The sequence below is a fragment of the Frankia sp. QA3 genome, assembly GCF_000262465.1.
GTDB lineage: Bacteria > Actinomycetota > Actinomycetes > Frankiales > Frankiaceae > Frankia.
The window spans coordinates 3,113,675-3,169,828 of the sequence record NZ_CM001489.1 but is presented as its reverse complement, the minus strand read 5'-3'; the positions used below and the strand labels follow the sequence as shown (position 1 = coordinate 3,169,828).

The following is a 56,154-nucleotide window of genomic DNA, read 5'->3' as shown; positions in this document are numbered from 1 at the left end:
AACCGCGCCTACGCCGACGCGGTGGTCGACGAGGTGCGCGCCCGCGGGGGCAAGGCCCTCGTCCTGCTGCAGGACTACCACTTCTATCTGGTCGCCGACTGGGTGCGCGAGCAGTGCCCGGACGTCGTGCTCACCCACTTCGTGCACATCCCCTGGCCGGGCCCGGACGAGTGGCGCATCCTGCCCGGCGACATCCGGGAGCGGCTGCTGCGCGGGCTGCTCGGCAGCGACGTCGTCGGCTTCCACACCCGCCGCTACGCCCGCAACTTCGTCCTGTGCGCCCAGGAGCTGCTCGGCCTGCCCGCCGATCTGGAGCAGCTCACCGTCACGGTCGGGGACCGGGTGGTCCGCGCCCGCTACTACCCGATCTCGGTCGATGCGGCCGCGCTCGACGCCACCCAGGCGTCCGAGGAGGTCGCGGCCCACATCGCGATGCTGCGCTACATCTTCCTCGACGACGATCGCCAGCTCATCCTGCGCGTCGACCGCACCGACCCGAGCAAGAACGTCGTGCGGGGCTTCCTCGCCTTCGGGACGTTGCTCGACCAGCATCCCGAGCTGGTCGGCAAGGTCAGCTTCCTCGCCCTGCTGCAGCCCAGCCGCACCGACGTCCCGGAGTACGCCGACTACATCGCGCTCATCGGTGCCCTCGTCGCCGAGATCAACGCCCGGCACACCAAGGAGGGCCGCCAGCCGATCGACCTGCGGATGGTGGAGGACTTCCCGCTGGCCGTGGCGGCCTACTCGATCTGCGACGTGCTGATCGTCAACGCGATCGCCGACGGGATGAACCTCGTCGCGAAGGAGGTGGCGGTGGTCAACCGCCGCGGCGGCGTGCTGGCCCTGTCCGAGATGGCCGGCGCCCACGAGGAGCTCGGCGAGTTCGCGGTGACCCTCCAGCCGTTCGACGTCCAGCAGATGGCGGACGCCCTGTACACGGCGCTGACGATGCCGATGGAGGAACGCCACCGCCGGCTCGCCGCCGCCGCCGAACAGGTCCGCACCCACGACGTCCGGCGCTGGCTCGACGATCAGCTCGTCGATCTGCGCCGGATCGCCGGGTTCATCTGAGCCTGGACGGACCCCGGACGGACCCCGGACGGTGGGCCGAACGACCCGGTGGGGTCCGGGTATCACCCTGCCGACCCGCCCATGCGGACGGGTCGGAAGAAGGGGCGAATGCACATCGGCCCCGGGCATCCGACATCGGTGTTCGCAGGTAGTCTCGCAGCGGGAACGAGGTGCATCGCACCGCCGGCAGGCGGATGGGATGACAGGGACAGGAGTGGACGTGGCGAGTGAGACCGGTCACCACAAGGCCAACACGGGTTCGTGGCTCGCGGTGCTGCTGCTGATCGCGGGCTTCGTGATCGGGTGCTTCGCGCTCATCTTCGCCTCGGTGCCGCTGTGGATCGTCACCGCTGTGCTGCTGGTCGGCGGCAGCGTCATCGCCCTGGCCTCCCGGATCATGGAGCAGGCGTACTGAGCGTGCCGAGTAGGCGGCCAGCCGAGCCCTCGCGGCTCGCGGGCCCCGGCCCACGCCGGGTAGGCGCTTAAGCCCGCCCGGCCTGGGGTCGGCCCCGCGCTCAGCTCGACGCGGCCGGGGGTTCGGCTCCCTCGCGCAGCATGCGGGGAGTGACGAACGAGACGAGCCGGGTCGAGTCCTGACCGAGCTCGGCCCACCGCGACACGGCCAGGTCCTCGACGGCGAGCGCGGCGGTCGGGAAGGTGGGGATCCGGAAGCGTTCGCCGGGGGAGAGCAGGGCCACGGCGAGCGTGTGCATGCCGGGATTGTGCCCCACGAGCAGGACGCTCGGCACCCCGTCGTCGACCTCGTGCAGCCGTTCCAGCAGGGCCTGCGCCTCCGCCAGGTAGAGCCGATCCTCGACCAGCACCGGCACGCGCGCCGGCAGCGCCTGGGCGATGCCCTCGACGGTCTGCCTGGTCCGCAGGGCCGCCGAGCACAGGATGAGGTCCGGGGCAAGCCCGTCGTCGGCGAGGTGGCGGGCGATGAGCCGGCAGCCGCGGCGCCCGGCGTCGGACAGTGGCCGGTCGATGTCCGGGATGGATCCGTCGGCCCAGTCGGACTTGGCGTGGCGCAGCAGCAGCAGGCGACGGGGCGGCCTCACCGGATACCGCCAAGTGACCGGATACCGCCACGTGAACGGCCGGCCGGCGGCACATGGCGGCCCAGGCCGGTGGGTGCGATCACGGTCGGCGGCACGTCCCGCATCCGGATCGTGGAAAACATGGGCTCACCCGCATTCCAGCGCATGACCGCGTCGAGCGGTTCCGAAATGCAGAAATGTACCAGCCGTAGCCTGCCCAGAGCGGGCCGTGTCCGTCAATGGGGATGTCGTCCATCCCCCATGGGACGTCTGTCAGTGGGGAGCCGGCCATCCCGAGGGACGGCCGTGGCGGAGCTGGTGCCCCGGGCCCCGGGACGGCGAACGGCCCGGCCCCGGGCGAGGGACGGGCCGTTCGCCGTGCTGTCTAGGTGATCAGCTCGCGACCGAGACCGACAGCAGCAGGCGGTCGGCGAACACCAGCGCGTCGTCGGCGCTCAGGCGGCCGCGGGGGACGACGGAGGCGCGCTCGTCCGAGGTCAACCCACCCCACACTCCGTGCTCCTCCTGTCGGAAGATCGCGGTGGCCAGGCAGGGACGCTGCACCGGGCAGTCGGAGCAGATCTTGCGGGCGCGCGTCTCGGCGGCAGCCCGGGCCTTGGTGTTGCGGCCGTCCGGCGGGAAGAACGCGTCCGGATCACCGTCACGGCAGGCCGCATCCTGGCGCCAGTACGCGGGCCAGCCGGCCCCGAACGGCTGCGGCGGCAGGTCACGACCGGGAAGAACGGGTACGCCGGCGCTCATCGGGCTTCACCGCAGACGCAGGGGCACGCGGAGGACAGGAAGCTGAGTGCGGCGGAGATTCTGGCAGATAGCACGCTGGGCTGACTGGGCATACCGTCTCCTGCTGACGTTGCAAAGGCGGACACATGCTTTGCAGACCGCCAAATCCGGCGTAGCGCGACACCCCAGACAGGCAGGTCAACCTTTGTTGCGGCGAGAAGCCCCCTGGAGTTCCGGGAGGAATCCGCCGGCGGCGCCATTTGCCTGGCATACCGGGGCGGGCTCCGCTCGGAAACGATCCCGTCTCGTCTCGTTAACCGAGGAACGTAGACGTCTCTCGACCGGATAGCAAGGGTTCCGGAACGCGGACGTCCGGAGTGCTCCGGCGGGCCGTCCGGGCGCGCGCGGGGGCGCCGTGCGGACGACCCGCGGCGGCGTGGGCCAACATTGATGATCTTTGCGGGAGTGATGGCCGCGTGCTGGTCGCGGTGGCACGCCGGGGCTGGAATCGCTGGTGGACAGCGGAAACGGGCGCCGGGGAGATCGCTGTCCGGTGGCCGACACGGGCCACGGGGGCCCCCGCCGAGCGGTCTACGATCTCCGATCCGGCGCCGCGTGCAGCCGGGTTGCGGGCAGATGACGAACGGGGGAACCCCGTCCGGGGGGCGCCATCAGGCCTGATTCGGCCGTGAAATGTGCGCAGAACCACATCTGGCGCCTTTGCTGGTGCAAGCGCCACGAGCGGGGTGCGGGGTAGGCGAGATGACGCGGTGGCGTACCCCCGGGTGGGGCGGTCGGCGTCGGACCGATCACCCGCCGCCGCGGGTCGGCAGGCCCGCGGCGGCCCAGGCGTGGTATCCGCCGATCACGTCGGTGGCCCGCCGCAGGCCGAGCTGGCGCAGCGCGTCGGCCGCCAGGCTCGAGGTGTAGCCCTCGGAGCAGAACACGATGACCTGAAGGTCGTCGCCGGTGGCGATCGGCAGCCGGGCGTCGCTGGTCGGGTCGAAGCGCCATTCGAGCACGTTGCGTTCGACGATCACAGCGTCGGGGATCTCCCCCTCCGCGGCCCGTTGGGCGGCGGGCCGGATGTCGACGAGGACGCTGTTGGCGTCCTCGTCCAGAACACGTGCCGCCTCGGCGGGTTCGAGACGCCGCAGCCGGGAGCGGGCCGCGGCGAGCATCGCGTCGATCCTGCTCGTGCCAGGGGTCATCGCGCGGCGCCGGCGGACGCGACGTCCCGTCCGGCGGGGGCCCCGACCGCCGGCGGCGGGACCGTCGCGGCGCGCAGGTCGGCGGCGTCCTGCGTCGGCGCGAAGCGCATCGGCAGCTCCGGCGGGGAGTAGGCGTGGATCGTCGTGGCGACCTCCTGCCCGCGGTTGGCGACCCGGTGCACGTGCGCGGCGCCGAAACCGACGGACGAGCCGGTCACATGCTCGCGGACCCGCGTGATCGTCCAGTTCCGGTCGTACCGGTCCTCGGTGACGCGGCCCTCGGCGACCGTCAACGCCCCCAGCGCGCCCCCGTGGTCGTGCACCTCGGTCTGCTGCCCCGGATACCACCCGATCAACCACACCTCGACCGTCGCCGAGAGCAGCAGCCGGGTGTACCAGCGGCGGTCGGAACGGTGGTGGATCACCGGGCGCCAGATTTCCGGTACCCCGGCGAAGGCGGCGGTCAGGTCCCGCAGCGTCGCCAGATCGACGGTGCCCGGCTCGTCGCTGAGGCACTCGGCCGGCAGGAAGGGCTCGGTGTGGCGGGCCGGGTCGGCGACGAGCACCGGGTGGAGAAGAGGCACGGGGACTCCCAGGGCGGTGGAGGCGAACGGTGCCACCATGTCGGCCGGGAAGAGGGCGGCCGGCGGGGGCGGGGACCCGCGCGAGCGGCCGTCCGCCCCGGGGGACGCCGCGACCCTGGCGGCGGGGCGCACTCGAGGGAGCGCGCGAAGGGCGTTCGGCCGGGCCGGCGCGGTGCGGGACCGGAAGGCGGACGGGGCTGGGCACGCGCCAACCCGCCGGCGACGACACGGCCGGGCGGTGGCGGGACTCGTCAGTCAACCCGCCGGGCGGGAACCCGGCGCGCGAGCGGCCGATCGGCCGCGGGCTGCGCCGCGGTGAGCTGGACACACGCGCGGCGGCGACGATGAGGGCGCCTCAGACCCGCCCGGTACACGCCGCGGTGACGGCCCGACCCAGGTCCGTCACGCGGTCGCGGTGCAGGAAGGGGCGCAGCACTGCCATGAAGCACACTGTACTTCTGCTCCCGGTCCACACTCCACGTTCGCCCGCGTCGGACCCGCGTCGGCCCACGTCGGGGTGGCGACCCGGGCGCCGGCGGCGGAAGGGACCCGGGCCGCCGCCGAGGGTGTTCCCCGAAATCGCTGCGGTGGATATCCTGCACGCCAGAGTGATCCCACCTTCGGGTGGCCGCTCTGCGCCGAGGGGCCCGACAGGGAGCCGGGCGGCGCGAGGAGGAATCACCCGCGATGACTGTTGTGCCCTCCGGCGGACGCCCCCGGGCGGTGCCCTCCTGCCTTTCCACCGGCTTGCGTGCCCGTTTCGTCTCGCCGGAAAGGCAGGGATGGTGCGGCGGGGTTCCAGTGCGCGGGCTGTGGCCGGGTCCGGGCGCATGAGCGAGTCCCCGGCCGCGGTCGACCATTCGCCTCTCGACGAGCTGCGCACCCGACTGTCCGCGCAGGTCGACGAGGTCGCCTCGATGCAGTCGCGGATGCAGGGCCTGCTCGACGCGGTGGTCGACGTCGCCCGCGAACTCAGCCTGCCGGTCACGCTGCGCCGGATCGCGCAGGCCGCCAGCCAGCTCGTCGACGCCGAGTACGGCGCCCTCGGGGTCATCGGCGAGGCCGGCGAGATCACCGAGCTGATCCACGTCGGTTTCGCCGAGGGCGTGCCCGGGAGGATCGGCCGGCTGCCGCTGGGCCGCGGTCTGATCGGGGAGAGCCTGCGCCATCCCCGCCCGCTGCGGGTCGCCGACGTCGCGCGCCATCCGGCCGCCGTCGGGTTCCCCCCGGGCCATCCTCGCTTCGACACCTTTCTCAACGTCCCGATCATGGTGCGGGGGGACGCGTTCGGCACCCTGTTCCTCGGGGCGAAGCGGGGTGGCGGCGAGTTCACCCGGGAGGACGAGAGCCTGGCCTGTGCGCTCGCCGCCGCGGTCGGCTTCGCGATCGAGAACGCCCGCCTGTACGAGGCGACGCGGCGCCGCCAGGCCTGGCTGTCCGCCAGCGCGGAGATCACCACGGCTCTGCTGTCGGTGGCCGAGCCCGAGGAGGCGTTGGAGCTGGTGGCGCGCCGGGCACGGCAGGCGACCGCCGCGCGCCTCGCGGCGATCCTCGTCCCCGACACCGCAGGCCTGGTCGTCGGGGTGGTGGACGGCCCGGGGCAGGAGAACCTGCGCGGTCGGGTCTTCACCGACAACGAGCGCATGACCGACGCGATGCGCACCGGGCGGGCCGTGCTGGTCGGCGCCGCCTCGCCGGGCGGCCCGCTGCTCGGTGCCGACACCCCCGACGCGGCGGCCACGGTCGGGATGGTGGTGCCGCTGATGGCGGGTGGGCGGGCGCTCGGCATCCTCGTTCTCGGCACACCCGGCCCGTTCGAGACCTTCAGCGGTCTCGACCTGGAGATGGCCGCCGCCTTCGCCGGTCAGGCCGCCCTGTCGCTCGAACTCGCCCGCATCCACCGCGACCGCGAGCGCCTCGCGGTGTTCGAGGAGCGCGACCGGATCGCCCGCGACCTGCACGACGTCGTGATCCAGCGGTTGTTCGCGACGGGCCTGCAGCTGCAGAGCCTCGCCCGCGTCCTCGACAGCCAGGCGGCGGGGCGGCTGCACGCCGCCGCCGACGAGCTCGACCAGACCATCGCCGACATTCGCCAGACCATCTTCTCGCTGACGGTGGCCGACCTCGACGGCGCCGACCTGGGCGCCGAGATCAGGTCGATCGTCGCCCAGACCGAGCGCGCGCTCGGGATCACCCCCGTGATCCGGTTGGACGGGCCGATCGACCGCCGGGTGCCCGCGGCGATCCGCCCGCACATGCTCGCCGCGCTGCGTGAGGCGCTGTCCAACATCGCCCGGCACGCCCGGGCCACCCGCATCGACGTGCTGCTACGGGTGACCAGCGTGGACGTCCTCGTCGAGGTTCGCGACGACGGCTGCGGCCCCGGCGGGGCCGCACGCAGCAGCGGCCTTGCGAACCTGCGCCGCCGGGCGCTGGACCTGGGTGGCCGGACGGGGTTCGGCCCGGGCGAGAACGGTATTGGCACGACCGTGACCTGGCTGGTCCCGCTCATCACCCCGCCGGGAGCGCTGCGCGTGTGCACGCCGGCGGACAACCCGCCCGCGCGCTAGCAGGGCACCCCTTGCGTCCCTCGCCTTTCCGGTCGGCCTCCCTCCTGCCTTTCCACAGGACTGCGCACCCGAAATCTTCCTGTGGATTGGCAGGAGGGAGTGCGGCCTGGCGGTCAGGTGTTGAGGCGGGTGGCGAAGACGGCGGCCTGGGTGCGACTTTCCAGGCCGAGCTTGGCCAGCATGCTGGAGACGTAGTTCTTCACCGTCTTCTCGGCGAGGAACATCCGGCTGGCGATCTGACGGTTCGTGAGCCCCTCCGCGATCAGTCGCAGGATGCGCCGTTCCTGATCGGTGAGGCCCGCGAGCCGCTCGTCCTCGGCCGGCCCCTCCCGCAGGCGCACCAGCACCCGCGGCGTGACCGCCGGGTCGAGCAGGGACTTGCCCGCGGCGACCTGGCGGACAGCGTCCACCAGGGCGGTGCCTCGGATCTGTTTGAGGACGTAGCCGGCCGCGCCGGCCATGATCGCAGTGAAGAGTGCCTCCTCGTCGTCGAAGGAGGTGAGGATGAGGCAGGCGATGCCGGGGTCGGCCGAGCGCACCTGCCGACAGACCTCGATGCCGCTGCCATCCTCCAGACGCGCGTCGAGGACCGCGACCTGCGGCCGCAGAGCGATGATCTGGCCGAGTGCCTCGTCGGCCCGGCCGGCCTCGCCGACCACCTCCACGTCGGGTTCCTCGGTGAGGAGATCCCGCAGCCCGCGACGCACTACCTCGTGGTCGTCGAGAAGGAACACCCTGATGATTCCGGTGGTCGACGGTGGGAGCGGGACGTCACCGACGCCGGACCCCACCGCCACTTCATCTGACACCGTTGACTCCGCCCGACCTCGCTGTCGTAGAAGACCGTCGCTGTATGTCACGTGCGGCAAGCAGAATATAACGCTCGTGGTCCAACGCCCAGGCTGGCTTGGCGGAACGGACGGGGCGGCGAGCCGCGCCGTGGGCGCCTCGGCGGGGGGCCGGAAGCGCCGTCTGCGGAGCCATCCCGAACGGGGTGGCCCATGAGGTCGCCACCGACGTGGAACAGCTAGGTAATCATATAACTGCTATGTGTAGTTTCCATGCGTGATCATGGCAGGATTGTCGCGGCGGAAATCCGCGCCACGCCTCCGGCGATTTCTGGGGCGGGGCGGCGGGCCCCGCGCACGCGATGATCCGTGCCGACGTATCCGCCGCACCGATCGTTCGCTCCTTGGCGTGCGTCAATCATGTCCGACCTCCTGCCAGTTTGCGGCGTTATGTCGACACTGTGTCGGAACACACCCCGATGCGGAGTGCATCCGGTCGGTCCGTCAGAATGCGGTTTCGCCCACGCCGACGGGCTGTTGGCCGGGCCGTCCTCGGGGCCGGGGGACGCCGGCGCTGCCGAACGGGTGTGCGGACGATGCCGACTGCGTGAGGAAAGGACGTGCGTGCGTGCGATGGGGTAGGAGCGACGACACGGTGCCCATGACGGTCGAGGCGAAGATCGCCACGCTGCTGGCCGCTCAGACCGAGGGTGCGTCACCCGAGCCGCCCGGCGGTCAGGCCGCGAGCCGGTCGTGGACGTTGACCGGGACGGTGAACCCCGCCGCCTCGACCACCTATCGGGTGTCGGCGACGGTCGCGACGTTCCCGGCCGCCGACCCGGCCGCCGCGAAGGTCACCGGCGGCCCAGGTGGTGTGGAGAGCGGGGAGAAGGCCGTCGCCGTGGCGGATCCGACGCTGTCCTACGAGCAGCTCGTCCGCTACCGCGACGTGCTGAGCGCCGACGGCTACACCGTCACCGAGATCTTCGAGGGATGGCGGACGGTCGCCCTCGATGTCACGGCGGCCGATGCGTCGACCGAGCCGGCGAAGGTCCAGCCGGCGAAGGTCCAGCCGGCGACGAGTGAGGGCGCCGCCGCGGCCGACGACACCGTCGTCGAAGCCGCTGGCACCGACGGACCCACCGTGCCCGATGGATCGACCCCGTCGACGGCGACGGGAACCGGTGCCACCGAGGTGCCGTCTTCGGTACCCACCGCGGAGACGGCGGCCGAGACCGGTGCCCCCGAGACCGCCGGGTCCGGCGCCACCGCGGATGTGGCCGAGGCCGCCGATGTGGCTGCGCCTGCCGATGTGGCCGTGCCTGCCGATGTGGCCGTGCCTGCCGATGTGGCTGAGTCCGCGGACGTCGCCGTGCCTGCGGATGTGGCCGTGCCTGCGGATGTGGCCGTGCCTGCGGAGAAGGTCGAGCCCGGTGAGCAGGCCGAGGCCGCCGATCTCACGGCGAAGGCCACGGAGGGCACGGGAGACGACGCGACCGTGGTCGCGGCGGCTGGGCGCAAGGGCCGCAAGCGGCGGGGTGACGCCGAGGCAGCCCGCCCTGGCGCCCGGCGCGGACTGCTCCGTCGCCGGCCCGCCGAGGTTGCCGCCGCCACCGCTGCTGCGCCGGCCACCGCTGGGGCGCCGGTCCCGACCGCCGAGGCGGGCGGCGCCGCCGACGCTCCGGCCGGGGAGGGGTCCGCGGGCCAGGCGGGCGACAACACCGCTTCCTGAGCCGCCGCCCGGCGAACCGTCTCCTGGCGGCGTGGGCCGTGGGCCGGTCGGGTCAGTCGGCGGGGACGGTCGTGCTGGTGGGTTCGGATTCGGTCGCCGGGCGCGGGGCGAGGCCCCGGGCGTCGACGTCTGGCAGGTAGCGGCGGCAGAGCAGGGCGGTCAGGCCGGCGAGCAGGCCCGCGCCCGCCGGCACGATGTAGCCCAGCCGCGCGCCGCCGACGTCGATCAGGCGGCCGGCCAGCGGGGAGCCCACGGCAAGGCCGCCGACCACCGCCATCGTGAGCCAGGCGAAGCCCTCGGTGCGGGCTCGCGGCGGAACGATCCGCTCCATCATCGCGTTGGAGTTGATCATGGTGGGGGCCACCGTGGCGCCGGCGAGGACGGCCAGCGGGATCATCGTGGCCACGCCGATCCCGGCGAGGGGGAGCGCGAAGCCGACCGTCAGCAGCGCGACGGAGCGCAGCAGCCGGGCCCGCAGCGGGCGGTCATGCGTGCGGGCACCGGTGATCAGGCCGGAGATCCCGGAGCCGGCCGCGAACATGCCCAGCAGCAGCCCGCCGACGGCCGCCAACCCCTCCTCTCGGGCGAAGGCGACCATGGCCACGTCGATTCCGCCGAAGCCGATCCCGATCGCGAACACGATCGCGACCAGGGTGCGGGCATCCGGCCGCCGCATGATCCGCTCCGGTGGCGCGGCCGACGCCGGGCGGGGGCCCGGGTCGGTGCCATGCTGCAGCGCGAGGGCCAGGGCGCCGACCCCGAGCAGGACCGCCGAGGCCATCAGGCCGGCGGCTGGATCGGCGAGGGTGACCAGCGCTGTCACCAGGGTGGGCCCCAGGATGAACACCAGCTCGTCGATCGCCGCCTCCAGTGCGAGCGCGGCGGGCAGCAGGGCGCTACCGGCCAGCAGTGCGCTCCACCGGGCCCGTACGCAGGTCCCGACGGGCGGCAGGCAGCCGCCGGCGACCACCGCGGCGAGGAACCACAGCGGGCGGGGGGCGCCGGCCCACACCGTCGCCAGCAGCGCCGCCGCCCCGAGCAGGTGACCGGCGAGCCCGGCGAGCAGCACCCTGGCCTGGCCGAAGCGGTCCAGGGCACGGCCCACCCGCGGCACGCACACCGCCTCGCTGAGCGCCCCGGCGGCGGCGACCGCCCCGCCCACGGCGTACGAGCCGGACCGGTCCTGCACGAACAGCACCGTGCCGAGCGCGTGCATCGCGATCGGCAGCCGTCCCACGAATGCCGGCCCGATGAACCGGGCCGCGCCGGGGGTCGCGAGGGTCCGCCGGTAGACGTGGCCGCCCGCGCCGGGCGCGGCGGACTCGCAACCGGGGACGAGGGCGTGGGACATGGGGGGCGGGTCGGTCATAGCCGGTCAAGCGTGCCTCACCGCACCCCCGGATGCCAGCGCAGTTCTCCCTGGTCAGGAGTGCCGTTGGCGGCCAGGAAGCGGTCCGCTCGGCCTCGCCGGGTCAGTAGCCCCGGCGATGCCGGGCGGCGGCGGAGGCTCCGGTCCCGCGGATCCACCGGTGCTGTGGCACCCGGGGCGGCGTGCCCGGTCCGGCCGCGCGTAGCTGGCGGATGAACGGCGCGACGAGCAGCGCCCCGACGATGAAGCCGACGACGTGCGCCCCGTAGGCGACGGCACCTCCGTCGGCGACGCCGAATCCGGTGAAGTACACGTACTGCAATGCGAACCAGAAACCGAGGACGATCCAGGCCGGCAACCAGAAAGGCAGGAAGAACAACACGGATACCAGGCCGATGACGCGGGCTCTGGGAAACAGGACGAGATAGGCACCGAGTACCCCGGCGACGGCGCCCGAGGCGCCGATCAGGGTGTTCGACGACTCGTTCTCGAAAAACGCGAAGCCGTAGGTCGCCGCATACCCGCAGACCAGGTAGAACAGCAGGTAGAACAGCCTGCCCATGCGATCTTCGAGGTTGTTGCCGAAGACCCCGAGAAACAGCATGTTGCCGATCAGGTGAAGCCAGCTACCGTGCAGGAACATGGCGGTCAGTGCCGAGAGCACCGGAATCTTGTCGAAGCTCGGCGGCGTCTGCACGATGCACCCGGGATTGCCGGCCGCGTCGACGCCGATGTGGCCCGAGTACGCGGCCGGGAGCTGGGTGTTGTGCACCAGCTCCCGGGGTATCGCGCCCCACTCCTGGAAGAACCGTTGCTGCTCGCAGACGTTCTGCGGGGTCGAGGTCCCGATCCCGGCGACCGAGCTCACCACGGGCTCGAAGAAGATGAAGATCACCACGTTTGCGGCGATCAGCAGCCAGGTGATGATCGGCCGCCGGTTCAGCGGGTTGATGTCGTGAATCGGGATGACCACGCCGCCCATCCTGCCCGGTGCCCCGGTCGGTGTCGCCGTCGGGCACGGCGGGCGGACATCGCGGCTGGTGGGCGCCCGGTGGGTTCGGCGGGCGGGCCCGAGCACGGCGTGACGCGCGTCGCGCACGGATCGTCCCGGACGGCCACCCGCGTCGCCGATGAGCCAGAGTGGGAGGGGTGAACCCACCCTCCGCCGTCGCCGCCGCGCCAGCCTCGCCGTCCCCGGACCTCCCGTCGCCGGCCGGAGGCGGGGTGGGCGGGACGGGCGGGGCCGATCTCGTGACCCGGGACCGACAGGTCGTCTGGCACCCCTACGCCTCGGCGTCGGCCACCGGGCCGCTGTTCGCCGTGTCGTCCGCGGCCGGGGTGCGCCTGACGCTGACCGACGGCCGCGAGCTGATCGACGGGATGTCGTCGTGGTGGGCGGCGATCCACGGTTACCGCCACCCGGTGCTCGACGAGGCCGTGCGCACGCAGCTCGCGTCGATGTCGCACGTGATGTTCGGCGGCCTGACCCACGAACCGGCGGTGCGCCTGGCCGAGACACTGGTGGCGATCACCCCCGAGCCGCTGCGCCGGGTGTTCCTCTGCGACTCGGGGTCCGTCGCCGTCGAGGTCGCGATCAAGATGGCGTTGCAGTACTGGACCGGCCGGGGCCGGCCCGAGCGGACCCGGCTGTTGACCATCCGGCGCGGCTACCACGGCGACACCTCCGGCGCGATGTCCGTCTGCGACCCGGACGCCGGGATGCACCACCTGTTCAGCCAGCTGCTGCCCCGCCACCTGTTCGCCCCGGCGCCGAGGCGCGCCTACGACGAGCCGTGCGAGGACGCCGACGTCGCCGAGTTCGAGCGGCTGCTCGCCCGGCACGCCGACGAGGTCGCCGCGGTCATCCTCGAACCGGTCGTGCAGGGCACCGGGGCCATGCGCTTCTACGCGCCCGGGTGGCTCGCCCGGGTCCGCGAGCTGTGCGACCACCACGGGGTTCTGCTCATCGCCGACGAGATCGCCGTCGGCTTCGGCCGGTCGGGGGAGCTGTTCGGCTGCGACCACGCCGGGATCAGCCCCGACATCATGTGCGTGGGCAAGGCGCTGACCGGCGGTTACCTGTCGATGGCCGCGACGCTGTGCACCGACGAGGTGGCCGCCGGCGTGTCCGACTCGCCCGCCGGGGCGTTCATGCACGGCCCGACGTTCATGGGTAACCCGCTGGCGAGCGCCGTCGCGAACGCCAGCGTCGAGCTGCTGCTGTCCTCGCCGTGGCGGGCGCGGGTCGCCGAGATCTCCGCGGGGCTCGCCGCGGGCCTCGCCCCGGCGGCGGAGCTGGCGGGCGTGGCCGACGTGCGGGTGCTCGGCGCCATCGGCGTGATCGAGACGCGGGAGCCGGTCGACATGGCGGTGATCCAGCCGCTGCTGGTGGAGCTCGGCGTCTGGGTGCGGCCCTTCGGCCGGCTCGTCTACACGATGCCGCCGTTCGTCATGCCGCCGGCGGACGTGGCCACCCTGACCGGTGCGATGGTCGAGGCGGTCGCCCGCACCACCTGAGCCGCGTCGACGCTGCTGGTCTCCGGCTGGTCCGCACCTCGGCCTGCGCTGGTCCCAGACGGGGAGCCATGCCGTTTCCCGGGCGTGTCGTGTGTGGTCTCTCTGCGGGCGTCGTGGAGCTGGCCGCGGCCGGTGGGCCGCGGCGTGGCCCCTTTCGCCGCCGCATTCGTCGTCGCAGGTCAGATGCCATTTCTGGAACGCGTTCCCGGCGCGTCGCGGCGGGAATAAGGCGGCCGGTCCCCGCTCCGGAGCAGTTAGCCGCGCCATTGCGATGGTTGCGAATGACGCGAACGTCTTCGTACTCTTCGTTCTCAACGATTCACTGTGAGTAGCAACGACGAGGTTGGATTCACCGGGCGGTTCCGGCCGACTACGGCCGCGGACGAGAACGAGGAAGGCCATCCGCCAATGCCGTTACGCCTACGACTGCCACGCCGCCCGGGTTGCGTACTGCTGGGCGGCGCCCGCCGGACGTGGCGACGGCTGCGGGTGCGTGCCCCGCGGGCCCACCCGCGCCCGCCCGCAGCCTGTCCGCCGGCGCTGCGCATGGCCGGTCTCCACCTTCCCGACCTGGCGGCGGCGTCCGCTCCCGGGTCCGGCACCGGGTGCGGTCGCGGGCGGCATCCCCGCGCCCGGCACGGTGGCGGCCCCGTAGTCGGTGGCCCCGTAGTCGGTGGCCCCGCAGCCGGTGGTCCACGGACCGACGGGCCCCGCCGGGTTCGGGCGGGCCGGGACGGATCGCCCCGACCGCGAGGGGCGCTGGCGCGGCTGGTCGGGCGGGGCTGGATGCTGTGGCGCGCGCCGCGGGCGGTCGTGCGCCGGGTCGTGGGGGTCACGCTGTGCTGGGCCGCGCTGGTCGGCGTCGCCCTCGCCGGGCTGCGGCCGCGCTGGGTCGACGTGCTCGCGTTCGCGGCGTTCGTCGCCCTGGGGGGCTTCGCGGTGGTCGTGTCCGGGCGGCTGGGGGCCGACCTCACCGTCTCCCCGGCCGCCCGCCACGACCTGCTCGCCACCTGGGCCGTGGCCGTGGCGGTGCTGCTGCCGCCGTTCTACCCGACGGTGATCGGCCTGCCGCTGTGCTGGCTCGCGGGCCGCGCCGACCCGGTCCGTCCGCCGCACCTGCGGATGTTCCAGGCCGCGGCGCTCGGCATCGCCGGCTTCTGCGCGTCCAGCGTGCACCTGCTGCTCAGCCCGAGCAGGGGACCGTTCACCGTCGAGGGCCTGGTCGGCTCGGGTTCCGCGGCGCTGGCGTTCCTGTCCGCCGTGGCCGTGTACCCGCTGGTCGCCGGCCTGCCCGGGGTGGGGATGGCCCGTGCAGGCCGGGGCGACGGCCTCAACGCCTGGCTCTGCGGGCCGCCCGGCGCCGACGTCCACCGCCCGGCCGGGCCTCCCGCGCGGGTGCCGCGGCCCGGCCGCCGCGAGCTGGTGCCGGCGCGGGCCGCCGAGATCTGCTCGTCGATCGTGGTAGCGGTGCTGTGGGCGGCGAGCCCGTTCCTCATGCTGGCCGTGACCCCGCCGGTACTGCTGCTGCAACGCAGCCTGCTGCACGCCGACCTGCTGCAGGCCGCCCGCTCGGACGCGAAGACGAGGCTCGCCAACGCCGCCTACTGGCGCCAGGTCGCCGAGCGCGAGATCGGCCGGGCGGCCCGCGCCGGCCGGCCGCTGTCGGTGCTGCTCGTCGACATCGACCACTTCAAGCGGGTCAACGACCGCTTCGGCCATCTCATCGGGGATGTCATCCTGCTCGCCGTCGCGGACGCGCTGCGGGCCGCGGCCCGGCCGCGGGACCTCGTCGGCCGCTTTGGTGGCGAGGAGTTCGTCATCCTGCTCACCGAGGTGGGACGGGAGCACGCGCTCGACATCGCCGAGCGGATCCGCCGCCAGGTCGCCGGCACCCACTGCCGCCTCGACGGGCGACCCCCGCTGTCGGTCACCGTGTCGGTGGGCGTCGCGACCCACCACGGGCCGCCCGGCGACCTGTCCACGCTCATCGCCCGCGCCGACACCGCCCTGTACCGGGCGAAGGCCGACGGCCGCAACCGGGTCCGCCTCGCGGACCCGCTGTGCACCCCAGCGTGAGAGACCCCGCGGCACCCCGCGGCACCCCGCGGTCCGGCACCCCGCGGCACCCCGCGGTCCGGCACCCCGTGGCACGCCGGGGTGCCGGCCGGCGACCCGGCGGCTTCCGTCAGTCGGCGCGTGCGGCCCGGATCGTGTTGCGCAGCAGCAGCATGGTCGTCACCGGCCCGACGCCGCCCGGCACCGGGGTGAGGGCGCCGGCGACCGGGGCGATCGCCGCGGCGTCGACGTCGCCGACCTGGCCGGCGTCGGTGACCGCCGTGCCGACGTCGATGACCGTCGCCCCCGGGCGGACGAACCCGGCGCCGATGAGGCGCGCAACCCCCGTCGCGGACACGATGATGTCGGCCTCGTGGGCGATCGTCACCAGGTCCTTCGTGTGGGAATGGCAGACGGTGACGGTCGCGTCCTCGGCGAGCAGCAGCAGCGAGACCGGCTTGCCGACCACCGGCCCGCGGCCGATGACGCACACCCGGGCCCCCGACATCGGGATCCGGGCGCGGGTGAGGATCTCCACCACCGCGGCGGCGGTCGCCGGAGCGAAGCCCGGCAGCCCCAGGGCGAGCCGGCCCAGGCTCTCCGGGTTCATCCCGTCCACGTCCTTGGCGACGGGGATGCGCTCGCCGACCTCGCGGGAGCTCAGCCCGGCGGGCAGCGGCGTCTGGACGATGATCCCGTCGACCAGCGGGTCGGCGGCCAGCGCGTCGACCGTGTCGAGCACCGCCGACGGGCCGCCGGTCGGGGTGTGCGGCTCGCAGCGGACCCCGACCTTGCCGGCGGTTCGTTCGATGATGTGGGTGTAGGAGCGGGCGGCCGGATCCGCGTTCGGCAGGACCACGGCCAGCGTCGGTGTCTTGCCGGCGAGCATCAGCCGCTCGGCCTCGTCGATCACGTACCGGCCGATCTCGGCGGCCATGGACCGCCCGTCGAGCAACCTCATCCGGTGCTCCGATCTCGTCGTCTTCGTTCGTCGGCGTGGTCAGGCCGGCCCGCGGCACCGGTCAACCGACCCGCCGCCGGCGCCGGTGCGCGCCCGCCGACGGGCCGCCGACGTCCAGCCGTCCGCGGTTACCCGCGGGTGGCGCCGCGGCGGCCCATCGTGAGGATCTGGGGCCTTTCGCGCGGGCGGCTCGGGGCCACGGGCTCGCTCGTACCGTAGCAAGGCTGCGCCGTGCCGTAACCGTCACGGGGTACCCGTTGCAGGTTAGCGCGCCCGTGCCCGAGATGTCCCGCCGGCTCCCTCGTGTTCGGCGCTCCGGGGCCGCCTGCGCCCCCGCCGTCCCGCGACGGCAGGGCATCCCGCCAGATCGGACGCGGGCCGAGCCCCGGCTCGGCCGCCCGCCGTCCGGGCTGTTACGCCGCGGCCGGCCGGTGCATGCGCCGCATACGGCGGATCACTTCTATCGGGGTAGGTCGCGCAGGATCAGGTCGAGCCCGGCGAGGAACTGCGCCTCGTTGTCCTCCCGCAGGTGCGGGGCGACGTCGGACAGGTCCGGATGGAGCTCCGCCGGCGGCCGCACCGCCGCCACCGGCCCGCCGCGGGCGCCCGCCCCCTCCTTCTCCACCGCGCGGGCGAGCTGGCGGGCCTCGGACAGGGTGTGGCCGAGGGTGTAGAACAGCAGCGTCTGGTAGACGTTGGCGGCGTCCGCCGGGTCCATGCCGGCGCGGTGAAGCTGGGCGACGGCGTGGTCGGAGCGCTCCCAGTAGGCGCCGACGCCCGGTGGGCGGCGCAGCACCAGCGGGGCCAGCGTCGGGTGCGCGAGCAGCGAGCGGCGCAGCTGGCGGAAGTTCGCCCGGATGTCGGCGCGCGGGTCGTCGGTCTCCGGCAGGTCCGCCACCCCGTCCCGGATCACGCTGTCGACGAGCGCGTCGAGCAGGGCGTTCTTGGTGGCGAAATGCCGGTACATCGCGGTGGGGTCGCAGTCGAGGAACCCGCCGAGCGCCCGCATGCTGAACGCCCCCGCGCCGTTGGTGTCGACGACCTCCATCGCCGCCGCCATCAGCACCTCACGCGACAACGTCCCCCGCGGCGTCCGCCGCGACCTGCCTCGACGGCCCCGCCGCGCCCCGTCGGCCGGGGCCCCGTCGGCCGGGGCGTCGTCGCCTTCGCCTGCGCTGTCCTCGCGCGCCGAACCCTCGGGCGGCGTGGGCTCATCGCCGGGCTCCGCCCCACCCGGCTGATCCTTCTCGATGTCGTCGATGCCACCATGATAATCAACGACGTTGACGTGCTCCCGCGGCACGCCGGAATGATCAAGATCATCCGATCGGGGTGTTCCGCGGAACCACGGACGTACGCGTTCGGATGGCGCGGTCCTGCTTCGTCTCGGCGAGGAGCGCGCGCAGGTCGCTGCCTTCTTCCGCATGTACTCGGCCGTAGCGGTCGGCGTTGTCCGCGACGTAGTTGACGCCCCACCGCATAGGTGAACCGTCCCCGTGGCGACGGGCGGCCCGCGGTGAGGGTCCGTACCTGGAAATGCGCGCCCCATGCAGGGCGGGGCGCGGTGATGCCACATTCAACGCTGGGACGGAAACCGAAGCGGGAGTAATATCCCGGGTCACCGAGCAGGCCGACCAGCGGTTCGCCGAGGGCGTCGGCGGCGCCGAGCACGGCATGCATGAGCGCGTGACCGACGCGGCGTCGTTGATGGTCGGGCCGGACGCTGAGCGGCCCGAGCGCGAGCACCGGGGTGTGGCCCACCGTGGCGCGGGTGCCCAGGACATGGTCGATGATCTCGTCCGCGTCCATGGTCGCGACGAGCGAGAGCGCGGGTATCCCCGCCGCACCGGTACGAAGGTCGTCCACGAGGGCGACCTCGACCGGGAGCTGACCAGGTTCGACCTGTCGGGCGAAGGCCGCCCCTACCGCACCGCGGATCGCTGCCGCCTCCCCCGAAAGCGGGTAGGACCCGTCGGGCAGTAGCACCGCCCATCCCTCGCCCAGTTGGACGACGGAGGCGACCGTCTGGCCGCTGGCGGTGTCCCACAGCCGCCCGGTTCCGTGGAACCCGTCGGATCCGTGGAACCCGTCGGGGCGTGGTGGACCGCGCCGAGGCGCAGCCAGCCTCGCCAGGGGCCGCTGCCCAGCTCCTCGGCCACGGCGTGGAGCTGGCTGCTCGCCGAGTTCGGCGTGGCGGGTCTGGTGGGTTCGCGCCATCGTCGGATTCATGCCGGCCGCCGCAGCCGCGGCCCCCGGTCATGGATGGCCGGTGAGGAGCCTCAGAGCCCCGACGAACTCGTTCTGGGTCCGCAGGTGCCCGTGCCGCTCGTCCCAGCTCCCCGACTCAAGATCCTGCCGGAGTCGGTCGACCGATCGGTCCTCGTCGGTGTCGCTGACGAAACTCCACGCCGACTGCGCTCGGCGCGCCGTCGGATCGAGGAACTTCTCCGGGCGGGCATAGAAGGCCTCGGTGAACCCGTCGACGCAGTCGATGGGTACCGGCACCGCCTCGACCTCCACGTGCCTACCGATCAGCTCGGAGAGCACGTCGATGCCGGGGAACCGGCGGCGTTCGGCCGCGATCAGTTCCGGCGCGTACTCGGCGAGCCACAGCAGGTCGAGCGCGTCGCCGTCGAAGGTGAGCACCACGACGGGACCACGGCTCACCCGCCGCAGCTCGCGCAGACCACGCCGGGCGTCGGACCACTGGTGCACGGTCACCAGGGCCATCGCGGCGTCGAACGAGTCGTCATCGAACGGCAGGTCCTCGGCGATCGCGCGCACCGCGGGCGCCAGGCCGCCGGGGCGTTGGGCGCGCATGGCGGCCGACGGTTCGACCGGGACCACGTACCGATCCGTCGGCTCGTACGATCCGGCACCCGCGCCCACGTTGAGCACAGTGCGCGCGTCGCCGAGGGCGGCATGTACCCGGGCTTCAATCCGGGGGTCCGTCCGTCGTAGCGTCGCGTAGCCGCCGCCATGCCTGTCATAGTCGACGTCGCCAGCCCTGATCACTGTTCTCCATTCATGTCGACGAACCTGACTTCAAAGCCGGACCAGGGCAGTATCTCAGCAATCATCCTCCGCCTGGCGGAGTAACGGATCAGGCATGTACTCCGCACTCGGTATGGCTGGGATGTCCGCAAGTCAGGCGTTTACTTCGGCCCAGCTTTCGCGGATTGTGGCGGAGCTGTTGCCGCGGCGTTGGACGCGGAGGGCGGGGTATTCGGGGCGCCAGCTCGCGAGGACGATCTCCTCGGCGGCCTCGTCGACGGTGGTGCGGACGACCTCGGTGAGCTCGACGCGGAACAGGTCGAACGGCTCGGGGGGCTGCACCTGTTCGGCGAAGCGGGCCAGGGTCGCCGGGTCGTCGACCCAGCGGGCGAGGCCCGCGATCCGGACGTCGCCGCCGGCCATGTCGGTGCCCGGTCCGGGGTTGGCGGACAGCGCGAAGCGGGGGTCGCGGCGCAGGTCGCGGGACTTGCGCGCGTCGGGCATGCTGCCGAGCCACAGCTCGCCGGAGCGGAACGTGACCTCGATCCCGCTGGTGCGCGGGGAGCCGTCGGCGCGGATCGTGGCCAGGACGTGATGGCGGAACGCCTCGAACCGGGTACGCACGGTGTCGGCGAAGGCGGGGTGGGCGGTCTCGAAGTCGCGCCAGGATGTCGTCACCCGGCCATCCTGCGGCGCAAACCCTGCCATCCCCCGTCATGGTTTCCGGCCTAGCATCTCCAGGTGCGATCGAGCCGGCTGACCGCGTTGCTGCTGCATCTGCAGGCCGTGCGGCGGGCGACGGCGGCGGAGCTGGCCGCCGAGCTGGAGGTGTCCGTCCGGACCGTGCACCGCGACATCGCCGCGTTGCAGGACGCCGGGGTGCCGCTGTGGACCGAGCCGGGTCGGGCCGGCGGGGTGCGGCTGATGGACGGCTGGCGCACCAGCCTCGACGGTCTCACCGGCGACGAGGCGGCGGCGCTGCTGCTGCTCGGCGCGGGGCCCGAGGTGCTCGGCGGGCTGGGGCTGGCCGCCGTCGCCGCGGCCGTGCGTACCAAGGTCCTCGCCACGCTGCCGCCGCGGCCCCGTGCCCAGGCGGGGCAGGTCCGCCAGCGGTTCCTGCTCGACGCGCCGGGATGGTTCCACCGCGAGGAGGCCGTGCCGCACCTGGCGGTCCTCGCCGAGGCGGTCTGGGCCGGCCGCCGCGTCGACCTGCGCTACGCCCGCCCCGGCGACGGCGCGGTCACCGCCGGCCCGGCTGGCCAGGGCACGGAGACGGCGGGCACGGAGACGGTGGGCGACGAGGCGGGCCGGGGCGTGGCCCTGCGGGTCGATCCGCTCGGGCTGGTCTGCAAGGCGGGCACCTGGTACCTGGTGGCCCGCCACCGCAGCGACGTCCGCAGCTACCGGGTCGGGCGGATCGCCCAGGCCAGCCTGCGGGCGGAGACGTTCGACCGGCCTGACGACTTCGACCTCGCCGCCTGGTGGCGGGCGGGCAGCGACGAGTTCGCCCGCTCCCTGCTGCGCTGGACCTGCCGGCTGCGGCTGTCCCCGGCGGCGCTGCGCGGCCTGCGGCACGCCGTCGACCCGTTCGCCGCCCGCGACGCCCTCGCCGGCGCGTCGACGCCGGACGGCGACGGCTGGCGGGTCGTGGACCTGGCCACCGAGGGGCCGGACGTCGCGCTGTCCCAGTTGTTGGCCCTCGGCGACGGGGTCGAGGTGCTGGCGCCCGAGGACCTGCGGGCCGCCCTCGCCGAGACCGGGCGGCGGATGGCTGCGCGCAACGCCCCGGGCACGGACGGCGGCGTTCCGGGCCGGCGGGGGGGAGCGGGTGGGGGTCAGCCGGGGGGAGCGGGTGGAGATCAGGAGACGGGCGGCGGGCATCGAGGTGAAGGCGACGGGAACGGCGTGGTCGCACGTTTGTCAGGCGGGCCCGGGGACGTCCCGGGACCGGTACCTTCTCCGAAAGGCGGTACGAGGGAGGTCGCACCATAAGTACCGGTGAGCTGCTCGCCGTCGCCCTGGTGATGGCCGTGGGCCTGGTCGGGATCGTCCTTCCGGTGCTGCCCGGTCTGGTCCTCGTCTGGGGCGCGGGGCTGTGGTGGGTGATCGCGGACGGCGGCGGGGTGGGCCGCTGGATCGTGCTGGCCCTGATGACGGCCCTGTTCGTGATCGGCGCGTTGACGAAGTACGTCCTGCCCGCGCGGGCCACCGCCGGGCGGGGGGTGCCCTGGCAGAGCCTGGTCGTCGGCGTCGTGTGCGCGATCGTCGGCTTCTTCGTCGTGCCGGTCCTCGGGCTGCTGATCGGCGGGGTCCTCGGCATCTACGTGGCGGAGCTGATCCGGCTCGGCGACTACCGGACCGCGGGCGGCACGACCTGGGCGGCGATCGTCGCGTTCGGCATCGGCGTTCTCGTCGAACTCGTCGCGGGCGTCGCCATGGCGGCCGTCTGGGCCGTCGGCGAGCTCGTCCTCTGACCTCGCCGACGCAGCCAGGTCGCTATTTTTGCGAGAAAATTTCCTTTTTGCGGCAATGGGTTGGTCTATCGATAACCGGATTTCGTCGCGGTGATGTGGCGAGCCGGCGGGCGTCGTCGTTCCGTGCGTCGACGGAATTGCATAATGCCCAGTTGACGTCCTTCCTCGCCTGAAGGTGGGGGATTCCCACTCCTACACATCATTGATCGGAACGGGGGTGTGGAATGGTGAGGTTCGCGGTTCACGGGCTCCGGTGTTCCGGTGCCTCCCCGCGCGGTCACGGCCCGTCCGGCCGCGATGTTCCGGGCCGCGATGTTCCGGGCCGCGATGTTCCGGGCCGCGATGTTCCTGGCAGCGTTGATGTCGGCGTTGGCCGTGTGCCCGCAGGCGATGCAGCGCAACCGCACCCAACCCACCTTCGAAACCTTCACCTGCGCCCAGCGGCGGTTGACCGGCCGCACCTCCCACTGAGCGCCCCGACTGCCCACGATCCGAAAACCCTCACGCCGACCGCGCGTGCGGAACCCGGGCCTGCGGTGAGTGCCGCGAAAGAAACCGGCCATAGCTGTAGCGGAATCACGCAGCGCCTGCTGCTGGACGGTCTGCGAACCCTCCGCCAGCCACGGGTTTTCCTTCCGGGCCTCGGTCACCCGCCGGGCCTGCTCGGTGTACCCGGATGCCGGGCCGCGGCGCGGACTCCACCATGACTGCCGTTCGACAGCCAGATTCCACACGTACCGCGCATGCCCGCGAGGCGACTCCAGCACCGCCGCCTGCTCCACAGTCGGATAGAGCCGGAAGCGAGACATGCCCCGATTCTAGGAAAGGATCGACAATGCCACCCATAAGGGAGCGGCGTTTCCTCCCCGCCGTGAACGGCGGAGTCTCCACGCCGCAAGACCGATGAAGTGTGGCCGGGCGCGGTGAGCGGGCCGATGGTGCTGATCCAGAATCCGACCGTCGTGCAGCCGGTGGAGACGTCGGTCTTCCGGCCGGGTCGGCCCGCCTACGACCCGGTCCGGGCCGCGGCGGAGTCGGCCGCGGTGCGAGCGGCCCTGATCGACCTGGGGGCCGATCCCCGCGCGCCGTCGGAGATCCTCGCCGCCTTACCCCGGGAGATCCTGCTCGACCTGGCCGCCCGCGCCGTCAGCGCCGACGACGACGCCCGGCTGTCCGCGGCCCGCGAGGCGATGCGCGACTGGTCCGTCCCGGCGCTCGCCCCGGTCGTGCTGCGCCAGCCGCGGCTGCTGCTCGACCCGGGCGCGGGTGGCGGTGTGATCGGCCCCGACCAGACGGACGAGAGCTACGCCCTGCGCCCGCTCGCCGGCCTGATGTTCCCCCGCGACCACTACGTCGACCTCGGCGGGGCGATCGCCGTCGGCCGGCTGCGCCGCCGCGACCGGGCGCGGGAGACGGTCGTGATGGCGGCGGTCCTGCGCGGCCTGCGGGGACGGTCGGCGGAGGTGCGGGTGCCCGAACCGCTGTTCCTGGCCGGCGGTGACCTCGTCACCTGCGACGGCGTCGCCGTGCTCGGCACCGGCGCGCGGACCAGCCCGGCGGCGTGGGGGCTGCTGCGCCCGCACCTGCTCGCCGCGTTCGGCCGCGTCGTGCGGGTCCGCGACGAGCTGCGCCGTCCCGGCGAACCGCACCTGGACCATTGGCTGGGACTTGGCCCCGGGATCGCCCTCGTCGCGGCGGACCGGCTGCACGCGCCCGCCGTCGTCGAGAGCCACGGCGCGGCCAGCCGGGAGACGACCCTCGTCGACGCGCTGCGCAGCATCGAACTGGCCGTCTGCCCGCTGGCGCCGGAGATGGTCGCCGCGTTCGCCGCAGGGGTGTTCTTCCTGCCCGGCCCGCGTTTCGGGGGCTGGGCGGCGGGCGGTGACGAGCCGGCGGCGCTCGTGTCGACGGCCAGCGCGCCATGGACCGAGCCGGTGCTGTCCCGGTTCGGCGTGCACACCGTCGCCGTCCCGTTCGACGAGCATCACAAGCAGCTCGGCAGCCTGCACCGCGCGCTCAACACCGTCCCCGGCGCCGTCGGGGAAGATCCCGGCCGGGCGGTCAGCGGATGGCACCAGGACGTCGTCGGGTGAACCGGTGCGGCAGCCAGCCGAGCAGCCGGGCGCGCCGGGTTCCGGTCGGCTCGCCGACGAGCCCCGGTTCCCGCGGCGTGGCCGTCGTGCCCGGGTCGGACGATCCGGGGGGCGTCGTCGTGCCCGGGTCGGACGATCCCGCGGGCGTCGTCGGCGGCGAACCCCCGTCGGTGGCCGCCCGTGCCTGGAGGCGCGCGCGGATCTCGTCGGGGGAGTAGGAGCCACGCTGGCGGTGGTCGCGGGCGACCAGGACGCCGGTCGCGGCCACCCCCACGAGACCGGCGACGCCGAGCAGCTTCCCCCACCGGGCGTGACGCATCCCGTCAGGCTACGGTGCGCCGGCCCGGGTGGGGCATGCTTACCGGCATGCCCGATTCGCGGATCGGCCTGACCGACGCCCTGGAGCTGGCCCGGACCGGTGACCTGTGGCTGTTCCGCGGCCGCACGGCGGCGGACCGGGCGATCCAGACGACGACGAACAGCCCGGTCAACCACGTCGGCATGGCGATCGTGCTCGACGACCTCCCTCCGCTGCTGTGGCACGCGGAGCTGGGCAAGACGCTGCCCGACGTCTGGGCGGGCATGCACCACCGCGGGGTGCAGCTGCACGACCTGCGGGCGGCGGTGGAGGTCTGGGCGCGCCGCTACGGTCAGCGGGCCTGGCTGCGCCAGCTCTCGCCGGCGGTCGGCGCCGAGCAGGAGGACGCCGCGCTGCGCACGGTCGCCCGCCTCGACGGCACGCCGTTCCCCTCCACTGCCCAGCTCGCGACGCGCTGGCTGCGCGGACGGTTCCCGCGCCCGCGCCGGGCGGTGTCCCCGCAGGCGCTGCAGACCGCCTACTGCGCCGAGGTCGTCGCCGTCACCTACGAGGCGATGGGTCTGCTCCCGCCCGGCCGGGCGCCGAACTGGTACGACCCGGGCCGGTTCTGGAGCGGGGACGCGTTGGAGCTGCGCGCCGGCTTCACCCTCGGCGGTGAGATCGCCGTGGACCTCGCCGAGGCCGGGGTCAGGAGAACACGACCGTGCGGCGGCCGTTGATCAGGATGCGGTGCTCGACGTGCCAGGTCACGGCGCGGGCGAGCGCGCGGCACTCGACGTCGCGGCCCAGCGCCGCGAGGCGGTCGGGGCCGTCGGCGTGATCCACCCGGATCACGTCCTGCTCGATGATCGGGCCGTCGTCGAGCTCGGCGGTCACGTAGTGCGCGGTCGCGCCGATCAGCTTCACCCCGCGGGCGTGCGCCTGGTGGTAGGGCCGGGCGCCGGAGAAGCTCGGCAGGAACGAGTGGTGGATGTTGATCGCCCGGCCGGCGAGCAGCGCGCACAGGCCGGGGGAAAGGATCTGCATGTAGCGGGCGAGGACCACCAGGTCGATCCGCTCCCGCTCGATGATCTCCTGGATCCCCTGCTCCTGCCGGTCGCGGGTGGTCGGGTCGACCGGCAGATGATGGAACGGGATGCGGTAGGAGCCGGTGAGGTCGGCGAAGTCGGGATGGTTCGACGCGACGGCGGGGATGTCGACGTCGAGCAGCCCCGACCCGTGCCGGTAGAGCAGGTCGTTGAGGCAGTGCCCGAACCGGCTCACCAGGATCAGCATGCGGGGGCGGACCGTGAGGTCGTGGAGCTGCCAGTCCATCGCGAACGGGCGTGCGACGGGGGCGAAACCGGCCCGCAGCGAGTCCAGGGTGAGGTCCGGCTCCTCGGCGACGACGTGCACCCGCATGAAGAACCGGCCCGAGTCGGTGTCGCCGAACTGGGCTGCGTCGGCGATGTTGCCGCCGGCACCGGCGAGGAAGGCGGAGACGGCCGCGACGATTCCGCGCCGGTCGGGGCAGGACAGCGTCAGGACGAACTCGCCGGCCGCCGTCCGGGCCGCCGGGCCGGTCGGCGGCCCGGGGGAGCGGCCGGGAGCGGCGGGACGCGACGCTGCGCAAGGGTCCTCAGGGATGGGCATGTTTCTTCCTGCCTCGGCATACGACCGTCCACACCTGGCCTTCGCCCACCTGGGCGAGCAGGGCGGCGGCACAAGCGGGCCATGCTACCGCGGCTTGCGGCCCTGCAGGCCCCTCGTGCGCGGCCGTCGGCCGGCGGGGAAGGCGCCGGGTCCGGTTCGTACCGCGGGGCGGCGTCGCCCGGCCGCAAGCGGGCGTCGCCCGCGATGGTGCCTCACGGCACCGGCGGCACCGGCGGCACCGGCGTGCCGTCGAGGTGCGGGACGGTGATCGCGGTGAGTAGCAGGCCACGGTCGGCGAGCCAGTGGCCGTCGAAGCCGGTGAGCTCCCCGCCGCCGAGCGTCGGCCCCGTCACCAGCAGCTTCGCGGTGAACGTGCCGCGGGCGAGCGCCGTGCCTGGGGCGAGCGCCGTGCCGCGGTCGACCGCCGTGCCGGTGGCTACCGCTGTTCCCGGGTCGATCGTGAGCGCCGCGTCCTCGAACCCGAGCCAGCGCTGTGCCAGCGGGAACCACGCCTTGTACACCGACTCCTTGGCGCTGAACAGCAGCCGGTCCCAGTGCACGTCGGGCCGGGTCTCGGTGAGGGTGGCGAGCCAGCCCTCCTCGGCCGGGACGGTGATCTGCGCGGTGACGCCCTGCGGGTTGGGCTCGTTCGGCTCGGCGTCGATGCCGATCGTGCGCAGCCGGCCGGCGAACGCCACCGCTGCCGCCCGGTAGCCGGCGCAGTGGGTGATGCTGCCGACCACCCCGTCCGGCCAGCGGGGTGCGCCCCGATCGCCCGGCAGGATCGGCGCCGGCGGCAGGCCGAGGCCGCTCAGCGCCCGGTGCGCGCAGATCCGGGCCGTGGTGAACTCACGGCGCCGCTTGTCGACGGCGCGGGCGAGCAGTGCGGCCTCCTCGGGGAACAGCACGGCGTCCAGATCGTCCTCGAACGCCTCGACGGCGACGGCCGCGTCCGGCAGCAGGCTGGCCAGCATCACGGTCAGCTCCTCGCCGTCGACTGCCACGGCGACCGGGTGGGACTCGGCGACGCCGCCCCGCCCGCCGCCTGCGCGGCCGGGCCCCCGACGGGCTCCGGCGGGTAGGGCAGGATCTGGCGTGGGCCGGCGAAGGGCCGGCCGTAGGCCTCCCACGCGACGCGTTCCCGCGGGTACCCCATCGAGACCTCCTCGAAGCGGACGCCGTCGTACCAGGTCGTGCGGGGGATGTGCAGATGGCCGTAGACGACGGCCTCCGTGCGGAAACTCCGGTGCCAGTCGGCGGTGGACGTCGTGCCGCACCACAGCGCGAACACCGGGTAGCGCAGGATGTCCGTGGGTTCCCGGACGAGCGGCCAGTGGTTGACGAGCACCGTCGGCACGGCCGGGTCGAGGGCGGCCAGCCGCTCGGCGGTGTAGGCGACCCGGGCCCGGGACCAGGCGTCGATGGTGGGATGCGGATCCGGGTGCAGCAGCCACTCGTCGGTGCACACCACCCCGGTCTCCCGGGCCAGGGCGAGGGCCTGCTCCTTCGTCGCCGTGCCCGCCGGGCGGAAGCTGTAGTCGTACAGGGCGAACAGCGGCGCGACGACCACCGGACCGCCCGCGCCCGCCCACACCGGGTACGGATCCTCCGGCGTGACCACGCCGAGGCCGCGGGCGACCTCGACGAGATGGCGGTACCGCTCCTCGCCGCGCAGCCGGAGTGGATCGTGTTTCGGCGTCCACAGCTCGTGGTTGCCGGGCACCCAGATCACCTTGGCGAAACGTTGGGTGAACAGCCGCCAGATCGCCTCGATCTGGCCGGCGACCTCGGCCACGTCACCGGCCAGAATCAACCAGTCCTCCGGCGATCCGGGCTCGATGTCCTCGACAATCCGCCGATTCTCCGAATAGCCGACATGAATATCACTGACGGCCATCAGCCGGCCGGGCGGCGCTGGCGAATCCGCGGGGGACACGTCGAAAAGCCTACCGGCGCACCCCGGTGTGTGTCCGCCCGTCGGCCGAACCGTGGGACGTCTCCCCTCCGACAACGCGGCACGGTGGGTGGCGGGCCGGACCGGCACCGGCGTGCGGCGTGGATGTTCGCAACGGCCGGACATCGGGCATGCCGTCAGGGATCATCGCGCCCCAGGCCGCCGACCGGCCGCGCGAGGACCGACCTGGAGTGGAGTGGATGATGGGTGACAGTTTCGGCACCACGCTGCTCGTCGTCCTCGGCGTGCTTGTGGCCCTGGGCCTCGCGCTGGCCGTGGCCGCCCTCGTCGTCATCCGCCGGTACGAGCTGCCGCTGCGCGGCACCGTGGCGACCCTGGCGAGCCTCGCCTACGTCGTCTCCCCGGTCGACGCCGTCCCCGAGATCCCGTTCGGGCCGATCGGGCTGATCGACGACATCATGGTGATCATCGCCGCGGTCGTCTACGTCCGCGGCGTGATCGCCGCCCGCCGCGGCCTCGACCCGGCCGGCCTCGACGACCCCGGCCGCGCCCCCCGGGACCTGCCCCGCCAGCCATCGGCCCGACTACCCCGCGGACGCCGCGGCATCCGCCGCTGACCGCCCCGCCGCCCGGCCGCGTCCCGGGCCCGCTGCCCGAGCTGCCCACTAGCCGACGTCCCACCGCCGCACGGTGCGGTCGTCGCTGCCGGTGGCGAGGATGTTCCCTGCGAGGGCCAGCGTGGTCACGGTGCCGGTATGGCCCGTCAAGGGCGGACCAAGCTCGCTCGGCGCCGCCGGGTCGGCGATCTCCCACAGCGCGATGGTGCGGTCGTCGCTGCCGGTGGCGAGGATGTTCCCGGCGAGGGCCAGCGCGGTGACGGCGCCGGTGTGATCGGTCAGGGGCCGGCCGAGCGGGCGGGGACGCGCCGGCTCGGTGATGTCCCACAGCCGCACGCCGCGGCCGTCCCCGGCGGCGAGGAGCCGGCTGCCGGGACCGAACGCCACCGGTCGGGCGGCGCGGGTGCGATCGGTCGCGGCCGGCAGGCGACCGAGCCGGGTGGGATCGGCCGGGTGGGTGACGTCCCACAGCCGCACCGTGCCGTCGGCGGCGGTGGTGGCGAGGGTGCGGCCGTCCGGGCTGAAGACCGCCGCCGACACGGCGGCCACCTCGACGAGGGGTGCCCCGACCGGCCGGGGGTCGCGCGGGTCGGTGACGTTCCACAGGCGGGTCGTGCGGTCGGCGCCGGCGGTGGCGAGGGTGCGCCCGTCCGGGCTGAACATCACCGAGGTCACCGCGCCGACGTGCCCGGTGATCGTGGCGAGCGGGCGGGCGTCCGTCGGGTCGGTGACGTTCCACAGGCGGGCGGTGCCGTCGGTGCCCGTCACGGCGAGGGTGCGCCCGTCCGGGCTGAACGCCACGGACGTCACGGGCTGGACACCGCTGGCCAGCGGCTGGCCGAGCGGGCGGGGATTCAGCGGGTCGGTGACATCCCATCGGCGGACGGTGCCGTCGGTGCCGGCGCAGGCGAGGGTGCGCTCGTCCGGGCTGAACGCCACCGAGGTCACCGAGCCGGCGTGACCCACCAGCACCCCGCCGATCCCGTGGGGCGGACTGGTGGTCGTCACACCCTCGCCGTCGCTGCCGGCAAGCCACCCCAGGGAGGACAGCACGATGACGACGCCGGCCGCGAGCACGGCCGCGGCGGCGACGAACACGCGACCCCGAGCAGCGGGACCCGTGGGCGGTCTCGTCTGCCGTCCACCGCCGACCACGATGGTCTCGCGCGAGGGCAGGGGTGAGGCTGCCGGATCCGGCTGGGTGCCGCGGCCGGCCGGTGGTGGGGGCGCCGTCCGGCCGGGATCGGCTCGCGTGCCGACCCTCGCCCGGGTGCGCAGGGCGTGGACGCGCCCCGGGAAGGTCTGCGGCTCGTCGGGCAGCGCCGAGAACTCCGGCGTCCGCCGGGACAGGACGGCGACGACCTGGCCGGCGAAGGAGTCCGCTCGCATGGTCACTCCCCGCCCGGGGCGGCCGACGGGGCCACCGGACCGGCCACCGGACCGGCCTGCGCCGGCACCCCCGTGCCCGCCGGCCCAGGTGCGGGAGGAGCCGCCGGCGGGCCGGTGCCTGCGGAGTCGAGCGGGATCGCCCGGGCAAGGCGTTCGACGACGAGCGGTGCCGCGATCCCCACCGCGACCGCGGCGAACGCCGTCGTCACCTGCCCGGATGCGCCCGCCGCGGCGGCGAGCCCCGCACCGATCGCGAGCCGGACGACCTCGGCCACCAGATAGGCCCAGGCCCCAACCGCCCGGGGCCGGCCCGTCCGCCACGGCCAGCGGCCCGACCGGCGGACCGCGGTGTAAAGGTCAAGACCTTCGACGGCGAAGCCGCCGAACAGCCCCCACAGCGCCACTTCGACCCCCGGCATGGAACGGAACGTAGTTGATCGGTTCCTCACCGCGCCGGAGATTGGCGATGGGACCATGGATGTGTCTCCTCGCCAGCCGGCTTCCTCCCGGGCCCGGACCGGCGTTGCGGCATTCGCCGTCGGCCGGTCGGGTCGGGGTCGGAACATCGCCGGGGGTATGGCTGTTGCCGCGGGTATGACCTCCGCCACGTTCGCGATCACCTGGGACTACCGTTGCCCGTTTGCGCGCAACGCGCATGAACACGTGCTCACCGGTCTCGCGGCCGGTGCCGACTGGAATGTCAGCTTCATCCCCTTCTCGCTGGGGCAGGCGCATGTCGAGGAGGGGCAGCCCAGCGTCTGGGAGAAGCCCGAGCAGGATTCCGGCATTCTCGCCCTGCAGGCCGGCGTCGTGATCCGGGACGAATACCCCGACCTGTTCCAGGCGGCTCATCGGGCGTTGTTCGCGGCCCGCCACGACGAGGGCCGGCATCTGGAGGACCGGGCGGTCATCCGGGAGACGCTCACCGCGGTCGGGCTGCCCGCCGACGAGGTGCTCGCCCGGGTCGACGAGGGCGGGCTGGCCCGGGTCCAGGCTGAGCACGAGCGCTACGTCGCCTCCCACTCGGTCTGGGGCGTGCCCACGTTCATCGCCGGCGACCAGGCGGTCTTCGTGCGGCTGATGGACCGGGCGCCGCTGGGCGCCGAGGCGGCGCCGTCCATCCGGGCGGTGGAGCGCGCCGTCGACCTGCTGACCGGCTGGCCGGAGCTCAACGAGTTCAAGCACACCTCCATCCCCCGCTGAGCGCATCCTTCGCCGAGCGCACCCCGCTGAACCGCCCATCCCGCGACGAGCGCCCGCCACCCGGGCGCTCGTCGCCTGCTACGTCGAGCGTCGGCGGCAGGCGGCAGGCGGCAGGCGGCAGGCGGCAGGCAGCGGGTCGGGCGGCGCCGGGCCCGTGCGGTGGGGCCGCACGCGCCGCGCCGCGGCCGGCCGGGTGGCGGTTCAGACGTCGAGACCGTAGCCGCGCGCGATCTCCGCCAGTCCGGCGACGCCGCCCTCGCCGAGCGCGCGAAAATGCCAGCCGCCGCCGCCGCCGCGGTGCAGCTCGCCGAACAGCATCGAGGTGTCCCTCGCGGCGGTGGTTGACAGGTCGTAGCGCACCAGCTCGTCGCCGGTGTCGGCGTTGACGACCCGGATGTACGCGCCGTGCACGTCACCGAAACTCTGGTGCCGGTAGTCGGCGTTGTGGATGCTCACCGGGAACACGATGCGGGTGATCGCGCTGGACAGCAGATCGAGCCGCACGTCGATCTGCTCGTCGTCACCCGCGCCCTCACCGGTGAGGTTGTCCCCGCGGTGCACGATCTCCCCGCGCGGGCTGCCCAGGTTGTTGTAGTAGACGAAATAGCTCAGGCTGGGCGCCCGGTCGTTTCCCTGCAGGGCGATCGCGCTCGCGTCCAGGTCAAATTCCTCCGCTCCTGGACGATTTGGATCCCAGCCGAGACCGACCGTGATGTGTGTGAGGGTTTCGGCGGCTTCGGCAAGGGCGACGCTGCCGCCCTTGGCGAGATCAATGCCCACTGTTCTCCATTTCCGCGGCTTTCGTCGATCGCACCGGCCGGACCTGCATACGGTCCGAGACACGTGATCAGCCAAGCACAGACGGGCGCCGCCGGTGAGCGCATCACCGAGACTTCGCTGTCGCCCGGGAGACGCCCGCGCCCGTCCGCGCGCCGACCGCCGTCGGCCTGGCCCGCGGTGGCGACGGCACCGTAGGCGGTCGGTCACCGGATCGCGGGTATCGGCCCGCCTTCACGTCGATCCGGGCGACGTTGCTCACCCTCTGGCAGCTTCCGGTTCCACTGTGCGCCGAGGGGCCTTTCCTTGGCACCCACGGGCCCGGCGTCGCGGGCGCGGCGGGGCCCGGATTGGCTAACGTCGGCAGGCGTGGATCACCTACCACTGCTCGTCGGCTCCGGCGACATCGCCCGTGCCCTGGGCCTCACCCGGCAGGCCATCGATCATCGGCTACGGGTCGATCCAGCCGCGCCGAGCCCCGCCGCGGTCGTGAACCGCACCGCGACCTGGGGTGGTACTCGGATCTGGTGGCGGGAGGAGATCGACCGGTGGCTGCGCCTTGAACCCGAACACTGGGAAGTGCACTGAGGGGAAAACGCCCGCGCCGCCGGTTGACGGAAAGCAGAGAAGCGGCGGTGACCGCCTCCCCGGGGAGTGGTGGTATGCGGAGCGACGCCACCCCGGGGGACGGCGCGTTGAGCCGTCATTGATGCTCCCTGCGCCGCGGGCATCGCCATCCGGGCGGTCGGCTGATAGCGTTTGACGACACCGTCCACCGGATGGCGGTGGGCCCGGGGGCGCGGTGATGGTAAGCGAGTGTTCACGATGAAGAGCTACTTCTTCGTCTCCTATGCCGCCAAAGAGGACCGTCGCTGGGTCCAGCGCTTTCATGCTGATCTGGAGTACGAGCTGCGGCTGCTTGTCGGCACCGGGGTCGGCGGAATCCTCGATACCCGGCCGCGGCCCGGCATGGATGCCGACCTCGCCCTCGCCGCCGGGGCCGGCCGTATCCGTTCGATGGTCGCGCTCTGCTCCGACCCGTTTTTTAAGGACGGTTGGTGCGGGCGCGAATGGGAGGTCTTCGGCGCCCGCGTCGAGAACTTCAGCAAGGCCGGCGCGACCAGGCTGGAGGATGGTTTCCTGCGGGTGCTGTGGCGGCCGACGCGCGACCCGGTGCCGCCGGCCGCGCGCCCGGCCCTCGCCGACGCGAGGGTCGGCCTGCCCGAGATCTACGGTCAGCACGGACTGCTGTGGCTCATGCGCAACATGCTGCGCGGGCCCAGTGGCTACTACGCGTTCGTCCGGTTGTTCGCGGCCCGGGTCATCGCCGCCCAGCAGATCGATCTCGACCCGCTGCCCGAGCTCGCGATCCGCGCCGCCGGCCCCGCCTTCGGCTCCCACGGCCTCGACGGCACCGGGCACGCACCGACCGGCGCGCTCGCGGAACCTCACGGCCGGCCGCCGACCGACGAGGCGGCCCGGCCGCGGGCATCGGGATCACCCGCTTCGGCCGTGGGCCGCTCCGGGGCGCGCCCCGATGCCCGGGCGGGCACTGCAGAGCGGGCCGCCTCGGAGCCGGTCGCTGCGGATCGGGGCCGCGCGGGTCGAGGCACGGCCGAGCGGGACGGCGCCGAGCGGAATGGCGCCGAGCGGGGCGCCGCCGGTGGGCGCGGTACGGGGCGGGGCAGCACAGAGCGGGGCGCCGCGGGTCGGCGCGCCGCGCCTCGGAGCGGCTCGGGTCCGGGTGGCTCGGGTCCGGGTGGCTCGGGTCAGGGTGGCGCGGGTCAGGGTGGCGCGGGTCAGGGTGGCGCGGGTCAGGGTGGCGCGGGTCAGGGCGGCGCAGACCAAGGCGAGGGAGCCGTTCGGTTCCAGGCCGGGTCGGGCTTGGCGGCGGCCGGCGGGGGTCGCGGGGCCGAGACCTTCGTGACCGCCCCCGTGGAGCCGGTGTCAGCCCCGCGGCGGATCGCCCTGAGTTATGTCGGGGCCGACCAGCAGTGGGCCGACTGGCTCGAACAGCTGCTGCGCCGTGGTTGCCACGAGGTCCGGCAGGTCAGATGGGCGCAGAGTCGCGGCGAGCGGCTCGCCCAGACCGTGGACCGCATCGCCGCGTGGGACCCGGAGATCACGGTCGTGCTGCTCTCGCGGCACTACCGCGCGCCCCGCCCGGAGCACCCCGGCACCACCGAGACAGAGGCATGGGAGCGGCTTGGTCTGGAGGGCCCGCTGGCCCGTCGCGTCGTGCGCGCCACCATCGACCCCGAGCCGTTGCCCGAGCCGCTGCGCACTCTCCGGACGGTGGATCTCAGCCGTCTGGAACCGGCCATGGTCAACGAGCTGCTGATGGAGGTGCAGGCCGGGGGTGGCTGGTGAGCCTCGTGCCCGCCTTCGGCCGCCCGGGGCGCCTGCCCGGGCAGTCCCCGCCCGTGTGGCGCAGCCGCCGTGAGAACGAGCTGTTCGCAGGCCGGGATGACGAGCTGGAGCGCGTCTGGGACGGCCTGTGCCAGCACGGCCAACTCGTCCTCGTCCCCGAGGGCGACCTGTCCGACATCGGGGAGACGGAGCTTGCCGGCGAGTACCAGCACCGCTACAAGCTGCGTTACGACGTCGCCTGGTGGGTGAACTGCGCCCCGGGGGCCGACATCGCCGCCCAGCTCGCCGAGCTCGCCGACCAGGCCCGCACCCGACTGCCCGACTGCGCCGCGGCCACCACACCGGTACCCGGCGAGGGCTGGCTGCTCGTCTTCGCGGGCGTGGGCAGTCCCGAGGAGGTCGAGCCGTACCTGCCCGACCGCGGCGCGCACTGCCTCATCGTCGCCGACCGGACGATGGACTCCTGGCGGGAGCGGACGGTGGCCATCGGGCCGCTGCGTCGGCGCGAGTCGGTCATGCTGCTCACCAGCGCCGCGCCCATGGTCGACCCGGCCACCGCCGCCCGGCTCGGTGAGCTGCTCGGCCACCGGCCCGCGCTGCTGGCCGAGCTCGCCGGCTACCTGATCCGGGAGACGACGGTGACCCCGGAGCTCTGCCAGCGCCTGCTCGAGATGGCGGCAGCCCGACCGGCTCCGCCCGCCGCCGCCGAGCTCCAACCCGGCCCGTCGGGCGGCGCTGTGCCGGCCATCGCCGGAGCGCCCGCAGCCGGGGGACAGCCGGCAGCCGGCGGACAGCCCGCGGCCGGGGGACAGCCGGCCGTCGGTGGAGAGCCCGTAGTCGGTGGAGAGCCGGTCGCCGGTGGAGAGCCGGCGGGCGCCAAGGGCGATGCCTCGGGTCCCCGCGCCTCAGTGGCCGAGCGCGCAACCGGCGTGACCGGCCCCGAGGGTCTCCCCGCCGACACCGGTGTCGTGGTGCGCTCCGATGGCGCCGGTGCCGCGGATCCCCGCGGCGGGCGCGACACCTTCGGCAACCCAGGCACATCCGACAACATCGGTGAATTCAACAATCCAGGTATATCGGACGGCGCTCGCGCATCCGACGGCAACGGCCTTGCCCACGTGCAGCCGGCGAGCGCCCGGGAGGTCGACGCGCTGGTGGCGGCGCTGATGCGGGTGGAGTACATCGCCGATCTTGCCGGATTCGACCACTGGCTTGACGGGCTGACCCGCCTGCTCGGCCGCGCCGTCGCGCTGACCTCGCCGTGGCTCGCCGTCCGGCTGACGACCCTGGTCACCGAGGCCGTCCGCGAGCCGGGCACCGGGATGCTCGACGCGCTCGTCCAGTCGCTGGAACTCGTCGCGCCCCGCGACGACCGGGCGGTCGCCGCCGTGCGCCGGCTCGTGACCGAGCTGGGAGCCCGGCGCATCGGCGCGGCCGAGCCGTCCGCCGCCCCCGCGACACAGGCGTCGGCCTACCAGTTCGTCTCCTGGCCGCTCGGCGACGGTGCCGCGCCGTCCGCGCCGCCGCCGCCGACCCGCGGCCCGGCCGGGGCGGCCGCCTACTACTTCTTCACCAGCCATGCCCACCGCCATGACCGGGACCGGGTCGTCGCCTTCCACCGGGAACTCGAGGCGGAGCTGCGGCGCAAGGTCCGCCGGCGGGTCGAGCCGGCGGGATTCCTCGACGCCGACCGGATGGGCGGCGGGGAGCACTGGCCGACCGCGCTGCACGACGCGGTGCGGACCGCGCCCGTGCTGGTCGCCCTGTGGTGCGACGACTATTTCGAAAGTGACTGGTGCGGCCGGGAGTTCGGTGTCTTTCAGGAACGCATCCGCCGGGCGACGGGGCCGGGGGGAAAACCCCCGGCGGGCATCATTCCGGTGCCCTGGCTGGTGCGGGAGGCGGAGGTGCCCGAGGCCGCGCAGGAGCTGCACATCGCGCGGATCGACCTCGGTCGGAAATACGACAACATGCCTGTCCTGGACCTGATGCGACACCCGGTGGCGTTCGCGGAATATGTGAGTCTGTTGGCCTACCGGGTTATGGACGTCGCTCGCGACCAGCTACCGCCGTTGGCGGCCGACGCGACCAAACTCGTTCGTTCCCCGTTCCACCCCGAGTCGTGATGTACCGCACAGGATCGGTTGCCTGGCCGTCGGCGCGTCGCGGGTCGGGAGCGGGGTCCGGGGACCGGCGGGGAAAGAATGCGGTCCGGCCGGTGCTGGTCGCCGTGGACGTGAGAGGCACGGGTGTGATGGTGGGTCGGGCGCGCTGTCGCGGGATGCGACGCGAGGGGCACCGGTGACCCCTTTCTTCCTCGTGCATCATGCGCTCGCCGGGGGCGACGGCAGCTATGTCCAGCGTTTCGCCGCCGACGTGCAGAACGGCGTCTACGAGCGGCTCGGCCACCGCGAGGCGTTCACGGGCGGGGTCGCCGGCGCCGAGGCGTCCGCGCCGGACTCGTCGGGGCGCGCGAACCCGCAGGTGCTGCTGTCGCCGGTGCTGGTGGCGCTGTACTCCGACGCGTACTTCTCCGACCCGCAGTGCCGGGTCGAGTGGTCGCTGTTCCGGGAGCGGCTGCGCTGGCACCAGCACTTCACCGGGCGCCGTTCACCCGCGCTGATCGGCGTCCCCTGGTCCGTCCGGGCGGTCCCGCCGCCCGTGCCCATCGGGCAGATGGGCACGCTCGACGGCGACTTCGGCGCCGACTTCGCCGCGGGTGGCGCGTTGCGGCTGATCCGCGCCGCCCCCGCCTCGCCCGGCTACCGGCACCTGGTCGCCGCCGTCGTCGAGCTGATCGCGCGCGCCCGGGCGGACGGGCCGCCGTCGCTGTCCGAGCGCGACGCCGAGCTCGTCCGGCTCTCCGGCCGGACCGCCTGGGCGGGCGGGCCGGCCGCCCAGGATCCACAGCGGCCCGCACCACGCGTGGCGTCCCGCCCCGGCTGGGAGCGCCGGTGGCGGATGGCCGATCCCGAGCACACTCGCCGGCCCATCCTGCGTCGAGCCGGCGTCGCGGAAAGGGGCGAGGACGATGACTGAGGCCACCGGGGGACCGGACCCCGCCGCCGAGAGCCCGGCGCACATCGTCACCTTCTACTCGTACAAGGGCGGTGCCGGGCGCACGATGGCGGTGGCGAACGTCGCCTGGCTGCTCGCCGCGTCCGGCAAGCGGGTGCTCACCGTCGACTGGGACCTGGAGTCCCCCGGCCTGCACCGCTATTTCCGGCCCTTCCTGCAGAACAAGGAACTCGACAGCAGCGACGGCATCACCGAGATGCTGGAGGGTTTCATCCGGGAGATCGACCGTCTGCAGAACGCCGGGCACCCGGGGCTGGAGCAGCACGGCAGCCAGCCGGACGCGGCCGAGGTCCTGGAGATCATCGCTCGTTACAGCGACTTCCGGCACAACGTCGAGACCATCGAGTGGTCGGGGTTCCCCGCCGGCGGGCGCATCGACTTCCTTGGCCCGGGCCGGCAGACCACCAAGAACGCCGTCGTCGCGGTCGCGCTGCCGTGGACGACGTTCTTCGAGGACACCGACGGGCGGGCCTACTTCGCCGCTCTGCGTGACCGCATGCGTTTCGCCGGCTACGACTACGTCCTCATCGACAGCCGGACCGGCACCTCCGACGCCGCGGGCATCTGCACCCAACTGCTGCCGGACACGGTGGTGGTCGGCTTCGCGCTGAACAACCAGTCCATCGACGGCGGCGCCAAGGTGGCGCACCAGATCCGCGACGGCGAGCGGCCCATCCGCGTCCTGCCGGTCCCGATGCGGGTGGAGGACACCGAGCAGCGCAAGCAGGAACGCCGCCGCCACGCGGCCTTCCACGCGTTCCGCCCGGCGCTGACCGACCTGTGCGGACCCAGCCAGGAGGCGCAGCGGGCGCGCCTGATCGAGCTGGAGGTCCCCTACAAGGCCGCCTACGCCTACGAGGAGGTGCTGGCCACCTTCCTCGAGGACCCGGCGAGCCGCTCCGGTGTCCAGGCCGCCTACCGGGTGCTGGCCGGCGTGATCACCGAGGGCGGGCCGATCGTCGCCCGACCCATCCCCGCGCAGGAGCGGGAGCGGGTGCTGTGGGCCTTCGAGCAGTACGGGCCGCCCGCCCCACGCTCGGTGGCTGTCTTCGGCGCGCCGGAGGACCGGCCGTGGGTCGACTGGCTGGTCTCCGTGCTCAGCCCGACCGGGGTGCGGGTGCGCACGGTGCCCCCGACCTCGGTGACCGCGCAGGACTTCCCCGCGGTCGACGCGCTGGTCGTCGTCGGCTCGCCGAACCTCGGCCCGGACACCCCGGGCGAGGCGGCGCTGCGCGCGGTGGTGCGCTCCCGGGGACGCGACGGGGTGGCGCGGGCCGCGGCGAGCATCGTCCAGGTCGGCGCGACGCGGCTGGACCCGGCCTACACCAGCGCCGAGGTGATCGGGCTGACGACGCTGGGCGAGCGGGAAGCGGCGGTCGAGGTCCTCGAACGCCTCGGCCTGCCCGTCCCCGGGACCGGGATCGGTGACCTCACCGCGGTCACCCCCCGCTACCCGACGCGCCGCCCGCGGATCTGGACGATGCCGACGATGTTCACCCAGCCCTTCGTCGGCCGCCACACCCTGCTCGACACGCTGCGCGACCGGTTGCTGCCCGGTGGGCGGGCCACCGGGCCGGCCCTGCTGCTCGGCGGCGAGGGGATCGGCAAGAGCGCGGTCGCGGCCCAGTTCGCCCACCGGTTCGAGGCCGACTACGACATCGTCCACTGGATCCCGGCGGGTGACGAGGCATCCGTGCGCCGCTGTCTGGCCGATCTCGCCGTCCTGCTGCACCCGGACAGCAACGTGCCGCAGGCCCAGCGTTCCCCGTCGGAGCAGCTGGAACGGGTGGCGCTGGACGCGCTGCGCCGCGGCGACCCGTCGCCGCGCTGGCTGCTGGTCTACGACGGCGCGGCGGACCCGGCGTCGCTGGCCGGGCTGCTGCCGACGGCCACGCCCAACGGGCACGTCCTGATCACCTCGTCGCAGGCGGGGTGGCGGGACCATCCCGGGGCGCTGTGGGTGGACCCGTTCGCGCCCGAGGAGAGCCTGGTGTTCCTGCGCCAGTGGCTGCCCGCGGTCGACCGGGAGCGGCTGGAACTGGTGGCCAAGCGCCTCGATCACCGGCCGTCCGGCCTGCGCACCGCCGTCGGCCGGCTACGCCAGGACTGGCGCGGCGCGGAGATCGACGGCCACGCCGTCGACGCCTACCTGGCCCAGGCCGTCGGGGCTGCCGCCGAGACGACGACCTGGACGGTGTCGTTCGAGACGCTGCGGTCCGCGGCGAGTCCGGTGCGGCGGGCGGCGGCCCGCCTGCTGCAGCTGTGCGCCTTCCTGTCCCCGCAGGGCGTCCCGCGGGGCCTGCTGGAGTCCCCGGTGATGCTGCGTCACCTGGCCGGGGAGGTCGGTGACGACACGATCGCCGATCCGACCGTGCTGCCCGAGCTGTGGGGGGAGATCCGCAAGCCCCGGCTGGCCGAGGTCGACGCCGCGCCGGAGGGGCAGCTGCGGCTGGCGGCGCGCTGGCAGCGTCTGCTCCTCGAGCGGATGGCCCCGGCCGAGCGGACGGCGGCCCGCGCGGCGGTACTCGGGGTGTTCGCCGACATCGCGCTGGCCGCCCCGCGGCCCGCCGACGCGGCGAGCTGGCCGATCTACCGGATGCTGGAGGAACAGGTCCTGCCCGCCGGCGCGATCGACAGCCCGTCGCCGACCGTCCGCCAGTGGCTGGTCTCCCAGGTGTACGCGATGTGGCGGTCGGGCCGGTTGGAGGTCGGCCGCGACATGGCTCAGCGCGCGCTGGACCGCTGGCGGGAGCTGTTCGGCTGGGACGACCCGGTGACCCTGCGGATGGCCACCCACCTGGCGATCCTGCTGCGCGACCTCGGCCGGTTCCAGGCCGCCTACGACCTCGACACCGACACCCTCGCCCGCCAGCGGCGCCACCTGGGCATCTTCCACCGGCACACGCTGATCACGGCGATGAGCTACGGCGTCGACATCCGCGAGCTCGGCCGGTTCGCGATGGCGGCCGCCGAGGAGAGCAGCACCCTGATCGGCCTGCGCGAGACGCTCGGCGACAACCATCTCGACACCCTCATGGCCGCGGGCAACCTCGCCCTGTCGACCTTCCTCGACGGCCGGCCCCGGGAGGCGCTCGACCTGAGCCTGGACACGCTGACGCGGCTTCGCCTGGTCGGCGGCGACGACACCGCCCAGTTCTGGTGGCTGCAGGCCCGCGCCGGCATCTGCCACCGCGAGCTCGGTGACCTGGAGAGCGCCGAACGGCTGCTGCGGGAGGCCGCGACGAACCTCGCCCGCATCGAGGGCGAGAACACCCATCTGACGCTGCGCTGCAACAAGCACCTCGCGGTCGTCCTGCGGCTACGCGGCAGCCCGGACGCGGCCGACCACCTCGCCGCGCAGACACTGCGGCGCTACGTCGAGATCTACGGCGAGGCGGACCTGGGCACCATCGCCTGCCGGCTCAGCCGCGCCGGCCACCTGCACGCCCTCGGCGAGCACCACCAGGCCGCCGTCGAGGCCCAGGCATGCCTGCACGAGTACCTGCGCCTGCACGGGCCGGAACACCCGTTCACCAACATCTGCCGGTCCGACCTTTCGATCTACCTGCGCGCCGACGGCCGCCCCGCGCAGGCCCTCGCACTCGCCGAGCAGGCCTACGACCAGCTCGCGGACGAGCTCTACCTGCACCATCCGTTCACGCTGGCCGCGGGGGTGAACCTCGCCGCCGCGCGGGTCGCCGTCGGCGCGGTCGACCAGGCCCACCGGTTGGCCGGCGAGCTGCTGGCGGAGGCCGAAATCTCCCTGGACCGGGAACATCCCTACCTGGCGATAATGCGGGAGAACCTGGCGGTGCTCGACGTGGGGGACGCGGGCGGCGGGGCTGGCCATCAGGACATCGACGTCGACATCTCCAGTGTCTAAGGATGAGCTGATGGTGACTGTCCCCGAGGACTCCCTCGAACACCACGTCGCGACCGCGCTGCACGTCGGCGACGAATACAACGGAATCATCCGTGAATTCCGGCGAGCGGTACGGATCACCGGCGTGCAGCACGTCGAATACTACGACCACGGCCTGCCGACGGTGGCCGTCGACCTGTTGGAAGATCCCGTGCTGGCGGCGGTTTTCCGTGGTTCCCGCACGGTGGCGCGCGCCCGGTCGGACTACGAGACGATCGGCCGCCAGCTCAACCATCGGATGACCGAGCTGAACGCGTCGCTGACGGGACTGGCGGGCGGTCGGCTGATCAGAACCGTCTTCGCCGCCGACGACCGGGCGGTGCTGTATTTCGACGTCGACAACGGCCAGTACATCGTCGGGGTCTGCCTGACCGGGGACGCGTTGGAGACCGCCGACCGGTCGCTTTCGGAGACGGCGGCGCGGATCCGGCAGGCCCGGGGCATGACCGATCCGAACTACGGCGGCTACCGGGGCAGCGGCGACACCTACCGGCCCGCGCCCCCCGCCGGGCAGGCCTCCGTGGACCGGCCGGGTGAGACGCGGGCCGCCGACGCGGGCGGGGACGCCGTCCACGTCTTCGCCTCCCTGCCGAGGCCCTCGGCGCCGGTGTTCGCCAGCCCGTGGGCGTCGCTGATCCACCGGCGCTGGTCGTCCGCCCGGGACCGCCGCGAGGAGCTTTTCCAGGCGCAGGCCGTGAACATTCTGCAGCCGATCGACCTGCAGTACATCGCCCTGGTGCGTGATGGCCGGATGAGCGCCGCGGACGTGCTGGACCACAGCGATCTGAACGAATTCTTCGTCGGCCTCGGGCGATCCGCCCGGCGGGATGCCTTCGAGAAGGTCGGCGTCGAGTTCCTGGCACTGAGCGATCTGCTGGACGGTCTTCTGCGTTCGGTGCTGAACCGGCGACTGTCACGCACCGTGCTCGACGTGGAGAAGGGCGCGCTGTATTTTCACCGGCTTAGCCGGGACGAGGTCCTGCTCGGTGTCACCCTCGACCAGCGGCGGGTGGCCCACGCCGACCAGCGGTTCCAGCAGCTCGTTCGTCGATTCACCGCCGCCGGCGGGTGAGCGGAGGCCGTCGGCGCCAACCGGAACCCGTCAATGGACGGGATCATGGGCGATCGTGCCGCGCTATTCTCCATCGTGCAGGTTCCTGCGCTGCAATACGCACCGGCGTGGTGGGAGGCTCCACCGATGGCAGACGATCCGACACCCTGGTCCGGCGCTCTCGTCGACCTGTGCGGATTCGACATCGACCGGCTCGCCGCACTTCCCGGTCCGAGGTCGGGAGAATGGCTGCGCCACGTCGCCTCCTGGATCGGGCACCCCGGCGCTCCGTTGCCGTCCGGCCTCGCTGCGGCGCTGGGCGGAAATCTCCTCGGAGCCGGCTACGCGCCGCGCAACAGGCTCTTCCGTGATGTGCCGGACGGCAACCATCGGCGCGATGGCGGCTCGGCGACCGTCGCCCACCCCGCCACCTGGTCCGCGCGCACCGGTGACACCGCCAGCCGCGCCGCAGGGCACCCCCGCCACCGGGGACGAGGGTCGCCGTCGCTCGCCGTCCCCGCCGAGCCGGCGCCGGCCGCCCGGCATCGGCTGACCCCCGCCGAGATCGACGCCGTCGCCGGCGGGCGGGCGGGCGCGGCCGTGCTCGACAAGCTGTGGCGCGGTCAGCTCAGCCGGCGGATGCTGCTGTTGTGGGCGGTGCTGCGCAGCGCGGGCACCCTCGACCTCGACGCCGAGACGCGCGACTGCCTGGACGAGTCCGTGCGGGTGCTGGCCCAGGCGCAGCGCCGCCAGCCCGGTGAGCTGCACGCCGTCCTGCTGCATCCGACGGTCGGGAACTGGCTCGCCGACAGCCTGCGCCGGTGCTGGCGCGTCGCCGCCCGCCCCGGCATCGGCGCTTCGGGCCTTCTGCCCGGCCTCGGTTACCTCGGCGGGATCGCGGTCGCCGCCGCGCTGCGGGCCCGGCTGCCGTGCCGGGTGCCGGTCCGCATCGTCGACGGGCTCGTCGCCGTCCCGACCGTCGGTTGCGTCGTGGCGGAGGCGGCGGACGGCTGGGCCGCCATGGCCGTGACGGTCAACGCCGACGCCGACGCCGACGCCGACGGCGGCTCTGGCTTCGGCATCGGCTTCGAGGATGCGATCAGCCTGCGGGTGATGGTGCCTCACCGGTGCGGCGCCGCGCCGATCGGCGCTCGGCCGATGGTCGCCGCCGCGCGTCCGGTCCGCGGGGACGGGTGGCTGCCGGCGTGTGTCCTGCCGGGCGCCGGCGACCTCGAGCTGCTCCTGGAGGACACCGACCCGTTGCGCGGCGGTGACCTCCCGCTGCCGGTCGCGATGCGCGGCGACCCGGCATCGGAGTCACGCTGGCGGCGGCTGGTCGGTGCGGCCGGGGACATCCTGGCGGCGACCGATGCCGGCCAGGCGGCCGAGGTCGCCGGCGCCCTGCGCGCCCTGGTGCCGCTGCGCGAGGTGGCGGACCGCCCGGGCAGCAGCGCGACGACGACCGATGCCCTCGGCACCGTGATGATCGCGCCGCCGCCCGATGCGCTACGGCTCGCCGTCGCGCTCGTCCACGAGTCGGCACACAGCCGGCTGGAGATGCTCGGCGACATCACCCCGCTGCTACGGGCGCACGACGACCGCGCGGTGCACTTCGCCCCCTGGCGCCCCGATCCGCGTCCGCTGGCCGCCGTCCTGCACGGTGCCTTCGCCTACTGCCGGATGGCCGCCTTCTGGGCAGCCCGCTGGGGGCGTCCCGCGCGGGCTCCCGACCTGGGCGCGGCCTACGAGCTCGCCTGGTGCCGGGAGGCCCTGCGCGCGACCCTGCCGGCGCTGCGGGCCGCCGACGGCCTGACCGCGGCCGGGCAACGCGTCGTGGCCGCGATGACCGCCGACCGCGAGGCCTGGGGCCGGGTCGGGTTGCCGGCCTCGGTGAGCCGGGCCGCCCGCGGTGTGCTGCGGGACCTCGGCGTGGTCTGGCGGCTGCGCAACCACCGGCCCGACGCGGACCATGTCGCCGGCTGGGCGTGGGACTGGCTGGCCGGCCGGCCCTGCGGTCTCCCGGTGCCCCCGCGCTCCCGGGTGGAGCCCTGGACCGGATCCGGCCCGCTGCACCGCCACGCCCGGCAGGTGCTCACCGCCCTGTCCTTCGCCGCGCCCGGCTCCGGCCTGCACCTGCCCGCCGGCTCGCGCCTGCCCATCGTTTCGTGCCTGCCCATCGTTTCGTGCCTGCCCGCCGTCCCGCGCCGGGCCGCCGTCCCGGACTGGGCGGCTGCCCAGGCGGGGGACTGGCCCGCCGCAGCCACGGCCGGGGATGTGTCGGCCGTGGCCGGTGACACCGCCCGCGCGGCGGTCGAGTTCCGCCGTGAGCTACGCGAGCGGCCGGGACGGGTGGAGTCCTTCGCCGGGCTGGCCCTGATCCACGCCACCCGGGTCGGCGGGCTGGAACGGCGACTGTGCATCGACCATCCCGAGGCGGTGCTCGCCCTCGGCGAGCGGATCCGCGCAGCCACGGGCCGCACCCCCGACCTGCCCGCCCTCGTCGCCTGGATCGCCGCCGGCCGCCCTGCGGGCCCCGACCGGCCGACTCGCCGCGTGGCTACCCGAGCGCAGCGGACACCCGCCGCGTCCACCTGCTGACCGCCGCCTCTCGCGCCTGTCGGCGCGGTGCCTGTTGCGGTGCGCTCGGTACGGTCTGAGCCCCGACAGGGTGTCAGGGGCTCCCGGACGACGGTCAGACGTCGAGCCCGGCGAGGGCGATGCCCAGCAGCCGGTCGAGCAGGCCCGGATCGTCGGGTGCCTGCTCGCTCGCCCAGGCCAGCGCGTTCGCCAGCGTCAGCAGGTCGCCGATGTCGACCGTCGTCGGCGCCGCGCCCCGCTGCCTGGCGCGGTCCAGCAGAGCCGCCCCGGTCGCGCGGATGGCGTCGTGACAGGCCGCGAGCGTGGCGTCGGTGCCGGGCCGCGAGACGGCGGCCATGTGGGTGGCGACCAGGCCCCGCATCGCCGTGGCGTGCCGGGCCACCGCGTGCAGCCAGTGACGCAGGGCGTCGGCCGTGTCCGGCTGGTCGGCGAGAGCCCGCCCGGTGGCGCACAGGGCGTCGACGTCATCGCGGATGATCTCCACGAGCAGCGCCTGCTCCGACGGGAAATGCCGGTAGAGGGTTCCCGCGCCGACCCCCGCCGCCGCGGCGATCCGGTTCAGTGAGGCGTGCGGGCCTTGCTCGGCGAACGCCGCACGGGCCGCCCGCACGATCCGCTCCCGGTTGTCGCGGGCGTCGGCCCGCCGCGGCTGTCGGGGCGCCCGGTCGTCCGCCATCGGATTACTCCCGTTGCCAAGTGGAGAGGTTCTCCGTATTCTAGCCTCGCCGGTAAACGGAGAGGTTCTCCGGTCGGGGGTGGAAGCGCGGTCCGGCCGCGCCCCGGGCTTTCCCGGCGGTCAGGCCGGGACCTCGCGGAGTGTGGACAGGGAGTGACATGCGCATTGGCATAACCGTGGGCGAGGTTCGGGGCCCGGCCGACCTGCCGGAGATCGTCGGGCAGGTGCGGGCGGCCGCCGAGGCGGGCCTCGACACGGCCTGGTTCACGCAGGCGCTCGGCTGGGACGCGCTGACCACGCTCGGCCTGGCGGGCAGCCGGGTGCCCGAGATCGCGCTGGGCACCGCCGTGCTCCCCGTGCCCGCGCGTCATCCGCTGGTGCTGGCCGGCCAGGCCCTCAGCGTGCAGGCCGCGCTCGGCGACCGGTTCACCCTGGGTATCGGCGCCGGGATCGGGTTCATGGTCGACGCGATGTTCGGTCTGGCGACCGACCGTCCCGCCCGCCGGATGCGCGAGTACCTCACGGTCTTGCGTCCCCTGCTCCGCAGTGAGGAGGTCACCCACCGCGGGGAGTTCTGGACGGCGGTCGGTGCGGTGTCCGTGCCGGGCGCCCAGGCGCCGCCCGTGCTGCTCGCCGCCCTCGGCCCCGCCATGCTGCGAGTAGCGGGTGAGCTTGCCGACGGCACCGTGACCTGGATGACCGGCCCTCGTACCCTCGCCGAGCACGTCGTCCCGGGCATCACCGCGGCGGCCGCGGCGGCGGGCCGTCCCCGCCCCCGGATCGTCGCCGGGGTGCTCGTGGCGGTGACCCGTGACCCGGCCGCGGCGCGGGCGGCGGTGGCCGACCGGTTCGGGCTGGCCGGGCGGGTGCCGGAGTACCGGGCCGTGCTCGACCGGGAGGGCGCGGCCGGCCCGGCGGACGTCGCCGTGGTCGGCGACACCGCGGAGGTGGCCCGCCAGCTCGTCCGCTACGCCGAGGCCGGGGTCACCGACCTGTTCGTCTCGCCGATCGGCGACGCCGTCCAGCAACGGCGCACCGTCGCGGCACTCGCGGAGGTGTCCGCCGTTCTGCGCGTCGCCCCCTCGTCTGTCGGCTCACCCGGCCGCTGAACCGCGTGGCGCTGCGACGGCCGGGCATCCGGCGCACTGGTGCGGCAGCCGGGCTGTCTCCAACGCCTTGATGGAGTGGCCGCCACGTAAAGCGAGGCCATCACGGAAGGCGCCAGAGTCATGGCGTTCCGCGTTCGAATCTTCTACGGTTGGTAGAAGTCGAGGTGGAGGAGCGTGCGATGACGGAGGACGCGGTGCTGGATGTGCTGGTGGTCGGCTACGGGCCGGTCGGCGCGGTGCTGGCGGCGATGCTCGGCCGGCGCGGCCTGTCGGTCGGCGTCGTCGAACCGCAGAAGGAACCCTTCCCGCTGCCCCGGGCGGTGGGCCTCGACGAGGAGACGCTGCGGCTGCTGGTCGGGCTGCCCGGCCTGGCCGGCTTCCTCGACCGGGTGCACGCCAGCGGCCGCAGCGCCATCCTCGGGCCGAACCGGCGCGTGCTCATCGAGCTCGGCCTCGGGGAGAGCGAGCTCGGCACCCCGGTCGCGGCGTTCTTCCACCAGCCGTCGTTCGAGCGTGATCTGCGCGCCGGCATCGCCACCCTGCCCGGCGTCACCGTGCATCTGGGCCGGTCGGTGACCGCGCTGCACCAGGACGGCGAGCCGGCCGGCGCGGGCGATCCGGACGGCCGGTCCGGCCCGGTCACCGTCGAGCTGGACGACGGCAGCCGGCTGCGGGCCCGGTGGGTGGTCGGCTGCGACGGCGCCTCGAGCCCCGTGCGCGGCATGCTCGGCGTCGACTACGCCGGGTCGACCTTCACCCAGCCCTGGCTGGTCGTGGACGTCGAGACGCCGACGCCGCTGGCGCACCTGCCGTACTTCTCGTTCGTCTGCGACCCGCGGCGCCCCGCGGTTACCATGCCGATGCCCGGTGGGCACCGCTGGGAGTGGATGCTGCTTCCCGGGGAGGACCCGGCGCGGATGGCCGAGGCCGACGGCGTCCGCGCGCTGCTGCGCGACTGGGTGGACCCGGACACGGTGCGGGTGGTGCGCACCGCCGTCTACACGTTCCACGCCCGCGCGGCGGCGCGCTGGCGGGTCGGGCGCGTCCTGCTCGCCGGGGACGCCGCGCACAGCATGCCGCCGTTCGCCGGGCAGGGCCTGGGAGCCGGGCTGCGCGACGCCGCCGCGCTGTCCTGGCGGCTCGCCGAGGTCGTCGGCGGCCTCGCCGGCGACGAGCTGCTCGACGCCTACGAACGCGAACGCCGGCCGCACGTCGAGGCTATGACGTCCGCGGCGCTGCGGGTCGGCCGGGTCGTGCAGACGACGAACCCGCGGCTGTCCCGGCTCACCCGGGCCGTGCTGGTCACCCTCGATCACGCCCCCGGGCTGCGCCGCGCGCTTCGGGGCGGCGCGGCCCGGCCGCAGCCGCGGCTGCCCCGCGGCGTCGCCGGCACCCGCCCCGCCGCCGGGCGGATCCTGCCGAACCCGCGGCTGCGCACCCGCGACGGCCGCATCGTCCGCCTCGACGACCTGCTCACCGACGGCTGGACGCTGATCGGCCGCGGGATCGACCCGACCGCCGGGATGGACCCCGCCGCGCGGGACTGGGTCGACCGGCGGGCCGCCACCGCGCTCACCGTCGTCGCCCCCGGCGGGCTGCGGGCCGTCAGCGACGTCTCCTGCCCGGCGGTCGAGGACCTCGACGGCACGCTGCTGCGCGCGCTGCGCACCCGCCGGCCGCTCCCGATCGCGCTCGTTCGACCCGACCGCTACCTCGCCGGCCTCGTGGCCGCGCCGCTGCGGGGAACCGACCTGCTCGACCCCGCCGGCCGCGCCCGACCCTGACCGTCCGCGTCGCCCCGAGGCGAATCGCGAGCCTTTTGACTTCGTGTGCGCTCCAAGTCCTAGCGTGGAGCCATGGCCACGCTCGAAGCACCCGCGACGACGTCCAGCCCGACCATCCCGCCCCGCCCGGCCTCGCCCCGCCAAGCCTCGTCCCGGCAGGTCCCGCCTCGCCAGGTCCCGCCTCGCCAGGTCCCGCCGCGATCGACTCCGCCGCGCTCGGACATGACTGGGCTGGTCGAGGCGGGTGACTCGGTCCACGCGGCCTGCGGCGAGCCGGTGTTCGACCTGCTGGCGGGCGAGGACGGCGCCGGCACCCTGACGATCGCCGAGGCCGCCGCGGCCACCGGGGTCAGTACCCACACACTGCGCTACTACGAGCGCGCGGGGCTGATGCGCGACCCGGTCGCCCGGGCCACGTCGCACCACCGTCGCTACACCGCCGACGACATCCGCTGGGTCACGTTCCTGACCCGGCTGCGCCTGACCGGCATGCCGATCCGGGAGATGGCCCGCTACGCGCGGCTGGCCGGCGCGGGCGAGGGCAACGAGGCCGAGCGGCTGGCGCTGCTCACCGAGCATCGCCGCCGGGTGCTGGAGCGCCTCGACGAGGTCCAGCGCAACCTCGTCGCCATCGACACCAAGATCGCCGCCTACCAGGAGAGGATCGACCGCTGATGCGCAGGGTCGCGTTGGGCAGCCAGGGGCTGGAGGTCTCCGTCCAGGGACTGGGCTGCATGGGCATGTCCGAGTTCTACGGCGCCGGGGACGACGCCGAATCCGTCGCCACGATCCACCGGGCGCTCGACCTCGGCGTCACGCTGCTGGACACCGCGGACATGTACGGTCCGCACCGCAACGAGGAGCTCGTCGGGCGGGCGATCGCCGAGCGCCGCGACCAGGTCGTGCTCGCCACCAAGTTCGGCATCGTCCGCGACCCGGCCGACCCCACCGCCCGCGGCGTCGACGGCCGGCCGGAGTACGTCCGCTCGGCCTGCGACGCGTCGCTGCGCCGGCTGGGCGTCGACCACATCGACCTGTACTACCAGCACCGGGTCGACCCGACGGTCCCGATCGAGGAGACCGTCGGCGCGATGGCCGAGCTCGTCGCCGCGGGAAAGGTGCGCTACCTCGGCCTGTCCGAGGCGGCGCCGGCCACGATCCGCCGGGCGCACGCCGTCGCGCCGATCACCGCCCTGCAGACCGAGTACTCGATCTGGTCCCGCGAGCCGGAGGCGGAGATCCTGCCGACCCTGCGCGAGCTCGGGATCGGGTTCATCTCCTACAGCCCGCTGGGGCGGGGCTTCCTCACCGGCACCTTCCGCTCGGCGGCGGACTTCGCCGCCGACGACTTCCGCAGGAACATGCCGCGGATGAGCGGTGACAACCTGGAGGCGAACCTCGCCGTGCTCGCCGAGGTCGACAAGCTCGCCGCCGAGAAGGGCGTGACGCCCGCACAGCTCGCGCTGGCCTGGGTGCACCACCAGGGCGACGACGTCGTGCCGATCCCCGGCACGAAGCGGCGTCGCTACCTGGCGGACAACGTCGCCGCGGCGGAGATCACCCTCACCCCCGCCGAGACGGAGCGGCTCGGCGCCGCGGGGTCCGTGGTGGCGGGCACCCGCTACCCCGACATGTCCTCGGTCAACGGTTGACCAGCACGCCCGGGGACGGCCGGGTCGGGACTGCCGAGGCCGGGGCCGGCGCCGTGGCCGAGCAGACGCGGTAGCCGATGCCGCGCACGGTGAGGATGTGGGTCGGGGCGGACGGATCCGCCTCCACCTTGCGGCGCAGCCGGCGGACGTGGACGTCGAGCATCCGCGCCCCGCCGAAGTAGTCGTAGCCCCAGATCCGTTCCAGCAGCTGCTTGCGGGTGACGGCCCGGCCGCCCGCCACGGCCAGCTCGCACAGCAGCCGGAACTCGGTGCGGGTCAGGTGCTGGTCCTCGCCGCGCCGGCTGACGACCCCCTCGGCCGGCCGGATCTGCAGGTCGCCGACGCTCAGCGCGCTCGCCGTCGCCTGCCCCGGATGGACGCGGCGCAGCAGGGCCCGCAGCCTCGCCAGCACCTCCGGGGTGACCGGGGGAGCGGTGACGTAGTCGTCGGCACCGGCCTCCAGGGCCGCGACGACGCCGGTCGGGTCCAGCCGGTCGGCGACGACGACGAGGGGGACGTCGCCGGCGGCCCGCAGCCGGCGGCAGAACTCCAACCCTTCCATCGGGGCCGCCGGACCCGCGCTGTCCGGAGCCGACCGGTCATCGCCCGCCGGGCCGAACACGAGCTCGTCCAGCCAGGGCGTGTCCAGGTCCAGTCGGTCGAACTCCAGTCGGTCGAACGTCGGCCGGTCGAACGTCGGCCGGTCGAACTCGGGGCCGGCCAGGCCGGCCAGGCCGGCGAGGCCGTCGGGCAGAGTGGGCGCAGCGGCGTCGGTGGCCAGCGGCAGGCAGGTCAGGACCAGATGCGCGCCTCGCGCGGCGAGCAGGGCGAGGGCCTGCTCTCCGGTTCCGGCCGTGTCGACGCCGTAACCCTCACCGAGCAGGGCGGGTACCAGGTCACGCCGCAGGGCGGCCTCGTCCCCCACGAGCAGAAGTGTCGTCCGCACCTTGGACATTTTCCCGGATCTGGCCTGCTTGTCCCCTCCCGGGCCCGTCCGGACCAGGGCCCGCCGGCCCGGTCCGAACCGGGACACCAAGGCTGACAAGGCCCTCGACGGCTCCCGACATGCCATTCGGCACATCCGGCGGGTGGCCGAACGGCCCCGGACGGGGGTACCGCTGGTCCGCCCGGTGCGGGCGGCCCGGCCCGGCCCGATCGGGTCAGGCCGGCCCGGCGCCCGAGGGGCCGTCCTCCAGGTCGCCTTCGGTGCGAAGGTAGAGCTCCTGCAGGGCGTCGAGGGTGGCGGGCTCGGGATGCTGCCACAGGCCCCGGGCGGCGGCCTCCAGCAGCCGTTCGGTGATGCCGTGCAGCGCCCAGGGGTTGGACTCGGTGAAGAACTTCTGGCTGTCGGCGTCGAGGGCGTAGGTCGCGGCGAGCCGCTCGTACATCCAGTCCGCCACGACGCCGGCGGTGGCGTCGTAGCCGAACAGGTAGTCGACGGTGGCGGCCATCTCGAAGGCCCCCTTGTACCCGTGCCGGCGCATCGCCGCCAGCCAGCGGGGGTTCACCACCCGGGCGCGAAAGACCCGGGAGGTCTCCTCGGTCAGCGTCCGGGTGCGCACGGCCTCGGGCCGGGTGCTGTCGCCGATGTAGGCGGCGGGGGCCCGGCCGGTCAGCGCCCGCACCGTCGCGACCATCCCGCCGTGGTACTGGAAGTAGTCGTCGGAGTCGGCGATGTCGTGCTCGCGGGTGTCGACGTTCTTCGCGGCCACCGCGATGCGCCGGTAGGCGGCCTCCATGTCCGCGCGGGCGGGGGTGCCGTCGACGCCGCGTCCGTAGGCGTAGCCGCCCCAGGTGGCGTAGACCTCGGCGAGGTCGGCGTCGTCGCGCCAGTTGCGGCTGTCGATCAGTGGCAGCAGCCCGGCGCCGTAGGCCCCGGGCTTCGACCCGAAGATGCGCAGCGTCGCCCGCCGCTCGTCGCCGTGGGTCGCCAGGTCCGCGCGGGCGTGGGCGCGGACGTGGTTGTCGGCGTCGGGTTCGTCGAGGCCGGCGGCCATCCGCACCGCGTCGTCGAGCATCGCGACCACGTGCGGGAACGCGTCGCGGAAGAAGCCGCTGATGCGCACGGTCACGTCGATGCGGGGGCGGCCGAGCTCGGCCAGGCCGATCGGTTCCAGCCCGCTGACCCGGCGCGACGCGTCGTCCCAGACGGGCCGGATGCCCAGCAGGGCAAGCACCTCGGCGACGTCGTCGCCGGACGTGCGCATCGCGCTGGTGCCCCAGACCGACAGCCCGACGGACCGCGGCCAGTCGCCGGTGTCGGCCCGGTAGCGCTCCAGCAGCGACGTCGCCATCGCCTGGCCGGTCTCCCACGCCAACCGGCTGGGGACCGCCTTCGGGTCGACGGAGTAGAAGTTGCGGCCGGTGGGCAGCACGTTGACCAGGCCACGCAGCGGGGAGCCGCTGGGGCCGGCCGGGACGTAGCCGCCGTCGAGGGCGTGCAGGACGCTCGTGATCTCGTCGGTGGTCCGGTCGAGCCGCGGCACGATCTCGGTGGCGGCGAAGCGCAGCACCGCGCCGACCGCCTCCCGCCGCGCATCCGGATCCGCGCCCGGGTCCGGGCCGTCCCCGGAGCCGGGGTCCACCGCGGCCGTGGGGTCCGCCGCGGCCGTGGGGTCCGCCGCGGCCGTGGGGCGGGTCGCGGGGGGCAGGACGGCGTCGAGGGCGGCGGGGACGGCATCGGGCTCCCAGCCGCGGTCCTCCATCGCCGTGACCAGGGCGAGCGCGGTGCGTTCGGCGGCGTCGACGTCCCCGCGGGGGGCCGTGTCGTCCTCGGCGAGGCCCAGGGCCTCGCGCAGCCCCGGCAGCGTCCGCTGGCCGCCCCACATCTGGCGGGCGCGCAGCATCGCGAGGACCAGGTTGACCCGCGCCTCGCCGGCCGGGGCGACGCCGAGCACGTGCAGGCCGTCGCGGATCTGCGCGTCCTTGACCTCGCACAGCCAGCCGTCGACGTGCAGCAGGAAGTCGTCGAACTCGGCGTCGTGCGGGCGGTCGGCCAGGCCCAGGTCGTGGTCGAGCCGAGCGGCCTGGATCAGCGTCCAGATCTGGGCGCGGATCGCCGGCAGCTTCGCCGGGTCCATCGCCGCGATCGAGGCGTGCTCGTCGAGGAGCTGCTCGAGGCGGGCCAGATCGCCGTAGCTCTCCGCCCGCGCCATCGGCGGGACGAGATGGTCGACCAGGGTGGCGTGCGCCCGCCGCTTCGCCTGGGTGCCCTCGCCCGGGTCGTTGACGAGGAACGGGTAGATCAGCGGCAGGTCGCCGAGGGCCGCGTCCGTCGGGCAGGACGCGCTCATCCCCACCGTCTTGCCGGGCAGCCACTCCAGCGTGCCGTGCTTGCCGAGGTGGACGACGGCGTGCGCGCCGAACCCGCCGGCGGCGGGCGGGGCGGCGAGCCAGCGGTAGGCGGCCAGGTAGTGGTGGCTGGGCGCCAGGTCCGGGTCGTGGTAGATCGCGACAGGGTTCTCCCCGAAGCCGCGCGGCGGCTGGACCAGCAGCACGACGTTGCCGGCGCGCAGCGCGGCGAGGACGATCTCGCCGTCCGGGTCGCGGGAGCGGTCGACGTACAGCTCGCCCGGCGGCGGCCCCCAGTGCCGTTCGACGCCGGCCCGCAGGTCGGCGGGCAGCGTGTCGTACCAGGCCCGGTAGTCGGCCGCGGAGATCCGCACCGGGTTGCTGGCGAGCTGGCCCGCGGTGAGCCACGCCGGGTCCTGCCCGCCGGCCGCGATGATCGCGTGGATGAGGGCGTCGCCGTCCTGCGCGGCGACCCCCGGCAGGGCGTCCGGGCCGTCGTCGGGGCCGACGTCGTAGCCGGCGTCGCGCATCGCCCGCAGCAGCCGCACGGTGCTCGCCGGGGTGTCGAGGCCCACGGCGTTGCCGATCCGGGAGTGCTTCGTCGGGTACGCCGACAGCATCAGCGCCACCCGCCGCCCGGCCGGCGCGACGTGGCGCAGCCGGCCGTGTGCGACCGCGATGCCGGCGACCCGGTCGGCCCGCTCGGGGTCGGCGACGTAGCTGGTCAGCCCGTCGGCGTCGACCTCCTTGAAGGAGAACGGCACGGTGATCAGGCGGCCGTCGAACTCGGGGATCGCGACCTGGGTGGCGGCGTCCAGCGGCGACAGGCCGTCGTCGGAGTCCGCCCAGTCCGCGCGGGCGCTGGTCAGGCACAGCCCCTGCAGGATCGGGATGTCCAGCGCCGCCAGCGCCCCGACGTCCCACGCCTCGTCGTCCCCGCCGGCGGCGGCCCGCGCCGGCTGGCTGCCGCCCGCGGCGAGCACCGTGACGACCAGCGCATCGGCCCGGCCGAGGGTGGCGAGCAGTTCCGACTCGGCGGTGCGCAGCGACGCGCAGTACACCGGCAGCGCCGCGCCGCCGGCCCGCTCGACCGCGGCGCACAGCTCCTCGACGAACGCCGTGTTGCCGGCGACGTGATGCGCCCGGTAGTACAACACCCCGATCACCGGGCCGGCCTGGCCGGCCGGTGCACCCTGGCCGGCCGGTGCCCCCTGGCTGGCCGGAGCCCCCTGGCCGGCCGGAGTCCCCTGGCCGCCTGCCGCGGGTGCCGGTGCCTGCACCGGTCGGGCCGCGGCGGTGGGCCGGTCGAGCACGCCCCAGGCCGGCGTCGTCACCGGCGGGGCGAACCCGCCGCCGGTGAGCAGCAGCGTGTCGGCGAGGAACCGGTGCAGCTCGCCGAGGTTGGCCGGGCCGCCCTCGGCCAGGTAGGCGTGCGCCTCGGCGCAGATGCCCGCCGGCACCGTGGAGATCGCCATGAGCTCCGCGTCCGGGGCCCGCTCGCCGCCGAGGACGACCACCGGCCGCGGCCCGGCGAGCAGGGCGGCCAGGCCCTCCTCCCACATCCGCCGCCCGCCGAGGATGCGTACGACGACCACGTCGGCGCCGTCGGTCAGCTCGTCGAGGTCGGTGACGTCGAGGCGGGCCGGGTTGCCGAGCCGGTAGCGGGCGCCGCTGGCCCGCGCGGAGAGCAGATCGGTGTCGGACGTCGACAGCAGCAGGACGACGGCGTCGAGCTCGCCCTCGATGGTGAGCTCGGACGGCGTGCTGGGGGCGGGGGTCATGGTGCTGCCTTTCCCGGGGTTGGGCGCCCCGCGTCAGCCGGCCGGAGCCGGGCGGCCCCCGCTCCCGACTGACGGCGCCGGGACCGCGCCGGACCACCCCGGACTTCCTCGCCGTGCGCCGCTCGTGGCCGCCTCACCATCGCAGAGCGGGCGCCGGGTGTGTCAAGCGCTGTGCGGATACCGTCATGGACAACGATCAACCGACAGGTACCGGGCCGGGCACGTATGCTCCGCCGGTGCCCACCAGCCCGCGGGAGCGCGCCGACGACGCCTGCCCGGGCGTGCTGCGGACGCATCCCGCCGCGGACGGCGCACTCGCCCGGCTGCGGATTCCCGGCGGAGCCCTCGACGGTGCCGCGGCGCGGATGCTCGCCGCGTGCGCCCGGGATGTCGCCGACGGCCACTTGGAGCTGACCTCCCGCGGAAACGTGCAGCTTCGCGGCCTCGCCGACGGCGCCGCCGCGGTGCTCGCCACCCGGGCGCGGTCGGTCGGGCTGCTGCCGTCGGCCACCCACGAGCGGGTCCGCAACATCGTCGGCTCCCCGCTGTCGGGGCGCGCCGGCGCGGGCGTCCGTGACATCGCCCCGCTCGTCGACGCGCTCGACCGCGGGCTGTGCGCCGACCCGACACTCGCCGAGCTACCCGGCCGGATGCTGTTCGCCGTCGACGACGGCAGCGGCGACCTGGCCGGCCTGCCCGCCGATTTCACCCTGCGGGCCCAGCCGGCGGGGCAGACCCTGCTGCTCGTCGCGGGTGGGGCGGGCGCGCTGCGGTTGGCGCAGAGCGCCGCCGT

General features: G+C 74.2%; 47 protein-coding genes and 3 pseudogenes (1 of these 50 running past the window's edge). 27 read left to right on the top strand and 23 right to left on the bottom strand.

Going from position 1 to position 56,154, the window contains the following annotated elements:
* Window positions 1–1,071: the 3' portion of a trehalose-6-phosphate synthase gene (locus FRAQA3DRAFT_RS13020; RefSeq protein ID WP_009739495.1), read on the top strand. The gene continues 450 nt to the left of window position 1, outside the view; the window shows 1,071 of its 1,521 coding nt (coding positions 451–1,521); the start codon falls outside the window, past its left edge; the stop codon is at window positions 1,069–1,071.
* A gap of 220 nt (window positions 1,072–1,291) precedes the next feature.
* Entirely contained in the window at window positions 1,292–1,486 is a 195-nt protein-coding gene (locus FRAQA3DRAFT_RS13015; RefSeq protein ID WP_369809420.1) for a hypothetical protein, read from the top strand.
* A 100-nt stretch (window positions 1,487–1,586) separates the two neighbouring features.
* Here FRAQA3DRAFT_RS13015 and FRAQA3DRAFT_RS13010 read toward each other — a convergent pair whose 3' ends face one another.
* The 4 genes from FRAQA3DRAFT_RS13010 to FRAQA3DRAFT_RS12995 all read right to left on the bottom strand — a co-directional run bounded on the left by FRAQA3DRAFT_RS13010 (window position 1,587) and on the right by FRAQA3DRAFT_RS12995 (window position 4,644).
* Entirely contained in the window at window positions 1,587–2,129 is a 543-nt protein-coding gene (locus FRAQA3DRAFT_RS13010) for a histidine phosphatase family protein (RefSeq protein ID WP_009739493.1), read from the bottom strand.
* A gap of 372 nt (window positions 2,130–2,501) precedes the next feature.
* A complete protein-coding gene (locus tag FRAQA3DRAFT_RS13005; RefSeq protein ID WP_009739492.1) occupies window positions 2,502–2,870 on the bottom strand; it encodes a WhiB family transcriptional regulator in 369 nt (122 codons plus the stop codon).
* A 788-nt stretch (window positions 2,871–3,658) separates the two neighbouring features.
* Window positions 3,659–4,030: a rhodanese-like domain-containing protein gene (locus FRAQA3DRAFT_RS13000; RefSeq protein WP_009739491.1), complete on the bottom strand. Its 372-nt coding sequence runs from the start codon at window positions 4,028–4,030 to the stop codon at window positions 3,659–3,661.
* 26 nt (window positions 4,031–4,056) lie between these two features.
* Entirely contained in the window at window positions 4,057–4,644 is a 588-nt protein-coding gene (locus FRAQA3DRAFT_RS12995) for a cysteine dioxygenase family protein (protein WP_051054578.1), read from the bottom strand.
* An 830-nt stretch (window positions 4,645–5,474) separates the two neighbouring features.
* On the opposite strand from FRAQA3DRAFT_RS12995, the gene FRAQA3DRAFT_RS12990 reads away from it, so the two are divergent.
* Window positions 5,475–7,214: a GAF domain-containing sensor histidine kinase gene (locus tag FRAQA3DRAFT_RS12990; RefSeq protein WP_035922872.1), complete on the top strand. Its 1,740-nt coding sequence runs from the start codon at window positions 5,475–5,477 to the stop codon at window positions 7,212–7,214.
* 113 nt (window positions 7,215–7,327) lie between these two features.
* Here FRAQA3DRAFT_RS12990 and FRAQA3DRAFT_RS12985 read toward each other — a convergent pair whose 3' ends face one another.
* Window positions 7,328–8,023, bottom strand: coding sequence for a response regulator transcription factor (locus FRAQA3DRAFT_RS12985; RefSeq protein ID WP_009739488.1), 696 nt, complete (start codon window positions 8,021–8,023; stop codon window positions 7,328–7,330).
* A gap of 607 nt (window positions 8,024–8,630) precedes the next feature.
* Here FRAQA3DRAFT_RS12985 and FRAQA3DRAFT_RS12980 point away from each other — a divergent pair.
* Window positions 8,631–9,734, top strand: coding sequence for a hypothetical protein (locus FRAQA3DRAFT_RS12980; protein WP_157467341.1), 1,104 nt, complete (start codon window positions 8,631–8,633; stop codon window positions 9,732–9,734).
* 52 nt (window positions 9,735–9,786) lie between these two features.
* On the opposite strand, the gene FRAQA3DRAFT_RS12975 is transcribed toward FRAQA3DRAFT_RS12980, so the two are convergent.
* Together FRAQA3DRAFT_RS12975 and FRAQA3DRAFT_RS12970 are read right to left on the bottom strand one after the other, a co-directional pair.
* Window positions 9,787–11,103: an MFS transporter gene (locus FRAQA3DRAFT_RS12975; protein WP_009739485.1), complete on the bottom strand. Its 1,317-nt coding sequence runs from the start codon at window positions 11,101–11,103 to the stop codon at window positions 9,787–9,789.
* Window positions 11,104–11,206: 103 nt separating this feature from the next.
* On the bottom strand, window positions 11,207–12,076 hold the full coding sequence (locus tag FRAQA3DRAFT_RS12970) for a rhomboid family intramembrane serine protease (RefSeq protein WP_009739484.1): 870 nt from the start codon (window positions 12,074–12,076) through the stop codon (window positions 11,207–11,209).
* Window positions 12,077–12,327: 251 nt separating this feature from the next.
* On the opposite strand from FRAQA3DRAFT_RS12970, the gene bioA reads away from it, so the two are divergent.
* Both bioA and FRAQA3DRAFT_RS12960 read left to right on the top strand, forming a co-directional pair.
* Window positions 12,328–13,620, top strand: coding sequence for an adenosylmethionine--8-amino-7-oxononanoate transaminase (gene bioA, locus FRAQA3DRAFT_RS12965; RefSeq protein WP_009739483.1), 1,293 nt, complete (start codon window positions 12,328–12,330; stop codon window positions 13,618–13,620).
* A 786-nt stretch (window positions 13,621–14,406) separates the two neighbouring features.
* Entirely contained in the window at window positions 14,407–15,696 is a 1,290-nt protein-coding gene (locus tag FRAQA3DRAFT_RS12960; RefSeq protein WP_009739482.1) for a GGDEF domain-containing protein, read from the top strand.
* Window positions 15,697–15,805: 109 nt separating this feature from the next.
* Here FRAQA3DRAFT_RS12960 and FRAQA3DRAFT_RS12955 read toward each other — a convergent pair whose 3' ends face one another.
* Both FRAQA3DRAFT_RS12955 and FRAQA3DRAFT_RS12950 read right to left on the bottom strand, forming a co-directional pair.
* Window positions 15,806–16,636, bottom strand: coding sequence for a bifunctional 5,10-methylenetetrahydrofolate dehydrogenase/5,10-methenyltetrahydrofolate cyclohydrolase (locus FRAQA3DRAFT_RS12955; RefSeq protein WP_009739481.1), 831 nt, complete (start codon window positions 16,634–16,636; stop codon window positions 15,806–15,808).
* Between the two features lie 460 nt (window positions 16,637–17,096).
* The gene (locus tag FRAQA3DRAFT_RS12950; protein ID WP_009739480.1) at window positions 17,097–17,696 is read right to left on the bottom strand and encodes a TetR/AcrR family transcriptional regulator; all 600 of its coding nucleotides are present in this window, start codon (window positions 17,694–17,696) and stop codon (window positions 17,097–17,099) included.
* A 614-nt stretch (window positions 17,697–18,310) separates the two neighbouring features.
* Here FRAQA3DRAFT_RS12950 and FRAQA3DRAFT_RS38750 point away from each other — a divergent pair.
* Window positions 18,311–18,619: a hypothetical protein gene (locus FRAQA3DRAFT_RS38750; RefSeq protein WP_369809418.1), complete on the top strand. Its 309-nt coding sequence runs from the start codon at window positions 18,311–18,313 to the stop codon at window positions 18,617–18,619.
* 273 nt (window positions 18,620–18,892) lie between these two features.
* Here the strand turns inward: FRAQA3DRAFT_RS38750 and FRAQA3DRAFT_RS12940 are convergent, their stop codons facing one another.
* Both FRAQA3DRAFT_RS12940 and FRAQA3DRAFT_RS12935 read right to left on the bottom strand, forming a co-directional pair.
* On the bottom strand, window positions 18,893–19,651 hold the full coding sequence (locus FRAQA3DRAFT_RS12940; RefSeq protein ID WP_009739478.1) for a class I SAM-dependent methyltransferase: 759 nt from the start codon (window positions 19,649–19,651) through the stop codon (window positions 18,893–18,895).
* Window positions 19,652–19,783: 132 nt separating this feature from the next.
* Entirely contained in the window at window positions 19,784–20,338 is a 555-nt protein-coding gene (locus tag FRAQA3DRAFT_RS12935; protein ID WP_035920915.1) for a pyridoxamine 5'-phosphate oxidase family protein, read from the bottom strand.
* A 33-nt stretch (window positions 20,339–20,371) separates the two neighbouring features.
* On the opposite strand from FRAQA3DRAFT_RS12935, the gene FRAQA3DRAFT_RS12930 reads away from it, so the two are divergent.
* The 3 genes from FRAQA3DRAFT_RS12930 (at window position 20,372) to FRAQA3DRAFT_RS37190 (ending at window position 22,575) form a co-directional block, all read left to right on the top strand.
* A complete protein-coding gene (locus tag FRAQA3DRAFT_RS12930) occupies window positions 20,372–21,622 on the top strand; it encodes a YafY family protein (RefSeq protein ID WP_009739476.1) in 1,251 nt (416 codons plus the stop codon).
* A gap of 32 nt (window positions 21,623–21,654) precedes the next feature.
* Entirely contained in the window at window positions 21,655–22,104 is a 450-nt protein-coding gene (locus tag FRAQA3DRAFT_RS12925; RefSeq protein WP_009739475.1) for a DUF456 domain-containing protein, read from the top strand.
* 261 nt (window positions 22,105–22,365) lie between these two features.
* Complete coding sequence (locus tag FRAQA3DRAFT_RS37190; RefSeq protein ID WP_035920912.1) at window positions 22,366–22,575, top strand: hypothetical protein; 210 nt, start codon at window positions 22,366–22,368, stop codon at window positions 22,573–22,575.
* A gap of 275 nt (window positions 22,576–22,850) precedes the next feature.
* On the opposite strand, the pseudogene FRAQA3DRAFT_RS37185 reads toward FRAQA3DRAFT_RS37190, so the two are convergent.
* Window positions 22,851–22,913: pseudogene (locus tag FRAQA3DRAFT_RS37185) on the bottom strand (hypothetical protein); the annotation flags it as partial.
* Between the two features lie 126 nt (window positions 22,914–23,039).
* Between FRAQA3DRAFT_RS37185 and FRAQA3DRAFT_RS12915 the strand changes: the two are divergent.
* On the top strand, window positions 23,040–24,197 hold the full coding sequence (locus tag FRAQA3DRAFT_RS12915) for an arginine deiminase family protein (RefSeq protein WP_009739474.1): 1,158 nt from the start codon (window positions 23,040–23,042) through the stop codon (window positions 24,195–24,197).
* Here FRAQA3DRAFT_RS12915 and FRAQA3DRAFT_RS12910 read toward each other — a convergent pair.
* A complete protein-coding gene (locus FRAQA3DRAFT_RS12910) occupies window positions 24,166–24,516 on the bottom strand; it encodes a hypothetical protein (RefSeq protein ID WP_009739473.1) in 351 nt (116 codons plus the stop codon). The genes FRAQA3DRAFT_RS12915 and FRAQA3DRAFT_RS12910 overlap by 32 nt on opposite strands.
* 47 nt (window positions 24,517–24,563) lie before the next feature.
* Between FRAQA3DRAFT_RS12910 and FRAQA3DRAFT_RS12905 the strand changes: the two genes are divergently transcribed.
* Entirely contained in the window at window positions 24,564–25,235 is a 672-nt protein-coding gene (locus tag FRAQA3DRAFT_RS12905; RefSeq protein WP_035920911.1) for a hypothetical protein, read from the top strand.
* Here the strand turns inward: FRAQA3DRAFT_RS12905 and purU are convergent.
* From purU to FRAQA3DRAFT_RS36020, 3 genes are all read right to left on the bottom strand, one after another.
* Window positions 25,204–26,148, bottom strand: a complete 945-nt coding sequence (gene purU, locus FRAQA3DRAFT_RS12900) for a formyltetrahydrofolate deformylase (RefSeq protein WP_009739471.1) — start codon at window positions 26,146–26,148, stop codon at window positions 25,204–25,206. The genes FRAQA3DRAFT_RS12905 and purU overlap by 32 nt on opposite strands.
* Before the next feature lie 212 nt (window positions 26,149–26,360).
* Window positions 26,361–27,122: a 4'-phosphopantetheinyl transferase gene (locus FRAQA3DRAFT_RS36025; protein ID WP_009739470.1), complete on the bottom strand. Its 762-nt coding sequence runs from the start codon at window positions 27,120–27,122 to the stop codon at window positions 26,361–26,363.
* Between the two features lie 5 nt (window positions 27,123–27,127).
* Window positions 27,128–28,084, bottom strand: a complete 957-nt coding sequence (locus FRAQA3DRAFT_RS36020; protein ID WP_009739469.1) for a metallophosphoesterase — start codon at window positions 28,082–28,084, stop codon at window positions 27,128–27,130.
* Between the two features lie 218 nt (window positions 28,085–28,302).
* Between FRAQA3DRAFT_RS36020 and FRAQA3DRAFT_RS12885 the strand changes: the two genes are divergently transcribed.
* Window positions 28,303–28,680 (top strand): DUF1232 domain-containing protein, encoded by a 378-nt coding sequence (locus FRAQA3DRAFT_RS12885; protein WP_009739468.1) that lies wholly within the window; start codon window positions 28,303–28,305, stop codon window positions 28,678–28,680.
* A gap of 48 nt (window positions 28,681–28,728) precedes the next feature.
* Here the strand turns inward: FRAQA3DRAFT_RS12885 and FRAQA3DRAFT_RS12880 are convergent, their stop codons facing one another.
* Together FRAQA3DRAFT_RS12880 and FRAQA3DRAFT_RS12875 are read right to left on the bottom strand one after the other, a co-directional pair.
* Complete coding sequence (locus FRAQA3DRAFT_RS12880) at window positions 28,729–30,069, bottom strand: WD40 repeat domain-containing protein (protein ID WP_009739467.1); 1,341 nt, start codon at window positions 30,067–30,069, stop codon at window positions 28,729–28,731.
* A 2-nt stretch (window positions 30,070–30,071) separates the two neighbouring features.
* Window positions 30,072–30,488 (bottom strand): hypothetical protein, encoded by a 417-nt coding sequence (locus tag FRAQA3DRAFT_RS12875; protein WP_051054332.1) that lies wholly within the window; start codon window positions 30,486–30,488, stop codon window positions 30,072–30,074.
* 175 nt (window positions 30,489–30,663) lie between these two features.
* On the opposite strand from FRAQA3DRAFT_RS12875, the gene FRAQA3DRAFT_RS12870 reads away from it, so the two are divergent.
* On the top strand, window positions 30,664–31,272 hold the full coding sequence (locus FRAQA3DRAFT_RS12870; RefSeq protein ID WP_009739465.1) for a DsbA family protein: 609 nt from the start codon (window positions 30,664–30,666) through the stop codon (window positions 31,270–31,272).
* Between the two features lie 201 nt (window positions 31,273–31,473).
* Here FRAQA3DRAFT_RS12870 and FRAQA3DRAFT_RS12865 read toward each other — a convergent pair whose 3' ends face one another.
* Entirely contained in the window at window positions 31,474–32,052 is a 579-nt protein-coding gene (locus FRAQA3DRAFT_RS12865) for a TerD family protein (RefSeq protein WP_009739464.1), read from the bottom strand.
* A 366-nt stretch (window positions 32,053–32,418) separates the two neighbouring features.
* Between FRAQA3DRAFT_RS12865 and FRAQA3DRAFT_RS12860 the strand changes: the two genes are divergently transcribed.
* On the top strand, window positions 32,419–32,637 hold the full coding sequence (locus tag FRAQA3DRAFT_RS12860; protein WP_011603482.1) for a hypothetical protein: 219 nt from the start codon (window positions 32,419–32,421) through the stop codon (window positions 32,635–32,637).
* A 237-nt stretch (window positions 32,638–32,874) separates the two neighbouring features.
* Window positions 32,875–33,075 (top strand): annotated as a pseudogene (locus tag FRAQA3DRAFT_RS38745) (TIR domain-containing protein); the annotation flags it as partial.
* Window positions 33,076–33,546: 471 nt separating this feature from the next.
* Here the strand turns inward: FRAQA3DRAFT_RS38745 and FRAQA3DRAFT_RS38740 are convergent.
* Window positions 33,547–33,897: a pentapeptide repeat-containing protein gene (locus FRAQA3DRAFT_RS38740; protein WP_369809463.1), complete on the bottom strand. Its 351-nt coding sequence runs from the start codon at window positions 33,895–33,897 to the stop codon at window positions 33,547–33,549.
* Between the two features lie 75 nt (window positions 33,898–33,972).
* On the opposite strand from FRAQA3DRAFT_RS38740, the gene FRAQA3DRAFT_RS38735 reads away from it, so the two are divergent.
* The 6 genes from FRAQA3DRAFT_RS38735 to FRAQA3DRAFT_RS12830 all read left to right on the top strand — a co-directional run bounded on the left by FRAQA3DRAFT_RS38735 (window position 33,973) and on the right by FRAQA3DRAFT_RS12830 (window position 45,068).
* The gene (locus tag FRAQA3DRAFT_RS38735; protein WP_369809462.1) at window positions 33,973–34,419 is read left to right on the top strand and encodes a toll/interleukin-1 receptor domain-containing protein; all 447 of its coding nucleotides are present in this window, start codon (window positions 33,973–33,975) and stop codon (window positions 34,417–34,419) included.
* Window positions 34,416–36,545, top strand: a complete 2,130-nt coding sequence (locus tag FRAQA3DRAFT_RS12850; RefSeq protein ID WP_009739462.1) for a TIR domain-containing protein — start codon at window positions 34,416–34,418, stop codon at window positions 36,543–36,545. Before FRAQA3DRAFT_RS38735 ends, FRAQA3DRAFT_RS12850 begins: the two co-directional genes overlap by 4 nt.
* A 175-nt stretch (window positions 36,546–36,720) precedes the next feature.
* Window positions 36,721–37,458, top strand: coding sequence for a hypothetical protein (locus FRAQA3DRAFT_RS12845; RefSeq protein WP_009739461.1), 738 nt, complete (start codon window positions 36,721–36,723; stop codon window positions 37,456–37,458).
* Window positions 37,451–41,380 (top strand): FxSxx-COOH system tetratricopeptide repeat protein, encoded by a 3,930-nt coding sequence (gene fxsT / locus FRAQA3DRAFT_RS12840; RefSeq protein WP_009739460.1) that lies wholly within the window; start codon window positions 37,451–37,453, stop codon window positions 41,378–41,380. The genes FRAQA3DRAFT_RS12845 and fxsT overlap by 8 nt, the downstream gene beginning before the upstream one ends.
* A gap of 10 nt (window positions 41,381–41,390) precedes the next feature.
* A complete protein-coding gene (locus FRAQA3DRAFT_RS12835) occupies window positions 41,391–42,491 on the top strand; it encodes a hypothetical protein (RefSeq protein WP_009739459.1) in 1,101 nt (366 codons plus the stop codon).
* 126 nt (window positions 42,492–42,617) lie between these two features.
* Entirely contained in the window at window positions 42,618–45,068 is a 2,451-nt protein-coding gene (locus FRAQA3DRAFT_RS12830; RefSeq protein ID WP_009739458.1) for an HEXXH motif-containing putative peptide modification protein, read from the top strand.
* 94 nt (window positions 45,069–45,162) lie between these two features.
* Here the strand turns inward: FRAQA3DRAFT_RS12830 and FRAQA3DRAFT_RS12825 are convergent, their stop codons facing one another.
* Complete coding sequence (locus FRAQA3DRAFT_RS12825; protein ID WP_009739457.1) at window positions 45,163–45,744, bottom strand: TetR/AcrR family transcriptional regulator; 582 nt, start codon at window positions 45,742–45,744, stop codon at window positions 45,163–45,165.
* Between the two features lie 158 nt (window positions 45,745–45,902).
* On the opposite strand from FRAQA3DRAFT_RS12825, the gene FRAQA3DRAFT_RS12820 reads away from it, so the two are divergent.
* The 4 genes from FRAQA3DRAFT_RS12820 (at window position 45,903) to FRAQA3DRAFT_RS12805 (ending at window position 50,289) form a co-directional block, all read left to right on the top strand.
* Window positions 45,903–46,853, top strand: coding sequence for a TIGR03564 family F420-dependent LLM class oxidoreductase (locus tag FRAQA3DRAFT_RS12820; protein WP_009739456.1), 951 nt, complete (start codon window positions 45,903–45,905; stop codon window positions 46,851–46,853).
* Between the two features lie 179 nt (window positions 46,854–47,032).
* Complete coding sequence (locus FRAQA3DRAFT_RS12815; protein ID WP_009739455.1) at window positions 47,033–48,637, top strand: bifunctional 3-(3-hydroxy-phenyl)propionate/3-hydroxycinnamic acid hydroxylase; 1,605 nt, start codon at window positions 47,033–47,035, stop codon at window positions 48,635–48,637.
* 222 nt (window positions 48,638–48,859) lie between these two features.
* A complete protein-coding gene (locus FRAQA3DRAFT_RS12810; protein WP_009739454.1) occupies window positions 48,860–49,312 on the top strand; it encodes a MerR family transcriptional regulator in 453 nt (150 codons plus the stop codon).
* Window positions 49,312–50,289, top strand: coding sequence for an aldo/keto reductase (locus FRAQA3DRAFT_RS12805; RefSeq protein ID WP_009739453.1), 978 nt, complete (start codon window positions 49,312–49,314; stop codon window positions 50,287–50,289). The genes FRAQA3DRAFT_RS12810 and FRAQA3DRAFT_RS12805 overlap by 1 nt, the downstream gene beginning before the upstream one ends.
* On the opposite strand, the gene FRAQA3DRAFT_RS37180 is transcribed toward FRAQA3DRAFT_RS12805, so the two are convergent.
* Complete coding sequence (locus FRAQA3DRAFT_RS37180) at window positions 50,279–51,244, bottom strand: winged helix-turn-helix domain-containing protein (protein ID WP_369809417.1); 966 nt, start codon at window positions 51,242–51,244, stop codon at window positions 50,279–50,281. The two genes, FRAQA3DRAFT_RS12805 and FRAQA3DRAFT_RS37180, sit on opposite strands and share 11 nt — an antisense overlap.
* Before the next feature lie 205 nt (window positions 51,245–51,449).
* The gene (cobN, locus tag FRAQA3DRAFT_RS12795; RefSeq protein ID WP_009739451.1) at window positions 51,450–55,361 is read right to left on the bottom strand and encodes a cobaltochelatase subunit CobN; all 3,912 of its coding nucleotides are present in this window, start codon (window positions 55,359–55,361) and stop codon (window positions 51,450–51,452) included.
* 185 nt (window positions 55,362–55,546) lie between these two features.
* Between cobN and FRAQA3DRAFT_RS12790 the strand changes: the two are divergent.
* A pseudogene (locus FRAQA3DRAFT_RS12790) lies at window positions 55,547–56,154 on the top strand (nitrite reductase); the annotation flags it as partial.

Bases quoted from the DNA above. Each gene is read 5' to 3' on its own strand.
- FRAQA3DRAFT_RS13005 (WP_009739492.1), bottom strand. From the start codon at position 2,870: ATGAGCGCCGGCGTACCCGTTCTTCCCGGTCGTGACCTGCCGCCGCAG.
- FRAQA3DRAFT_RS13000 (WP_009739491.1), bottom strand. From the start codon at position 4,030: ATGCTCGCCGCGGCCCGCTCCCGGCTGCGGCGTCTCGAACCCGCCGAG.
- FRAQA3DRAFT_RS12990 (WP_035922872.1), top strand. From the start codon at position 5,475: ATGAGCGAGTCCCCGGCCGCGGTCGACCATTCGCCTCTCGACGAGCTG.
- FRAQA3DRAFT_RS12975 (WP_009739485.1), bottom strand. From the start codon at position 11,103: ATGACCGACCCGCCCCCCATGTCCCACGCCCTCGTCCCCGGTTGCGAG.
- FRAQA3DRAFT_RS12960 (WP_009739482.1), top strand. From the start codon at position 14,407: ATGCTGTGGCGCGCGCCGCGGGCGGTCGTGCGCCGGGTCGTGGGGGTC.
- FRAQA3DRAFT_RS12955 (WP_009739481.1), bottom strand. From the start codon at position 16,636: ATGAGGTTGCTCGACGGGCGGTCCATGGCCGCCGAGATCGGCCGGTAC.
- FRAQA3DRAFT_RS12950 (WP_009739480.1), bottom strand. From the start codon at position 17,696: ATGGCGGCGGCGATGGAGGTCGTCGACACCAACGGCGCGGGGGCGTTC.
- FRAQA3DRAFT_RS38750 (WP_369809418.1), top strand. From the start codon at position 18,311: ATGCATGAGCGCGTGACCGACGCGGCGTCGTTGATGGTCGGGCCGGAC.
- FRAQA3DRAFT_RS12935 (WP_035920915.1), bottom strand. From the start codon at position 20,338: ATGGCAGGGTTTGCGCCGCAGGATGGCCGGGTGACGACATCCTGGCGC.
- FRAQA3DRAFT_RS12925 (WP_009739475.1), top strand. From the start codon at position 21,655: ATGGCCGTGGGCCTGGTCGGGATCGTCCTTCCGGTGCTGCCCGGTCTG.
- FRAQA3DRAFT_RS12915 (WP_009739474.1), top strand. From the start codon at position 23,040: ATGGTGCTGATCCAGAATCCGACCGTCGTGCAGCCGGTGGAGACGTCG.
- FRAQA3DRAFT_RS12910 (WP_009739473.1), bottom strand. From the start codon at position 24,516: ATGCGTCACGCCCGGTGGGGGAAGCTGCTCGGCGTCGCCGGTCTCGTG.
- FRAQA3DRAFT_RS12905 (WP_035920911.1), top strand. From the start codon at position 24,564: ATGCCCGATTCGCGGATCGGCCTGACCGACGCCCTGGAGCTGGCCCGG.
- purU (WP_009739471.1), bottom strand. From the start codon at position 26,148: ATGCCCATCCCTGAGGACCCTTGCGCAGCGTCGCGTCCCGCCGCTCCC.
- FRAQA3DRAFT_RS36025 (WP_009739470.1), bottom strand. From the start codon at position 27,122: ATGCTGGCCAGCCTGCTGCCGGACGCGGCCGTCGCCGTCGAGGCGTTC.
- FRAQA3DRAFT_RS12885 (WP_009739468.1), top strand. From the start codon at position 28,303: ATGATGGGTGACAGTTTCGGCACCACGCTGCTCGTCGTCCTCGGCGTG.
- FRAQA3DRAFT_RS12880 (WP_009739467.1), bottom strand. From the start codon at position 30,069: ATGCGAGCGGACTCCTTCGCCGGCCAGGTCGTCGCCGTCCTGTCCCGG.
- FRAQA3DRAFT_RS12875 (WP_051054332.1), bottom strand. From the start codon at position 30,488: ATGCCGGGGGTCGAAGTGGCGCTGTGGGGGCTGTTCGGCGGCTTCGCC.
- FRAQA3DRAFT_RS12870 (WP_009739465.1), top strand. From the start codon at position 30,664: ATGACCTCCGCCACGTTCGCGATCACCTGGGACTACCGTTGCCCGTTT.
- fxsT (WP_009739460.1), top strand. From the start codon at position 37,451: ATGACTGAGGCCACCGGGGGACCGGACCCCGCCGCCGAGAGCCCGGCG.
- FRAQA3DRAFT_RS12835 (WP_009739459.1), top strand. From the start codon at position 41,391: ATGGTGACTGTCCCCGAGGACTCCCTCGAACACCACGTCGCGACCGCG.
- FRAQA3DRAFT_RS12830 (WP_009739458.1), top strand. From the start codon at position 42,618: ATGGCAGACGATCCGACACCCTGGTCCGGCGCTCTCGTCGACCTGTGC.
- FRAQA3DRAFT_RS12825 (WP_009739457.1), bottom strand. From the start codon at position 45,744: ATGGCGGACGACCGGGCGCCCCGACAGCCGCGGCGGGCCGACGCCCGC.
- FRAQA3DRAFT_RS12820 (WP_009739456.1), top strand. From the start codon at position 45,903: ATGCGCATTGGCATAACCGTGGGCGAGGTTCGGGGCCCGGCCGACCTG.
- FRAQA3DRAFT_RS12815 (WP_009739455.1), top strand. From the start codon at position 47,033: ATGACGGAGGACGCGGTGCTGGATGTGCTGGTGGTCGGCTACGGGCCG.
- FRAQA3DRAFT_RS12810 (WP_009739454.1), top strand. From the start codon at position 48,860: ATGACTGGGCTGGTCGAGGCGGGTGACTCGGTCCACGCGGCCTGCGGC.
- FRAQA3DRAFT_RS12805 (WP_009739453.1), top strand. From the start codon at position 49,312: ATGCGCAGGGTCGCGTTGGGCAGCCAGGGGCTGGAGGTCTCCGTCCAG.
- FRAQA3DRAFT_RS37180 (WP_369809417.1), bottom strand. From the start codon at position 51,244: ATGTCCAAGGTGCGGACGACACTTCTGCTCGTGGGGGACGAGGCCGCC.
- cobN (WP_009739451.1), bottom strand. From the start codon at position 55,361: ATGACCCCCGCCCCCAGCACGCCGTCCGAGCTCACCATCGAGGGCGAG.